The sequence below is a fragment of the Proteus sp. PR00224 genome (assembly GCF_016238105.1).
GTDB lineage: Bacteria > Pseudomonadota > Gammaproteobacteria > Enterobacterales > Enterobacteriaceae > Proteus.
On the sequence record NZ_JAEHQU010000004.1, the window covers coordinates 288,358 to 346,028 of the forward strand.

Annotated in this window: 41 protein-coding genes and 1 pseudogene (1 of these 42 running past the window's edge); 31 read left to right on the top strand and 11 right to left on the bottom strand. The window is 37.7% G+C overall.

The window, feature by feature from the left end; genetic code table 11:
• The first annotated feature begins 20 nt into the window (after positions 1 to 20).
• From rpsA to kdsB, 8 genes are all read left to right on the top strand, one after another.
• Complete coding sequence (rpsA, locus tag JEP71_RS09890) at positions 21 to 1,694, top strand: 30S ribosomal protein S1 (RefSeq protein ID WP_006537421.1); 1,674 nt, start codon at positions 21 to 23, stop codon at positions 1,692 to 1,694.
• 64 nt (positions 1,695 to 1,758) lie between these two features.
• The gene (gene ihfB / locus JEP71_RS09895) at positions 1,759 to 2,046 is read left to right on the top strand and encodes an integration host factor subunit beta (protein ID WP_006537420.1); all 288 of its coding nucleotides are present in this window, start codon (positions 1,759 to 1,761) and stop codon (positions 2,044 to 2,046) included.
• Positions 2,047 to 2,477: 431 nt separating this feature from the next.
• On the top strand, positions 2,478 to 4,829 hold the full coding sequence (locus tag JEP71_RS09900; RefSeq protein WP_442958811.1) for a DNA internalization-related competence protein ComEC/Rec2: 2,352 nt from the start codon (positions 2,478 to 2,480) through the stop codon (positions 4,827 to 4,829).
• Positions 4,830 to 4,865: 36 nt separating this feature from the next.
• Positions 4,866 to 6,611: a lipid A ABC transporter ATP-binding protein/permease MsbA gene (gene msbA, locus JEP71_RS09905; RefSeq protein ID WP_109373525.1), complete on the top strand. Its 1,746-nt coding sequence runs from the start codon at positions 4,866 to 4,868 to the stop codon at positions 6,609 to 6,611.
• Positions 6,608 to 7,597, top strand: a complete 990-nt coding sequence (gene lpxK, locus JEP71_RS09910; RefSeq protein ID WP_198620504.1) for a tetraacyldisaccharide 4'-kinase — start codon at positions 6,608 to 6,610, stop codon at positions 7,595 to 7,597. The genes msbA and lpxK overlap by 4 nt, the downstream gene beginning before the upstream one ends.
• 514 nt (positions 7,598 to 8,111) lie before the next feature.
• Positions 8,112 to 8,327: a cold-shock protein gene (locus JEP71_RS09915; RefSeq protein WP_023581324.1), complete on the top strand. Its 216-nt coding sequence runs from the start codon at positions 8,112 to 8,114 to the stop codon at positions 8,325 to 8,327.
• A gap of 415 nt (positions 8,328 to 8,742) precedes the next feature.
• The gene (locus tag JEP71_RS09920) at positions 8,743 to 8,922 is read left to right on the top strand and encodes a Trm112 family protein (RefSeq protein WP_004244593.1); all 180 of its coding nucleotides are present in this window, start codon (positions 8,743 to 8,745) and stop codon (positions 8,920 to 8,922) included.
• A gap of 4 nt (positions 8,923 to 8,926) precedes the next feature.
• Positions 8,927 to 9,688, top strand: coding sequence for a 3-deoxy-manno-octulosonate cytidylyltransferase (gene kdsB, locus JEP71_RS09925; protein ID WP_072069670.1), 762 nt, complete (start codon positions 8,927 to 8,929; stop codon positions 9,686 to 9,688).
• A gap of 87 nt (positions 9,689 to 9,775) precedes the next feature.
• Here the strand turns inward: kdsB and elyC are convergent, their stop codons facing one another.
• Positions 9,776 to 10,603, bottom strand: a complete 828-nt coding sequence (elyC, locus tag JEP71_RS09930; protein ID WP_198626169.1) for an envelope biogenesis factor ElyC — start codon at positions 10,601 to 10,603, stop codon at positions 9,776 to 9,778.
• 375 nt (positions 10,604 to 10,978) lie between these two features.
• On the opposite strand from elyC, the gene cmoM reads away from it, so the two are divergent.
• The 8 genes from cmoM (at position 10,979) to JEP71_RS09970 (ending at position 22,840) form a co-directional block, all read left to right on the top strand.
• The gene (gene cmoM, locus JEP71_RS09935) at positions 10,979 to 11,752 is read left to right on the top strand and encodes a tRNA uridine 5-oxyacetic acid(34) methyltransferase CmoM (protein ID WP_198620506.1); all 774 of its coding nucleotides are present in this window, start codon (positions 10,979 to 10,981) and stop codon (positions 11,750 to 11,752) included.
• 9 nt (positions 11,753 to 11,761) lie between these two features.
• Positions 11,762 to 13,084 (top strand): chromosome partition protein MukF, encoded by a 1,323-nt coding sequence (gene mukF, locus JEP71_RS09940; protein WP_198620507.1) that lies wholly within the window; start codon positions 11,762 to 11,764, stop codon positions 13,082 to 13,084.
• Complete coding sequence (mukE, locus tag JEP71_RS09945) at positions 13,065 to 13,796, top strand: chromosome partition protein MukE (protein WP_109373531.1); 732 nt, start codon at positions 13,065 to 13,067, stop codon at positions 13,794 to 13,796. The genes mukF and mukE overlap by 20 nt, the downstream gene beginning before the upstream one ends.
• The gene (mukB, locus tag JEP71_RS09950) at positions 13,793 to 18,253 is read left to right on the top strand and encodes a chromosome partition protein MukB (RefSeq protein ID WP_198620508.1); all 4,461 of its coding nucleotides are present in this window, start codon (positions 13,793 to 13,795) and stop codon (positions 18,251 to 18,253) included. The genes mukE and mukB overlap by 4 nt, the downstream gene beginning before the upstream one ends.
• Before the next feature lie 226 nt (positions 18,254 to 18,479).
• Positions 18,480 to 19,193, top strand: a complete 714-nt coding sequence (gene aphA, locus JEP71_RS09955) for an acid phosphatase AphA (RefSeq protein ID WP_109373533.1) — start codon at positions 18,480 to 18,482, stop codon at positions 19,191 to 19,193.
• A 353-nt stretch (positions 19,194 to 19,546) separates the two neighbouring features.
• A complete protein-coding gene (gene ldtD / locus JEP71_RS09960) occupies positions 19,547 to 21,274 on the top strand; it encodes a L,D-transpeptidase (RefSeq protein ID WP_198626170.1) in 1,728 nt (575 codons plus the stop codon).
• 329 nt (positions 21,275 to 21,603) lie between these two features.
• Positions 21,604 to 22,152: a DUF882 domain-containing protein gene (locus JEP71_RS09965; RefSeq protein WP_198620510.1), complete on the top strand. Its 549-nt coding sequence runs from the start codon at positions 21,604 to 21,606 to the stop codon at positions 22,150 to 22,152.
• A gap of 37 nt (positions 22,153 to 22,189) precedes the next feature.
• Positions 22,190 to 22,840, top strand: coding sequence for an MBL fold metallo-hydrolase (locus JEP71_RS09970; protein ID WP_196533060.1), 651 nt, complete (start codon positions 22,190 to 22,192; stop codon positions 22,838 to 22,840).
• Between the two features lie 154 nt (positions 22,841 to 22,994).
• On the opposite strand, the gene JEP71_RS09975 is transcribed toward JEP71_RS09970, so the two are convergent.
• The 4 genes from JEP71_RS09975 to pncB form a co-directional block, all read right to left on the bottom strand.
• Positions 22,995 to 24,185 carry an amino acid aminotransferase gene (locus tag JEP71_RS09975; RefSeq protein WP_198620511.1) on the bottom strand — a complete coding sequence of 397 codons (1,191 nt, stop codon included), beginning with the start codon at positions 24,183 to 24,185 and terminating at the stop codon, positions 22,995 to 22,997.
• Between the two features lie 375 nt (positions 24,186 to 24,560).
• The gene (locus JEP71_RS09980) at positions 24,561 to 25,694 is read right to left on the bottom strand and encodes a porin (protein WP_269812637.1); all 1,134 of its coding nucleotides are present in this window, start codon (positions 25,692 to 25,694) and stop codon (positions 24,561 to 24,563) included.
• 340 nt (positions 25,695 to 26,034) lie between these two features.
• Positions 26,035 to 27,435, bottom strand: coding sequence for an asparagine--tRNA ligase (asnS, locus tag JEP71_RS09985; protein ID WP_198626171.1), 1,401 nt, complete (start codon positions 27,433 to 27,435; stop codon positions 26,035 to 26,037).
• A 257-nt stretch (positions 27,436 to 27,692) separates the two neighbouring features.
• Entirely contained in the window at positions 27,693 to 28,907 is a 1,215-nt protein-coding gene (pncB, locus tag JEP71_RS09990; protein ID WP_198626172.1) for a nicotinate phosphoribosyltransferase, read from the bottom strand.
• Positions 28,908 to 29,247: 340 nt separating this feature from the next.
• Between pncB and pepN the strand changes: the two genes are divergently transcribed.
• The 5 genes and pseudogenes from pepN (at position 29,248) to JEP71_RS10015 (ending at position 35,821) form a co-directional block, all read left to right on the top strand.
• Positions 29,248 to 31,863, top strand: a complete 2,616-nt coding sequence (pepN, locus tag JEP71_RS09995; protein ID WP_198626173.1) for an aminopeptidase N — start codon at positions 29,248 to 29,250, stop codon at positions 31,861 to 31,863.
• A 204-nt stretch (positions 31,864 to 32,067) separates the two neighbouring features.
• The gene (gene pyrD / locus JEP71_RS10000; RefSeq protein WP_099074980.1) at positions 32,068 to 33,078 is read left to right on the top strand and encodes a quinone-dependent dihydroorotate dehydrogenase; all 1,011 of its coding nucleotides are present in this window, start codon (positions 32,068 to 32,070) and stop codon (positions 33,076 to 33,078) included.
• 218 nt (positions 33,079 to 33,296) lie between these two features.
• Complete coding sequence (locus tag JEP71_RS10005; protein WP_109373541.1) at positions 33,297 to 33,848, top strand: cell division protein ZapC; 552 nt, start codon at positions 33,297 to 33,299, stop codon at positions 33,846 to 33,848.
• A gap of 1,390 nt (positions 33,849 to 35,238) precedes the next feature.
• Positions 35,239 to 35,550: pseudogene (locus tag JEP71_RS17540) on the top strand (colicin E3/pyocin S6 family cytotoxin); the annotation flags it as partial.
• 13 nt (positions 35,551 to 35,563) lie between these two features.
• On the top strand, positions 35,564 to 35,821 hold the full coding sequence (locus JEP71_RS10015) for a colicin E3-like toxin immunity protein (RefSeq protein ID WP_160230123.1): 258 nt from the start codon (positions 35,564 to 35,566) through the stop codon (positions 35,819 to 35,821).
• Between the two features lie 309 nt (positions 35,822 to 36,130).
• Here the strand turns inward: JEP71_RS10015 and JEP71_RS10020 are convergent, their stop codons facing one another.
• Positions 36,131 to 37,288 carry a YcbX family protein gene (locus tag JEP71_RS10020; protein WP_198620514.1) on the bottom strand — a complete coding sequence of 386 codons (1,158 nt, stop codon included), beginning with the start codon at positions 37,286 to 37,288 and terminating at the stop codon, positions 36,131 to 36,133.
• A gap of 108 nt (positions 37,289 to 37,396) precedes the next feature.
• On the opposite strand from JEP71_RS10020, the gene rlmKL reads away from it, so the two are divergent.
• The 7 genes from rlmKL (at position 37,397) to JEP71_RS10055 (ending at position 47,246) form a co-directional block, all read left to right on the top strand.
• Positions 37,397 to 39,511 carry a bifunctional 23S rRNA (guanine(2069)-N(7))-methyltransferase RlmK/23S rRNA (guanine(2445)-N(2))-methyltransferase RlmL gene (gene rlmKL, locus JEP71_RS10025; RefSeq protein ID WP_198620515.1) on the top strand — a complete coding sequence of 705 codons (2,115 nt, stop codon included), beginning with the start codon at positions 37,397 to 37,399 and terminating at the stop codon, positions 39,509 to 39,511.
• A 6-nt stretch (positions 39,512 to 39,517) separates the two neighbouring features.
• Entirely contained in the window at positions 39,518 to 41,446 is a 1,929-nt protein-coding gene (locus tag JEP71_RS10030; RefSeq protein WP_198620516.1) for an ABC transporter ATP-binding protein, read from the top strand.
• A gap of 85 nt (positions 41,447 to 41,531) precedes the next feature.
• Positions 41,532 to 42,821, top strand: coding sequence for a membrane integrity-associated transporter subunit PqiA (pqiA, locus tag JEP71_RS10035; protein ID WP_109373546.1), 1,290 nt, complete (start codon positions 41,532 to 41,534; stop codon positions 42,819 to 42,821).
• A complete protein-coding gene (gene pqiB / locus JEP71_RS10040; RefSeq protein ID WP_198620517.1) occupies positions 42,814 to 44,466 on the top strand; it encodes an intermembrane transport protein PqiB in 1,653 nt (550 codons plus the stop codon). The genes pqiA and pqiB overlap by 8 nt, the downstream gene beginning before the upstream one ends.
• A complete protein-coding gene (pqiC, locus tag JEP71_RS10045) occupies positions 44,466 to 45,038 on the top strand; it encodes a membrane integrity-associated transporter subunit PqiC (protein WP_109373548.1) in 573 nt (190 codons plus the stop codon). Before pqiB ends, pqiC begins: the two co-directional genes overlap by 1 nt.
• Before the next feature lie 670 nt (positions 45,039 to 45,708).
• Positions 45,709 to 45,879: a ribosome modulation factor gene (gene rmf / locus JEP71_RS10050; protein WP_023581348.1), complete on the top strand. Its 171-nt coding sequence runs from the start codon at positions 45,709 to 45,711 to the stop codon at positions 45,877 to 45,879.
• 875 nt (positions 45,880 to 46,754) lie between these two features.
• Positions 46,755 to 47,246, top strand: coding sequence for a hypothetical protein (locus JEP71_RS10055; protein WP_198626174.1), 492 nt, complete (start codon positions 46,755 to 46,757; stop codon positions 47,244 to 47,246).
• 115 nt (positions 47,247 to 47,361) lie between these two features.
• Here JEP71_RS10055 and fabA read toward each other — a convergent pair whose 3' ends face one another.
• Both fabA and JEP71_RS10065 read right to left on the bottom strand, forming a co-directional pair.
• Positions 47,362 to 47,880 carry a bifunctional 3-hydroxydecanoyl-ACP dehydratase/trans-2-decenoyl-ACP isomerase gene (gene fabA / locus JEP71_RS10060; RefSeq protein WP_023581351.1) on the bottom strand — a complete coding sequence of 173 codons (519 nt, stop codon included), beginning with the start codon at positions 47,878 to 47,880 and terminating at the stop codon, positions 47,362 to 47,364.
• 83 nt (positions 47,881 to 47,963) lie between these two features.
• A complete protein-coding gene (locus JEP71_RS10065; protein WP_198620520.1) occupies positions 47,964 to 49,706 on the bottom strand; it encodes an AAA family ATPase in 1,743 nt (580 codons plus the stop codon).
• Positions 49,707 to 50,067: 361 nt separating this feature from the next.
• Here JEP71_RS10065 and matP point away from each other — a divergent pair, with 361 nt between their 5' ends.
• Complete coding sequence (gene matP, locus JEP71_RS10070) at positions 50,068 to 50,529, top strand: macrodomain Ter protein MatP (protein WP_088493264.1); 462 nt, start codon at positions 50,068 to 50,070, stop codon at positions 50,527 to 50,529.
• Positions 50,530 to 50,708: 179 nt separating this feature from the next.
• On the opposite strand, the gene ompA is transcribed toward matP, so the two are convergent.
• A complete protein-coding gene (gene ompA, locus JEP71_RS10075; RefSeq protein WP_198620521.1) occupies positions 50,709 to 51,800 on the bottom strand; it encodes a porin OmpA in 1,092 nt (363 codons plus the stop codon).
• Positions 51,801 to 52,149: 349 nt separating this feature from the next.
• A complete protein-coding gene (gene sulA, locus JEP71_RS10080; protein ID WP_198626175.1) occupies positions 52,150 to 52,701 on the bottom strand; it encodes an SOS-induced cell division inhibitor SulA in 552 nt (183 codons plus the stop codon).
• 228 nt (positions 52,702 to 52,929) lie between these two features.
• Here sulA and JEP71_RS10085 point away from each other — a divergent pair, with 228 nt between their 5' ends.
• On the top strand, positions 52,930 to 53,538 hold the full coding sequence (locus tag JEP71_RS10085; protein ID WP_109373553.1) for a TfoX/Sxy family DNA transformation protein: 609 nt from the start codon (positions 52,930 to 52,932) through the stop codon (positions 53,536 to 53,538).
• Positions 53,539 to 53,608: 70 nt separating this feature from the next.
• Here JEP71_RS10085 and yccS read toward each other — a convergent pair whose 3' ends face one another.
• The gene (gene yccS, locus JEP71_RS10090) at positions 53,609 to 55,777 is read right to left on the bottom strand and encodes a YccS family putative transporter (protein ID WP_198620523.1); all 2,169 of its coding nucleotides are present in this window, start codon (positions 55,775 to 55,777) and stop codon (positions 53,609 to 53,611) included.
• A 114-nt stretch (positions 55,778 to 55,891) separates the two neighbouring features.
• Between yccS and helD the strand changes: the two genes are divergently transcribed.
• A protein-coding gene (gene helD, locus JEP71_RS10095; RefSeq protein WP_198620524.1) for a DNA helicase IV crosses the window boundary here: on the top strand, positions 55,892 to 57,671 show its 5' portion. Its footprint extends 272 nt past the window's final position; 1,780 of the gene's 2,052 nt are visible here — the first part of the coding sequence; it begins with the start codon at positions 55,892 to 55,894; its stop codon lies beyond the right edge, outside the window.

Sequence of the window (57,671 nt, forward strand, 5' to 3'; positions counted from 1 at the left end):
TTTACTTGAAGATCATTAACATGACAGAATCTTTTGCTCAACTCTTTGAAGAATCCCTAAAAACAATCGAAACTCGTCCTGGCGCTATCGTTCGCGGCGTTGTAGTTGCTATCGATAAAGACGTTGTTCTGGTTGATGCAGGTCTGAAATCAGAATCTGCTATTCCTGTAGAACAATTCAAAAACGCTCAAGGCGAATTAGAAATCCAAGTGGGCGACGAAATTGATGTTGCTCTGGACGCGGTTGAAGATGGCTTCGGTGAAACCGTTCTGTCTCGTGAGAAAGCTAAACGTCACGAAGCGTGGCTGATGCTGGAAAAAGCTTACGAAGAAAACGAAACTGTTGTTGGTATCATCAACGGTAAAGTTAAAGGTGGTTTCACTGTTGAACTGAACGGCATTCGTGCGTTCTTACCAGGTTCACTGGTAGACGTTCGCCCAGTTCGCGATACAACTCATCTGGAAAACAAAGAGCTTGAGTTCAAAGTCATCAAATTAGACCAAAAACGTAACAACGTTGTTGTGTCTCGTCGTGCGGTTATCGAATCTGAAAACAGCGCAGAACGCGATCAGTTATTAGAAAACCTGCAAGAAGGCATGGAAGTTAAAGGTATCGTTAAGAACCTTACTGACTACGGTGCATTCGTTGATCTGGGCGGTGTTGACGGCTTACTGCACATCACTGACATGGCTTGGAAACGTGTTAAACACCCAAGCGAAATTGTCAATGTTGGCGACGAAATCACTGTTAAAGTCCTGAAATTCGACCGTGAACGTACTCGCGTATCATTAGGTCTGAAACAACTGGGCGAAGATCCATGGGTAGCTATCGCTAAACGTTATCCAGAAGGTACTAAACTGACTGGTCGTGTAACTAACCTGACTGATTACGGTTGCTTCGTAGAAATCGAAGAAGGCGTTGAAGGTCTGGTACACGTTTCTGAAATGGATTGGACTAACAAAAACATTCACCCATCTAAAGTTGTTAACGTTGGTGATGTTGTTGAAGTTATGGTTCTTGACATCGATGAAGAACGTCGTCGTATTTCACTGGGTCTGAAACAGTGCAAATCTAACCCATGGCAGCAGTTCGCAGAAACTCACAACAAGAACGACCGTGTTGAAGGTAAAATCAAGTCTATCACTGACTTCGGTATCTTCATCGGTTTAGACGGCGGTATTGATGGTCTGGTTCATTTATCTGACATTTCTTGGAATGTTGCAGGTGAAGAAGCAGTTCGTGAATACAAAAAAGGCGACGAAATCGCTGCTGTAGTTCTGCAAGTTGATGCTGAACGTGAACGTATCTCACTGGGCGTTAAACAATTATCAGAAGATCCATTCAATAATTACCTGTCTGCTCACAAAAAAGGTGCTATTGTTTCTGGTAAAGTAACTGCTGTTGACGCTAAAGGCGCAACTGTAGAATTAGCTGACGGTGTTGAAGGTTACCTGCGTGCTTCAGAAGCTTCACGTGACCGCGTTGAAGATGCAACTCTGGTTCTGAATGTTGGCGAAGCTGTAGAAGCTAAATACACTGGCGTTGACCGTAAAAACCGCGTTATCAACTTATCTGTTCGTGCTAAGGACGAAGCAGACGAGAAAGACGCTATCGCTTCTGTAAACAACAAAGAAGAAGTTGGTTTTTCAAACAACGCTATGGCTGAAGCTTTCAAAGCAGCTAAAGGCGAATAATTTAAGTTATTAACGGAAGGCAACGTTAATCGTTGCCTATTTATCGGTAGTTTAGGGAGGTAATATGACCAAGTCTGAGTTAATCGAGAGACTTGCAGGCCTACAATCTCATCTTTCGGCTAAGACGGTTGAAGAAGCTGTAAAAGAAATGCTTGATCATATGGCTGATACTTTAGCTGATGGTGAGCGTATCGAAGTCCGCGGATTCGGCAGTTTTTCTCTACACTACCGTGCGCCGCGTACGGGTCGTAACCCGAAGACTGGTGATAAAGTAGATCTGGAAGGTAAATACGTTCCACACTTTAAGCCAGGTAAAGAGTTACGTGACCGTGTAAACATTTATACGGAATAATAACTCCTGTCGAAATGGCACGATGTTAGTTAACTTTCTCAAAAACGGTGCTTAGGTGCCGTTTTTTTATTACCAATTATTATGACTTTTAGCGTATTTTTCTGCTCTCTAATCTTCTTCAATCTCTGATCTTGAATTGATTGATTTGCTCTATTTACTTTATCCCACTAGTACCTACCTTTCTTACTTCTTCTTTACTACTGTATTCTGCTTTAGTTGTAATTTCTCTATTTAATTACCTGTATCACTTAGTTGTTTTGCTTTTTACGAGTTTCTTCTCAAAATTCATTGTATGCAACAAGAGATCTTTTTCTTTTTATAAAGCATCGCTAAAAAATGACCTAAACGTCTTTCTTTAACTGAATGGTAATATCATGATATTTAAAGAATGATTGAAGGTAAGGATGCTGAAAATGATTTTATTGAATCGAATGATAAATTTTTTTGAGTTAAGGGTGGTATCAATAAAACGGAGGTGCTTTCATTCAACCTATTTTCAAAAACTCTATTTCACAAAGTTAACTTTAGATAATATTGCTTTAGCAATGATATTAGGTTGCTTACCGTTATTAGCTCAACATACACTTTTTAGTCAAACTATTTATTCTATTATTATTCTAGTTGCTCTATTTCTATTATTTGTTCCTTTTTGCTCATTCCGATTTTTAGCAATATTTCTGTTTTTCTGGGTTTATTCAAATATGGCTGCGTCATCGTTAATGACGAGAACGGAACAGTTTGCTGATAATATGGCAACATTTGAAACCAAAGTTATGGGATATCGCCAATTAGCAGATGGTAATATTATTATCAAAATACCTATTACGAAAAAAACGCTCTTTTCATCATCTGTTTACGCTAACGTGTATTGGCGAAATCCGCCTAAAAATATAGCGGTAGGGCAATATTGGAAGTTTAAGATTCAATTCAGAGCTGTACATAGCTATTTAAATGAAGGTGGGTTTGATAGCCAAAAATATGCCGTTTCTATGAAAGAAACTCTAACGGGTAAAGTGATGACGGCTAAGTTTATCCGAGATGATATATCACTGCGTATTCAGCTTATTCAGACCATCTCAGCTTATTGGCAAACAGCAAAAAATAAAGGTGAAATAATTGCTTTAGTCTTAGGTGATAAGCGATATATCGAACCTGAAAAAAAAGATCTCTATATGAAAACAGGAGTTGCACATTTAATTGTGATATCGGGTTTACATATAGGTTTAGCTGCCTTTGCTGGTTGGGTTATTGCAAGAGGTATTCAATTTCTTTTTCCTATTAGATGGATTAATCCACAATTTCCATTAGTTATAGCTTGGCTATGTGGTGTTTTCTATGCCGCGTTATCGGGTTGGGGAATACCAGCAACAAGAGCTGTTATTGGATTAACCGTTTGGGTGATTTTGCATTGGGGGAGCCGATTATTTTTACCGTGGCAATGGGCACTTTGGAGTGCTGCACTCATTCTTATTGTTGAACCTCTTTCTATACTTTCAGCCAGTTTTTGGCTCTCATTTTCTGCTATATTCGCCATTATTTTTTGGTATTGGATGTACCCATTAAAAGCTAAATATAATTATCAAAAACGGTGGTTTATTTTAAGATTAGTACATTTACAATTTGGTTTATTAATTATTTTATTACCATTTCAATTATATTTATTTAGTGGTGCTAATTTTTTTAGTTTTATTGTTAATTTATGGGCGGTTCCTGTTATTTCTTTTATTACTGTACCATTAATAATGCTTGGATTATTGACATTTTTTCTCTCATTTTTTCAACCGATAATTTGGCATTGGGTTGATCTTTCAATAAACCTTGCTTTTTGGTGTGCTCCATTATTTTTACCATTTTGGCAAGATAGTGGCGCTATCCCCTTATTATTAGGATTTTTGGGAATTGGTATTATTTTAGTCATCAAAATGTCATGGTGGTATCATCATTTTATTTGTATTGTGGCTATTGCTACTATTTTATATTGTGAATTCGCCGCTTCTTCACGCTATCAATGGCGAATGTCTATGCTAGATGTTGGGCATGGTTTAGCGATTATTATTGAAAAAGAAGGAGAGGCAATTATTTATGACACTGGAATACGTTGGAAAAGTGGTGGTTCAATTGCAAAAAGTGTCATTATTCCTTATTTAAAAAGCCATCGACTTAAACCCGTTGCATTGATAATTAGTCATGATCATCTTGATCATACGGGTGGTATTAAAGATTTAATAAAAGCTTATCCTAACTTAAGCATTCGTAGTAGTTTTGACGATCCTTCGCATTTACCTTGCTTAAGCAATAAATCATGGCAGTGGAAAGAGCTTCAATTTGATGCATTATGGCCACCGAATAAATCACTTTCTCCGAAGAATAATCAATCCTGTGTAATTAATGTCAGCGATGGTAAACACAATATTCTTTTGACTGGAGATATAGAGAAAGAAGCTGAAGCTCAATTGGTAAGAGTAAAAAAAGAACAACTGAAAGCAGATGTTTTACAAGTCCCTCATCATGGTAGTCAAACATCATCCACATTGATGTTTATTCAAGCTGTATCACCAAAAATTGCACTTGTTTCTGCTGCTCGTTATAGCCCTTGGCGTTTACCTTCTGATAAAGTACATCATCGCTATAAAAAAGAAGCTATTAATTGGCTAACAACCTCTATTAGTGGGCAAGTTTCTATCGAGTTTAATCAAGATAATATTGATGTATTTACCTATAGACGAGATATTTTACCTCGTTGGTATCATCAGTGGTTTGGTGTTTTGACGTTTCCCGAGTAGAATGTCCGGCTAATTATTAAAAGTTTGGTAATATATATGAATGATATAGATCTATCAACGTGGCAAACATTCCGCCGCCTATGGCCAATGATCCGACTTTTCAAAGCGGGTTTAATCACTGCTGCAATTGCATTAATTATCAATGCGGGCGTGGATGCATTTATGATTTCTTTATTAAAACCGCTTCTTGATGAAGGTTTTGGTAAAGCGAGTAATGACGTATTAAAATGGATGCCTTTTGCCGTTATTGGACTGATAGTTCTGCGTGGTATATCTAACTTTATTTCAAGTTACTGTCTTTCTTGGGTATCAGGAAAAGTGGTAATGAATATGCGTCGCCGACTGTTTTCCCATATTATGGGAATGCCGGTGAGCTTTTTCGATCAGCAATCAACAGGGACTTTACTCTCCCGTATCACATATGATTCAGAACAAGTTGCCTCTTCATCATCAGGTGCATTAATTACTGTTGTACGTGAAGGTGCCTATATCATCGGGCTATTCTGTTTGATGTTTTACTATAGCTGGCAATTGTCTCTGATCCTTATCGTTATCGCGCCTATTGTTGCTTTTGTTATTCGTTTAGTATCGACTCGCTTTAGAACGATCAGCAAACGAATTCAAAATAGCATGGGGCAAGTGACAACTAGTGCAGAACAAATGCTAAAAGGGCATAAAGAAGTTCTGATTTTCAATGGTCAAGAAGTTGAAAATAAACGCTTTAACCATGTGAGCAATCATATTCGCCGTCAAGGTATGCGTATGGTTGTTGCGTCGTCAATTTCAGATCCTATTATTCAATTGATTGCTTCTTTCGCATTAGCATTTGTCCTATATGCAGCAAGTTTCCCTGAAATTATGGATACATTAACAGCTGGTACAATAACGGTTGTTTTCTCCTCAATGGTTGCATTAATGCGTCCATTGAAATCGCTGACTAATGTGAATGCTCAATTTCAGCGTGGTATGGCTGCTTGTCAGACGCTATTTGCTATCCTCGATATGGAGCAAGAAAAAGACACAGGTAAATTAGAGCTGAAGAAACCGACTGGTGATATTGAGTTTCGCAATGTCACTTTCCAATATGTGACGAAAGATACACCAGCTTTAAAAAATATGTCATTTACTATTCCAGCTGGGAAAACTGTTGCATTAGTTGGACGCTCAGGTTCGGGTAAATCTACGATTGCAAACCTGATCACACGTTTTTATGACATTAATGAAGGTGAGATATTGATTAATGGTCATGATATTCGTGAATACACATTGAAATCTTTGCGTAATCAAGTGGCTCTGGTTTCTCAAAATGTGCATCTTTTTAATGAAACTGTAGCAAACAATATTGTCTATGCTTGTGAAGATCAGTATACCCGTGAAGATATTGAAAAAGCGGCGAAAATGGCACATGCGATGGATTTTATCCAAAAAATGGATAAAGGCTTAGATACTGAAATTGGTGAAAATGGTGTGCTACTTTCAGGCGGACAACGTCAGCGTATTGCAATTGCAAGAGCGTTATTGCGAGATTCACCAATTCTTATTCTTGATGAGGCAACATCAGCACTAGATACAGAATCAGAGCGTGCTATCCAGTCAGCACTTGATGAACTACAGAAGAATAGAACTTCTTTAGTGATTGCTCACCGTTTATCAACGATTGAGAAAGCGGATGAAATATTAGTTATTGAAGACGGTGAAATTATTGAACGCGGCGCACATCTTGATTTGATTGAGAAAAAAGGTATTTATGCTCAACTTCATAGGATGCAATTTGGCAAATGATTGAACGGATTTGGTCTGGTAAATCTTGGTTTTATATCCTGTTGCTTCCATTCTCATGGTTGTATGGTGCGATCACACTGCTAAGGCGTTTTGCATATCAAAAAGGGTGGTTAGCATCATGGAAAGCCCCTGTTCCTGTTGTGGTTGTTGGCAACTTAACTGCAGGTGGGAATGGTAAAACACCTGTTGTGATATGGCTTGTTGAGCAATTAATACAGCAGGGATTTAAACCAGGTGTTGTGTCTCGTGGTTACGGCGGGAAATCAGACCATTATCCATTACTTTTGACATCCGATACATCACCTTCTATGGCAGGTGATGAACCTGTATTGATTCATCATCGAACAGGTGCTCCCGTTGCGGTTGCACCTAATCGACGAGATGCAGTAAAAGCGTTATTAGCTCAATATGAGCTTGATGTGATCATCACTGATGATGGTTTACAGCATTATGCATTACAGCGTGATTATGAAATTGTTGTTATTGATGGCCAACGTCGGTTTGGCAATGGTTGGTGGTTACCAGCAGGACCTATGCGGGAGCGTGCAGGGCGCTTAAATTCAGTAGATGCAATTATCGTTAATGGCGGAGTAAGCCAAGGTAACGAGATAAGCATGGTACTGGAAGGTGATATTGCTGTTAATCTTAAAACGGGAGAAAAGAAACCTGTTCAGCAAATTAAAAAGGCTGTTGCTATTGCTGGAATTGGTCATCCACCTCGATTCTTTAACTCTTTACATGAAAAAGGGATAGAGTTAATCACAACAAAAGCATTTAGTGATCATAGTGATTATAGCGCTCAAGAATTACAGGATCTAACGCCAGATTTAGAACCCCTTATTATGACAGAAAAAGATGCCGTTAAATGTCAGCATTTTGCGCAAGATAATTGGTGGTATTTACCCGTTAGCGCTGAATTAAATAGTCAATCTGTGCTAAAACAAGTCAGCAATTTAATTTACGGCTCGAAAAAAACTTGTATCTGATCTGAAACAATGATATTTATAGTGGAAATCAGGATAGCGTTACATAAAAGATTACCTACCTACAGTTGCATATCGCTTTTGTCGTAGTTCAATTTAACTCGCAATTACCCTATCTACTCAAAAGCCTTGTGTGGAGAGTTTGTAGATCTTGAATGTAGGGTTAATATTTTGTGCAGTGAATAGCGTTGGCTTTTGTGCACTATGAATAATAAAAACCATTTTTGATGGTGACTAGTTATCTCTATATTCGGTTATCTTTTTTATCAGTGCTCAATAAATATCAATATGTCATCTTTTTGTCATATTGATACTGTAAATATTTATTGTGCTTTAAGATATTTATTAAGCTTAGCTATCACGATTTTGAACATTTATATTGAATAATAAAATGCACTACTTAAATTAATGTGTTCAGAATTTAATTGGGGTTTTATATAAGAAGACTTAATAAAAAGTAGGATGCATTTGTATAGGAAAATAAAACTATACAAAGAACAAAAGGAGTTTATCTATCATGACATTACAATTAAGAATGGGTCGCGTAAAATGGTTTGACAATAACAAGGGTTATGGTCTTATTGTTGCAAGAGACATTGAACAAGAAGTTTATGTCAATAAAAAAGCGATTGCCAATACAAAAAATAAAGCATTAACAGAAGGTCAAGACGTTGAGTTTTCTGTTATCAGAACAGCAGCAGGTTTAGAAGCCGCTGATGTTATTGGATTTTAAATAAGGTTTAGCCTTGTTAAAGTTGTAGATAAAACGGTAGTTTAACATTGAGATTAAATTATCGTTTATGCCTATTTTTGGGTAGGTAGGCGGAAATAGTTTACCACCAAGCTGAATAAGTAATATAAAAGAGTCATTTCGTTAATTAGAATGCAATAAAGATAATAAAAAGGTTAAATTATTATCAATAAAAGCTGAATGTAATTCTTTATTAATGATGTTGCAGACTCAACGATAAAAAGCCACACTAATGTGGCTTTTTTGTTGCTTATAGTAAAAGAGAAAATAATAAATTTATTAATAACTAAAATAATTTTCGAATTATCACTAAACGAGAGGTTTTGAGTATTAACGCTGATCCTTCCTTATGATATCCTTTTGCCATATAAAATGATTAACCCTTGAGAGGGACAAAATGGATCACCGCTTACTTGAAATTATTGCTTGCCCAGTTTGCCACGGCAAACTTATCTTTGATAAAGAAAACTCAGAGCTTATCTGCAAAATTGATCATTTAGCTTATCCTGTTCGTGACAATATCCCCGTTCTTCTGGAGAATGAAGCAAGAGAATTATCACTAGAAGAGGAAAAGTAACTTCATGTTCACGGTCATTATCCCAGGTCGATATGCATCGACCCGTTTACCGGGTAAACCCCTCGCGGATATTCATGGCAAACCTATGATTGTTCGTGTGATGGAACAGGCTATGCGCTCTGGTGCAAACCGCGTCATTGTTGCAACCGATAACTTAGATGTTGTTGCAGCAGTTGAAAAAGCGGGCGGGGAAGCGTGTATGACTCGCGAAGATCACCATTCAGGTACAGAACGTTTAGCAGAAGTCATTGAAAAATATCAATTTGCAGATGATGAAATAATCGTTAACGTACAAGGTGATGAGCCTCTTATTCCACCCGCTATTATTACCCAAGTTGCTGAAAACTTAGCAAATTGTGGTGCAGGAATGGCAACATTAGCGGTGCCTATTGTTGACTCAAAAGAAGCTTTTAATCCTAACGCGGTGAAAGTCGTGATGGATGCAAAAGGTTTTGCACTTTATTTCTCTCGTGCAACCATTCCTTGGGAAAGAGACCGTTTTAATTTATCACATGATGAAATTGGTGAGCATTATCTTCGCCATATTGGCATCTATGCTTACCGTGCGGGCTTTATACGTCGATATATTACTTGGGAACCAAGCCCATTAGAATCTATTGAAATGTTAGAGCAACTGCGTGTGCTGTGGTACGGTGAAAAAATCCATGTTGCAAAAGCATTAGAAGTTCCTGGTGTGGGTGTAGATACACAAGATGATCTTGTCGCAGCAAGAGCGGCATATCGAGCGCTTAACCAAGAATTTTAGTCTTTGAGCGACAACAAATAATATCAACGGCACTTAATTTTAATTAAGTGCCGTTTTTGTCTCACTCAGCAAAGATATTTTTAATTATTAGCTTTTTTCTTTATCAGATTGATGATCTTCATTTCCAGGAATAGTGGCGGGTTGTCCAGCCGGTTTTATTGATTGCCACATCGATCCTAAAAACTCATACCATGCACGTTCACTGTGCTGAAAATAAGTGGCGGAGGGAAAATATTTCTCCCAAGGATGTAATGGTGAAGTGATAGCCAATTGGTTAGCTGGCGCAACGATAGGGTTCATGCCTCGCGCTAAAAAGAAACGTTCAGCGCGTGCTAAATGGTTGGCAGACGTCACAAGCAAAAATGGTTTCTTTCCAATTAATTTATCAACTTCATAGGCTTCTTCTTCTGTATCTTTCGGTGTTGATAATGCGATAGTTTTATCCGCAGGTACACCTAAAGATTGTGCCACCTGAGCCGCTACCTCTGCACTACTTATCTGATTAACACCTGCTCCCCCTGTAAAAATCAGTGTCGAATTGGGATTGCGATAATAAAGTCTTACACCTTCAGCAACACGAAACAAACTATTGTTAAGAAGATTAGAACTTGGTGCCCATTCTGGGTTATAAGTAAATCCACCACCTAAAACAACAATGTAGTTCACATCTTGTGGCGAATTTTCTCGTAATTCATAACGAGCTTGATACTCTTTTTCACTTGGCATTAATAGTGTATCGGCAACAGGTTGTATGCCTAGAATAGTTAACAGAACAAGCGCAACAGTGAGTAGGCTTTTTCCGGTTTTTTGCCAACGTGTAAACCAAAGTAGTGCTAATGCAAAAAAGGCGATTAATAAGAGCAAAGGCAAGGGCATCAGAAAGCCTGCAACATATTTTTTGAGCAAAAACAGCATAAATCATCCTAGATTGAGTGAAATACATGCAATTGATAGCGAAAGTTTAGTGAAAACTAGGGGAATTCCAAGACGTTGTGTCAAAATAGCTAACACAACAACGATTCACTAAGTTTTCATCAATAGAAATAAAGAACCGTTTAATTATTTATAAAACGATAAACGTTTGAACGTTAATTTTTTCATTAATAAGCGTTATATTTGTACTGCGCTTTGCGAATAGTCTGATTCATGACTTATTTCTTTAGAGAAAACAGTCAGTATCATAGAACACTGGTAAAATTGCCGTCTTTATTAATGTACAGTGTCTCATATTTTTGAATTTATCAGAACGCAGAGAGCGCAAGTAGTAAGTTGTTATCATGAGGCGTTTTAATGTCAGATCGTAATTTTGACGATATTGCAGATAAATTCTCCCGCAATATCTATGGCACAACAAAGGGTAAAATACGTCAAGCGGTGATTTGGGAAGATTTACAACAATTATTGACCCTTTTACCTAACCGAAGTTTGCGTATTTTAGATGCAGGTGGAGGTGAAGGTTATTTCTCTCGTCAGCTTGCTAAATTAGGACACCAAATTATCTTATGTGATTTATCACAAGAGATGCTTAATCGCGCACAAGAAGCTGCGATTGAAGAGGGTGTCATCGAGAACATGATGTTTATTTGTTGTGCGGCTCAAGAGATTAAAGAGCATATAGATGAAGGGGTTGACTTAATTCTATTTCATGCAGTATTGGAATGGATCACGGATCAGAAAGACGCCGTAAATGTTCTTACCGATATGTTGCTACCTAATGGTATCTTATCGCTAATGTTTTACAATGCGAATGGTATTGTCATGAGAAATGCGATTTTAGGGAATTTTCATCTGGCAAATCCTGAGATCCCACGTAGAAGAAAAAAATCGCTATCACCTCAAAATCCATTACAACCAGAAGATGTTTATCAATGGCTAGATGAGTTTTCGATGACAATATTGGGAAAAACGGGTGTTCGTGTTTTCCATGATTATTTGCAAAGTCGTCAGTTACAAAATAAAGATTTTCCATCGTTGCTTGCATTAGAGCAACGATATTGTCGGCAAGAGCCCTATATCAGTCTGGGGCGTTACATTCATGTCATGGCACAAAAGCGTGTAAATTAAGGATGTACTATGAGTGATTTTACCCAGACCGTTCCTGAGTTAGTGTCTTGGGCGAGAAAAAATGATTTCTCAATCTCACTGCCACCAGAAAGATTAGCTTTTTTGATGGCTGTCGCTGTATTAAACAGCGAGCGCCTTGATGGCGAAATCAGTGAAGGGGAGTTAATTGATGCCTTTAGGGAAGTGTGTAAAGGCTTCGAACAACCAGCAGAATCAATACAAGTTCGCGCGAATAATGCCATTAATGACATGGTAAAGCAGCGGCTTTTTAACCGTTTTACCAGTGAATTGGTAGAAGGTAATGCAATATACCGTTTAACCCCGTTGGGTATTGGAATTAGTGATTACTATATTCGCCAACGCGAATTTTCATCATTGCGCTTATCTATGCAACTTTCTATTGTGGCGGGTGAGCTTGATTCAGCGGCAAGCTCTGCTGAAGACGGCGGTGATGAATATCATTGGCATCGTAATGTTTTCGCGCCTCTAAAGTATTCAGTGGCGGAAATTTTCGATAGCATTGATTTATCTCAGCGAATTATGGATGAGCAGCAAAATACAGTAAAAGAAGATATTGCTGCGTTATTAAACCAAGATTGGCAAGCGGCTATTTCAAGCTGTGAACAGCTGTTATCTGAAACATCTGGTACATTAAGAGAGCTACAAGATACGCTTGAAGCAGCTGGCGACAAACTTCAAGCCAATCTCTTACGTATTCAGGAAGCAAACATGAATACGGGCCATGTTGAGCAAATAGATACATTAGTATTTGAACTTCAAAGTAAGTTAGACCGCATTATTAGTTGGGGTCAGCAATCTATTGATTTATGGATTGGATACGACAGACATGTCCATAAATTTATTCGTACAGCGATTGATATGGATAAAAATCGTATTTTCTCTCGCCGTTTACGTCAATCCGTACAAACCTATTTCGACAACCCGTGGGCATTAACTTACGCTAATGCTGATCGGTTGTTTGATATGCGTGATGAAGAACTGGTTCTACGTGATGAAGAAGTCACGGGTGAGTTACCCGAAGAGCTTGAATATCAAATGTTCAGTGAAGTGAACGAACAGATAGCGCAATGGGTAGAGCAAGAGCTTGCTTCTTACAAATTAGAACAAAGAGCATTAGATCTCAGTTCAGTGTTAGTTGAATATCTTAATCGTTATCCGCAACAGAAACATTTCGATGTTGCACGTATTGTCATTGATCAAGCAGTACGATTAGGTGTAGCGAAAGCTGAGCTCGCAGGATTACCTGCAAAATGGTCAGAAATTAACGAATATGGAGCTAAGGTACAAGCGCATGTCATCGATACATACTGAACAATTTATGCCAGCAAAACTGGCGCAGGCATTAGCGAACTCACTTTTTCCTGAACTGGATAGCCAGTTACGTGCAGGTCGACATATCGGTATAGACTCTCTGGATAATCATGCTTTTTTGATGGATTTTCAAGATGAGTTATCAGACTTTTATGCGCGTTATAACGTCGAATTAATCCGAGCGCCAGAAGGATTCTTCTATTTGCGACCGCGTTCAACCACACTTATTCCACGCTCTGTCCTCTCTGAAATGGATATGCTGGTGGGGAAAATTCTTTGTTATCTCTACCTTAGCCCTGAGCGGTTAGCCAATCAGGGAATATTCACCGTTCAAGAGCTGTTCGATGAATTAAGAACATTAGCAGATGAAACCAAACTTTTACGTTTAGTGAATCAACGCTCAACAGGTTCTGATCTTGATTTGCAAAAATTACAAGAAAAAATAAGAACCTCGTTAAATCGTTTACGTCGTTTAGGCATGATTTCATTCTTATTAAATGATATGCAGCGTTTCTCGATCACAGAATCTGTTTTCCGTTTTGGTGCAGATGTGCGTAGTGGTGATAATCCGCTTGAGGCTCAAATGCGCATGATCCGTGATGGTGAAGCAATGGCGCTTGAAGATAGCTCAGAAACACTTAACGACGATGAAGAAAATGAAGATGAGCAATTACAATCCAGTGAAGATGATGCGGAGGGAGAAAATAAATGATTGAACGGGGAAAATTTCGCTCATTAACACTTATCAACTGGAATGGGTTCTTTGCTCGTACTTTTGATTTAGATGAGTTGGTGACTACGTTATCAGGTGGTAATGGTGCGGGTAAATCAACCACTATGGCTGCATTTATCACAGCTATGATCCCTGATCTTACTTTGCTTCATTTCCGTAATACCACAGAAGCAGGATCGACAAGTGGATCTCGTGATAAAGGGTTATACGGGAAATTGCGCCCTGGTGTGTGTTATGCCGTATTAGATGTGATCAACTCGCGTCACTTACGTGCTGTGGTCGGTGTTCGCTTACAGCAAATTGCAGGACGTGATAAGAAAGTTGATATCAAACCCTTTATGATCCAAGGGCTGCCAATGGCAGAAAATCCAACAGAAATTTTAACGCAAGCTGTTGCAGATCGCCAAGCCCGTGTTTTACCTCTTAATGAATTAAAAGAAAAAGTTGAAGCCATTGATGGGGTTGTTTTTAGACAATTTAACTCTATCACTGATTTCCACGCGGTGATGTTTGATTTAGGAGTTATTCCTAAACGTTTACGCTCAGCAAGTGATCGTGCCAAATTCTATCGTTTAATTGAAGCCTCATTGTATGGCGGTATTTCAAGTGCGATTACACGCTCTTTACGTGATTATTTACTACCTGAGAATAGTGGTGTAAGAAAAGCTTTCCAAGATATGGAAGGCGCATTACGTGAAAACCGAATGACGCTTGAAGCTATTCGAGTCACTCAATCTGATCGTGACTTATTTAAGCATTTAATTACAGAAGCGACATCTTATGTTGCAGCTGACTATATGCGCCATGCTAACGAACGACGTGTTCACCTAGATGAAGCTTTAGAAGTACGTCGTGAATTATGGAGTCAGCGTAAATCCATTAATAACGAAGCGTATCGTTTTGTTGAAATGGGGAAAGAGCTAGAAGAGCAACAAGCGTTATCTTCTGATCTTGAAGCCGATTATCAAGCGGCAAGCGACCGACTAAACTTAGTGCAAAATGCGGTTCGCCAACAAGAAAAAATTGACCGCTATGTTGCCGATGTCGAAGAAATCACTTTTCGCTTAGAAGAACAAAGTGAAGTTGTTGAAGAAGCTGCTTCTAAGAAAGAAGAGCTTGAAGCGCGCGTGGAGTCTGCTGAAGAAGAAGTTGATGAACTGAAAAATCAGTTGGCAGATTATCAACAAGCATTAGACGTACAACAGACGCGTGCTATTCAATATCGTCAAGCTGTACAAGCGTTAGAGCGCGCTAAAGCACAGTGTGATATTGCGGATTTAGACGAGAAAAATGCTGAACAATGGGCTGAACGTATTCAAGCCAAAATTCAAAACATTACGCATTCATTACTCTCTATGGAACAGAAACTCAATGTTTCTGAAGCGGCTAAAACGCAATTTGATCAAGCCTATAAACTGGTAAGTTCAATTGTAGGTGAGGTTGAACGTCAAAATGCATGGGATGCGGCAAAAACAGCATTACGTGAATGGTCTTCTCATCGACATCAAGCGGATAGGGTTCATCCTATTCGCATGCAGTTGGCAGAATTAGAGCAACGCCTGCATCAACGAAATAGTGCAGAGCGCCAGCTTGAAGAGTTTAACAAACATCATGGCAAGTCGATGGAGCCTGATGATTTGTTAATTCTTCAAGATGAGTTAGAAGCCAAAATTGAAGAGCTTAGCGATTATGTTAATGAGTCTGGCGAACACCGCATGCAAATGCGCCAAGAGTTGGATCAACTTAAACAACAAATTGAAAAGCTGAAAAAACAAGCACCCGCATGGCTTGCTGCACAAGATGCGTTAACACAATTATGTGAACAGACTCGTCAATCTTTTGAAACGGGTCATCAAGTAACAGAATATATGCAACAGTTACTTGAGAAAGAGCGTGAAGCAACCGTATTACGTGATGAAACTGCAACTCGTAAACAGCAGATTGAAGCACAAATTGAACGTTTAAGTCAGCCAAGTGGTGCAGAAGACGGACGTTTAATTACATTAGCGGAACGTTTTAATGGTGTTTTATTATCAGAAATTTATGATGATATTACGTTAGACGATGCGCCTTATTTCTCTGCATTATATGGCCCTGCACGTCACGCAATTGTTGTGCAAGATCTCTCGTTGATTCAGGAACAATTAGAAACATTAGAAGATTGCCCTGAAGATCTCTATTTTATCGAAGGTGACCCACAATCTTTCGATGATAGTGTATTTAATGCTCAAGAGATGGATAAAGCGGTTCTTATCAAAAGTACTGATAGACAATGGCGTTATTCTCGCTACCCTGAAATTCCGCTTTTTGGTCGTGCTGCGCGTGAAAATCAATTAGAAATTTTATCGCGTCAGCGTGATGAACTTTCTGAGCTTTACGCAACACAAGCTTTTGATGTACAGAAGATCCAACGTGCCCACCATGCCTTTAGTCAGTTTGTGGGACAACATATTTCTGTGGCATTTGAGGCTGATCCTGAAGAGAATATTCGCCAGCTTAATCAACGACGTAACGAGCTAGAAAGAGCGTTAGCGCAATACGAAGAGAGTACTCAACAACAGCGTCAACATTATGCACGTACTAAAGAATCGCTGAATCTTCTTAATAAACTTATTCCTCAAGTTAATATCTTGATGGATGAAACTCTGATTGATCGTGTTGAAGAGTTACGCGAAGAGCTGTATGCCGCTGAAGAGTCAATGCGTTACTTACAGCGTCACGAAAAAGCATTAGCAGCATTAGAGCCTATCGCTTCAATCTTGCAAAGTGATCCACAAGCGCATGAACAATTAGCGCAAGATTACGAGCAAGCAAAAGCAGAGCAACAACGTTATCAGCAACAAGCTTTCTTACTGGTGGAAGTGGTACAGCGTCGCCCACACTTTAGTTATAGTGATGCCGTTGAGATTGTCAGTGAAAATAGTGATCTTAACGAGAAGCTACGTCACCGTTTAGAGATGGCAGAAACAGAACGTGCTACGGCAAGAGAACTTTATCGTCAGCAACAAGCTCAATGTGCTCAATTTAATCAAGTACTTGCCTCATTAAAAAGCTCTTTTGACACTAAATCTGAATTGCTCAGAGAGCTTGAGCAAGAGATGAGTGATACGGGTATCCAGATTGATGTTGGTGCTGAAACAAGAGCAAAAGAGCTACGTGACCAGCGCTATTCTGCGGTAAGTGCAAACCGTACTCGTATTAGTCAACTTGAGCGTGATATCGCATTGAGTGAAGCAGAGCGAGATAATCTCACCAAGAAAATTCGTAAACTTGAGCGTGATTACGTTCAAATTCGTGAGCATGTTGTGAGTGCAAAAGCGGGTTGGTGCGCGGTTATGCGATTAGTGAAAGAAAATGGTATGGAGCGTCGCTTACATCGACGAGATTTTGCTTATCTTTCTGCTGATGAGCTACGTTCAATGTCGGATAAAGCGTTAGGTGCTTTACGCCAAGCGGTTGCTGATAATGAATATTTACGTGATGCGTTACGTCGCTCAGAAGATGCGAAATATCCAGATCGTAAAGTTCAGTTCTTTATTGCGGTATACCAGCATTTAAGGGAACGTATTCGTCAAGACATCATTAAAACTGATGATCCGGTTGATGCAATTGAACAGATGGAAATCGAACTTGCTCGCTTAACTGAAGAGTTAACTAGTCGTGAGCAAAAATTAGCGATTAGTTCACGAAGTGTCGCGAATATTATTCGTAAAACTATTCAGCGTGAGCAAAATCGTATCCGTATGTTAAACCAAGGTTTACAAGCAGTTTCATTTGGTCAGGTGCGAGGTGTCCGACTCAACGTCAATATTCGTGAAAGTCATCAAGTGTTATTGGATGTGTTATCTGAAGAAGATAACCAGTATCAAGATCTATTTAAAAACCAAAACCTTACTTTCTCTGAAGCAATGGCGAAGCTTTATCAGCGTTTAAACCCTCAAGTGGACATTGGTCAACGTATGCCACAAACCGTGGGTGAAGAGCTGTTAGATTACCGTAATTACCTTGAAATGGATGTTGAAGTTAATCGTGGACCAGAAGGTTGGTTAAAAGCAGAAAGTGGTGCTTTATCAACAGGTGAAGCGATTGGTACGGGGATGTCAATTCTGGTTATGGTGGTACAAAGCTGGGAAGAAGAATCGCGACGTTTAAGAGGAAAAGATATCTCTCCTTGTCGTTTACTCTTCCTCGATGAAGCTGCGCGTTTAGATGCGAAATCTATTGCAACGTTATTTGAGCTTTGCGACCGTCTTGATATGCAGTTAATTATTGCGGCACCAGAAAATATCAGCCCAGAAAAAGGAACAACCTATAAATTAGTGCGTAAAGTGTTCAACGGCACTGAACATGTACATGTTGTTGGCTTAAAAGGTTTTGGTCAACAGGCTGAAAAAGATAAAATCGGATCATCAAATGTTGCTGAAATAACAGAATAATTTTATCCCATTATTAGCCTCAAAAGGGCAAGAATAAAGGCGCTGCGGGCTTATGCTTATAGCGCCTTCTTTTTTCAAAGTGTTACATAGATCAAAAAATGAAAGCAAATTAACAAAAAAATGAAATTTTAAGTGGTATAACGTGCGCCATATCTCATTTAAATGTAATCATGATGTTTATGATTGTTCCCGTATGTGATTAATATAAAAATTTAAAGGAAAAAGAATGCGTAAAGTCACGTTAGCTTTTAGTGCAATTGCTTTAGCGTTAAGCTTAAACGGCGCAGCAATGGCAAAAGTACATCTACCAGAAGTTGTTAGCCCAGGTGTTACTGTTGCACAACTTGCACAACAACAACCAATTCATTGGGTTTCTGTTGCTGATATTGAAAAAAGCCTTGCAGGTCAAGCGCCGATGGCGGTTGGTTTTGATATTGATGACACCGTTCTGTTCTCAAGCCCTGGTTTCTACCGTGGTAAACTAGAATACTCTCCAAACGATTTCAGCTACCTGAAAAACCCAGAATTCTGGAACAAAATGAATAATGAGTGGGATAAATTCAGTATGCCTAAACAAGTCGGTATCGATCTTGTTCAGATGCACCTAAAACGTGGGGATACTGTTTATTTCATTACTGGTCGTACTCAAACTAAAACTGAGACTGTGACCAAATATGTACAAGAAGGCTTAAACATTCCTGCTGATAAAATGCAGCCGGTTATTTTTGCTGGTGACCAACCTGGCGCAAATAACAAAGTAAGCTGGATGCGTGATCATAAACTGAAAATTTACTACGGTGATGCTGATGCTGATATCGCAGCAGCAGATGAACTGAATATCCGTGGTATTCGTATTCTGCGTGCGGCTAACTCTTCTTACCAACCACTGCCAAAAGCAGGCCAGTTTGGTGAAGAAGTTGTTATCAATTCAGAGTATTAATCTTTACCCTTTGTTTACCTTTATTTGTAAGGCGTAGGAAACTGCGCCTTTTTCTATTTTAAAATACCTTCCATTTAAATAATCTTATTTATCTATTCACAATTCTTTATTATTTCCTGAATGCTTATTTTCAATATGTCTATTTTTTGTTCTTTTATTGTATCTTTAATTTAAATTATATATTTGAATATAAAAGTAGCTAGATAGTCTTTTTTTGATTAAATAAAACCAAATTTCTATCAGGGGCTTACAAAACTTTAAAAATATTAGTTTATTCCTATAAAACTCTTTGCCTAGCTCATCTAATATTCTAGGATACCAAAATAATAATAAGGAATGAGGGTAGAGGATTTATGGCGCATCAACCAATTAAAAGAGCAATCGCATATTCAGTTGTTATAGGTACACTCCTTTCTGGTCATTATGCAATAGCCACAGAAACAGAGTCGGTGACTTTATCTACACCCGAAACAGAAAACGCAACATTGGTTCCTGTCACTAGTGAAGTTATGCCAGCACCTGCAATTGTAGTTATGAAGGTTCCACAATTGACTGAGTTAGCAGTAAGAACAAAACTACAATCATGGAGCTCAACGGGATATAAACCGTTATATTTAAATCAGTTAGTGAAAGTTTACCAAGCAAGTGATTTAGCATTGATCTGGCAAGATGAAAAAACAGTACAGCAATTACAGCAACAAATTGCTGAAGTGGCGATGTCGGGAACCCAACCTCAATTTGGGCAATGGTTAATACAACTAGAGTCGCCTGAATTAACAAAAGAAGCACGCGACCTTATTTTATCAGATGCTTTTTTAGGCTATATCAGTTTTGTTGAGCAAGTAAATAAATCAGGTATATCTTTACTGTATCGTGATGTGATGCAAACATTACCATCACCAACTGATAAGTCAGTCGTGGAATTACAGCAAAATATTCAAAATAACACCTTAGGTAGCTTTGTTATTTCTTATGCACCGTCTCATCCTTATTACGCCTTAATGAAAGAGGAAGTGCGAAAGCAGTTACATAGTTCAGTTGTTTGGCCAGAAATGAAAGGAACAACATCATTAAAGCCAAATCAATCATCACAAGAAGTTGTACCGCTGAGACAGATTTTACGTAATTTAAAATTAATTCCTGAGTTGGCAGCGAATGAGCAGGAAATTGTGACAACCGTTTATGATGCGCCTTTAGTTGCGGCTGTTAAATTATTTCAAACTGCTCATGGATTAGAGCCGGATGGTGTTATTGGGCGACAAACGCGAGTGAGGTTAAATATAACACCAGCACAGCGCGCTAGCATTATGGCATTAAATATTCAACGTCTTCGCCTGACGCCAGCCATTGGTGATACTGGAATTTGGGTTAATATTCCTGATTTCTCGCTCTATTTTTATGCCAATAACGAGCTTATTCTCGACTCAAAAGTCATTGTCGGTCGCCCAGATAGAAAAACACCGATTATGAGTAGTGCACTAAATAATGTTGTGGTTAACCCACCTTGGAATGTGCCAACAAGCATGACTCGTAAAGATATTGTGCCTAGAGGTAAAGCAGATCCTAGTTACTTTAGTCGTAAGGGATATACCATTTATTCAGGGTGGGGAAATGATGCTTATCCTATTAACCCTTACGATATTGATTGGCAAAATATGAGTGCTAATAACTTCCCTTACCGAATTTGGCAGGCTCCGGGACCAACAAACTCATTAGGCCGTTATAAATTTAATATGCCAAATTCAGATGCGATATATCTGCACGACACACCAAATCATTCACTGTTTTCAAAAAATATGAGGGCAATCAGTTCAGGCTGTATTCGTGTTAATAAAGCCTCTGAACTTGCTTCAATTTTATTGGGCGATGCGGGATGGAAACAAGATAGAATTGATGCGGCACTAAAACGTGGTTCAACACAATATGCGCCAATTCCTGAACGTATTCCGGTTTATTTATATTATCAAACAGCATGGGTGGCTCAGGAAAATGCACCTCAATATCGTGCAGATATTTATGGTTATGACAAAGCCACGACTAATGCACAACCTTATTTAGAGAATATTAAGAAATACTTGTGATATAAATAAATATAAATTGAATAAAGGGTAGCTAATTTGGCTATCCTTTATTTTTATATAAATCAATAAGATGAAATTATTCTCTTATGATTATTAATAGGGTAATTAAAAATATAATAAATTATAAAATATTTTTAAAATTTCCATTAAAAATAGAATGATAAAAATGGAATTTAGTATAAATAACTAAACTTATAAAATTACTAATGGCATTAAATTGAAATGAAGTGTTATTTACAATACTATACAAACTGTAAGAAACAATTCGAGAAAAATATTGTCATAATAAAGGTTCTTCTTCCTGAAATAATTTTTTGAGTGCATATACTATGGATATTATTGATTCACATCGCCGTAAATGGCTGGGGCTTGGTATGGCCGCAGTGGGGTTAGGGTTATTACCTTCTCATGCATTTGCTTCACTAGCGACACCTCGTCCAAAAATCCTTCGCTTTAATAATTTAAATACAGGTGAAACTATTAAAGCCGAGTTTTTTGATGGAAAACGTTATAATAAACATGAGCTTGCTAAACTAAATCATCTCTTTAGAGATTACCGTCAAAACAAAATAAAAACGATAGATCCTGCACTGTTTGACCAAATCTACTTATTGCAAGTAATGCTTAATAACAATAAACCCGTTGAGCTTATTTCAGGTTATCGTTCTTTAGTGACAAATAATAATCTACGTCATAGTAGTAGCGGAGTGGCAAAGAAGAGCTATCACACGCGTGGTCAAGCAATGGATTTTCGTTTAGTCGGCACTGATCTTTCTAAAGTGCGTCAAGTTGCATTAAGAATGAAAGCAGGTGGTGTAGGCTATTATCCAAAAAGTAATTTTGTACATATTGATACAGGGCCTGTCCGCTCATGGTAATCTATTGAGAATTAGATAATAAAGAGTGGAGTGATTCATGATGTATCACATTGTACCTGTGACAAACTATATGCAAAATTGCACCCTTATTTGGTGTGATGAAACGAAGGAAGCAGCAATTGTTGATCCCGGTGGTGATGTTGAAACGTTAATTGCAGAAATAGAAGAACGCCAATTAACATTGACCAAAGTATTATTAACACACGGACACTTTGATCATATTGCAGGCACCTCACAAATTGTTGAGCACTTCAATGTCCCTGTTTACGGTCCTCATAAAGATGATAATTTCTTATTAGAAGAATTAGAACAACAGTGCCGTATGTTTAATTTCCCTTGCGGAAAATCATTTACACCAGATAGTTGGTTAAATGAAGGTGATACCGTCACGATAGGTAAAACAATTTCGTTATCTGTCTTACATTGCCCTGGTCATACTCCAGGACATGTTATTTTTGTTAATCATCAGAATAAACTTATCTCTATGGGAGATGTGTTATTCAAAGAAAGCATTGGTCGTACTGATTTCCCTCGTGGAAACCATGCCGATCTTATTGCTTCAATCAAAAATAAAGTATTACCTTTAGGCGATGATTATCTGTTTATTCCGGGACATGGTCCTATGTCTAATTTAGGGCATGAACGCCAATATAATCCTTTTTTACAAGATGAAATGCCAATCTGGTAATACTGATAATATCCATTAATTGACGAAAAGCTCTTTATTATAAAGGGCTTTTTTTATGAATAAAAAAAGTGTGGTTTATCTTTCTTTTATATCAATAAAAATGCCATGTTATTTAATAACATGGCATTTATCTTAATTACACTTTAGAAGGCAATTAGAGTACAGCAACAATGGCTTCGCACAGTGGAACCATATTCTCAAGGGTTAAACCTGCAACGTTAATACGGCCTGAACCCACGATATAAATACCATATTCAGCACGTAAACGCTCAACTTGCTCTTTATTTAAACCACTAAATGAGAACATCCCATTTTGGTCAATAATAAAGCTAAAGTCTTGCTTGGCGCCTTTTTCTTGTAGCGTTGTTACTAACAATTGACGCATACGCTGAATACGTTCACGCATGGTTGTGAGTTCTTCAATCCACTCTTCTTTTAACTCTGGATTAGAAAGAATCGTCGTTACCACTGAAGCGCCGTGTGCTGGTGGGTTAGAGTAGTTTGCACGAATAATGGCTTTTGCTTGGCTAAAGGCTTTTTCCGCAGTCTCACTGTCTTTTGTGACAATAGTACATGCGCCTACACGCTCATTATAAAGGCCGAAATTTTTAGAGTACGAACTTGCGACAATAAGCTCAGGATTTTTTTCTGTAAAGAGGCGTAAGCCTTGGGCATCCTCTTCAAGACCACGCGCAAAACCTTGGTATGCAAAGTCAAAGACAGGTAGCCAGCCTTTTTCTGCTGATAATGCTGCGAGTTGGCGCCATTGTTCTTCTGTTGGATCAATACCGCTTGGGTTATGACAGCATCCGTGGAATAACACTACGTCGCCAGCCTGTGCATTTGCAAGGCTTGCCAGCATGCCTTCAAAATCTAACCCGCGATTTTCAGCATCATAATAATCATAATTACAGATCTCAAGACCTGCAGTTTGGAAAATATTATTATGGTTAGGCCAAGTTGGATTACTGATCCAGACACGTTTTGCTGTTGTTTGCTGAGCAATGAAATCAGCGGCGATACGTAAAGCGCCAGTACCACCCGGTGCTTGAGCTGTGCGTGCGCGCTTTTCAGAGATAATAGGATGTTGTTCACCAAACAGAAGTGCTTGGGTCACATTGCCAAATTCAGGGATACCGCTAATAGGAAGGTAGTTTTTAGTGGTTTCGTTTTCTAACAGGTATTTTTCTGCTTTCTTAACAGTGGTTAAAACAGGAGTTTTGCCTGTCTCATCCTTGTAAACACCAATTCCTAAATTAATTTTGTTTTCACGAGGATCAGAACGGAAACTATCAGCTAAACCCAGAATAGGATCGGCTGGTGCAGCAATGATTTTCTCAAACATAGTGTAATTGTTCCCTAAGCTCAAAACGAAGCCGAAATATGAGTATCAAGAGTAACGCTATGAGGCCTTTTTGCCAACTGTTTGTAGTGAAATTAACAAGAAGTTGTGAACTAAGTGAGAATAAATAGCAAATCAAGATGTAAATAAGTGAATATCCTGTGATTACATTAACATATAAAAATTATCACTAAAAACACCTAATTGTTTAGTATGATAAACTTTTTGATAATTTGAAAAATAAAGAAAAGGGGGGATATTTTTAAGCGAATAAATAAATGGCGTGTTGTGATGGTTAAATTGTATAAATAAAAAAGCAACACCGAAGTGTTGCTTTTCAAATCAATTAACTTGACTGTTTAATTACCTAAGCGGTAATTAGAACTGATAAGTCAGACCTAAACCAACTACGTTATCAGTTGCGATACCGTAAGTTTTAGTGAAGTCGTTGTCATCTAACAGGTTGATTTTGTAATCAACAACTGCAGTCATGTTTTTGTTAAATTTGTAGAATGAACCTACAGAGATATATTTAACTAAATCTTGGTCGTTGCCTTGAGCAGTATTTAAGTCTTTACCTTTAGATTGAACATAACCTAAAGATGGTTTCAGACCTAAATCAGCGAAGTCATACTGTGCAGTTAACTCGATATTTTGAGTTTTGTTAGCAATCAGTTTGTCTTTACCAAAGTAGTTCATGTTACGGCTTTCACCGTACATTGCTGCTAAGTAAACGTTGTTAGCTGCAAATTTACCACCAAAGTTCCATGCTTCAGCACGTTCGCCACCAGCTAGGCTTGCGTGTTGCTGTGGAGCTGTACGTGATGCATTAGAATAACCACCACCCAGAGTTACGCCCCAACCTAAGTTATACTCAGTTGAGAAACCGAAACCGTCACCATTTGATTTAGGATCAGCAGCGTATTCTGATGGGTTGTGTGGATTGTATTTACCACGAGCATTGTTGGTGTTTTCGTTGTTTTTACCTTGGAATTGCAGAGCAAATTTCAGGCCATCAACGTAACCGAACATATCAGTGTTACGGTAAGTCAGAACGTTAGAAGCACGACCAGTCATGTAAACGTCAGTTTGTGACATTGAGTCGCCGCCCCATAAAGGCAGAACGTCTGTCCATGCGTTAGTGTCGTAAATTACACCGTAGTTACGACCGTAGTCCAGTGAACCGTAGTCAGCGAATTTAAAACCAGCGTAAGCGAAACGAGTTTTCGCATTACCATCACTGCCTTCAGTGTTGTTAGTTTTAACTTCGTATTCGAAACGACCGAAACCAGTCAGATCTTTATTGATTTGAGTTTCGCCTTTGAAACCGATACGTGCACGAGAAGCGTCACCGCTTTCTTTGCTATCAGCATCTGCGAAGTAATGACGAACGTCAACTTTACCGTAGATGTCTACTTTGTTGCCGTCTTTGTTATACATTTCAGCTGCGTTTGCTGCACCAGCAAACATTAAAGCTGGGATTACCACTGCAAGAAGATTGCGCTTCATCATTATTATTACCCTCATTGGTGTTATTCAGACACCTTTGCCACTGCCAGAAATAGTTTCTTAATTTTTATGGAACTATTTATGAGAGTTAAGTGTCGTCTGTGTCGGGAGACAGTGTTCCATTGGTAAAAAATTTTATCTACCCCCAATTTGCTACAAAAACGAAAAAAGTGTAACAAATTGTAACTATGTATTTCAAAGTATGTATTTAGGGGAACTTTTGAATCAAATAACAGCCATGCATAAAAAAAGCCAACCTTGTGGTTGGCTTCTTCACTTAAGTTAAACTTGTGCAATAAAACAGCAGTGCAAATTTTTAGCTGAATACTAATTAATCACTAAATTAGAAATCAGCATTTCTTGGTGTACGTGGGAATGGAATAACTTCACGAACGTTTGCGACACCCGTCACATAAGCAACTAAACGTTCAAAGCCTAAACCAAATCCTGAGTGAGGTACGGTGCCATAACGACGCAGGTCGCGATACCACCAGTAGTCTTCTTTGCTCATTCCCATTTCGTCTAAACGTTTATCAAACATATCTAAACGCTCTTCACGTTGAGAACCACCGATGATTTCACCAATTCCTGGCGCTAACACGTCCATTGCTGCAACTGTTTTACCATCTTCATTCATGCGCATATAGAATGCTTTGATATCTTTCGGATAGTTTTTCACAACAACAGGCGCTTTAAAGTGTTTCTCTGCAAGATAGCGCTCATGCTCAGAAGAGAGATCAACACCCCAGTAAACTGGGTTTTCAAATTTCTCACCACAGTTTTCAAGCACAGTGACCGCATCGGTATAGTCAATTTGAGCAAAATCAGAGGTAATAAAGTTCTCTAAGCGTGTGATAGCGTCTTTATCGACACGTTGTGCAAAGAACTCCATATCATCTTTACGCTCTGCTAATACAGCTGCAAAGGTGTATTTCAGCATTTTTTCAGCAAGGGCTGCAATATCGTTAAGATCAGCAAATGCTACTTCAGGCTCTACCATCCAGAATTCAGCGAGGTGACGACTGGTATTTGAGTTTTCAGCACGGAATGTTGGGCCGAAGGTGTACACTTTGCTTAATGCAGAGGCGTAAGTTTCACCATTTAGCTGACCAGAAACAGTTAAAAACGCTTCACGGCCAAAAAAGTCTTCACTGAAATCGACTTCGCCTTTATCTGTGCGTGGCAGGTTGTTCATATCTAATGTAGAGACGCGGAACATTTCACCTGCACCTTCTGTATCTGCCGCCGTAATCAGTGGCGTAGAAACCCAGAAGAAGCCTTGTTCATCGAAGAAACGATGTAGTGCTTGTGCTAATGTGTGACGAACACGAGCAACCGCACCAATTAAGTTAGTACGAGGACGAAGGTGAGCAACTTCACGTAGGTACTCAATACTATGACGTTTGGCGGCCATCGGATAAGTTTCCGGATCATCGACCATTCCTACCACAACAACATGAGTGGCTTGAATTTCAAAGTTCTGTCCCTGGCCCGGAGATTCAACAATTTTACCGGTGACTTCCACAGAACAGCCTGTGGTTAAGTGCAGCACTTCATCTTGATAATTCGGTAAATTATTATTAATGATGGCCTGTACTGGATTAAAGCAGGAACCGTCATAGACGGTAAGGAATGAGATACCAGCTTTTGAATCTCTTCTTGTACGTACCCAACCGCGAACGGTGACGTCTTCGCCAACCGTGATACGGCCTTGCAGTACGTCGACTACAGGCGCAACGATCATAAATAAATCTCTCTTCGTTTAATTAAAATAATTGTTTGGTTAATTCACTCTGCCCCTGTCGGACAGTTTTTCTATGTTACTTGCAATAGCGCAGGAAACAAGTAGGAAATTTTAGTTTAAAGAGTCAATAAAGAAGAGAAAAGCTTTTGTATAAAATAAATTGATAAAAATAGGTGAAATATTGATAAAGGCAGGTGTTATGACAAAAGAAAGGGCAATTATTACCCTTTCTTTTATTAATGAAGATTTTTAGCTAATTAACAGGCCTGTTTAACAAGAGGAACGTCAAAGGCTTTGCGTAGCTTGTCAACAAAGTCATTATCGTCACAAATTGTTTTACCTGGGCTATCTGATAATTTAGCCACTGGCTTACCATTACACTCCACCAGCTTAATCACAATATTAAGAGGCGTTATTTCAGGTATGTTACAAGTGAGTCGAGTACCAATACCAAAGATTAGACGAATACGCTTATGGAAATGCTTATAAAGTACGAGTGCTTTTTGAAAATCGAGGCTATCAGAAAAGACTAATACTTTATTCATGGGATCAATGCCCAATTTTTCATAATGCGCGATCGCTTTTTCACCCCATTCAATCGGATCGCCTGAGTCATGACGTAAACCTTGGTAGCTTTCTGCAAAGGCTTTATCAAAATCACGCAAAAACGCATCCATTGTAATGCAATCTGTTAATGCAATACCTAATTGATCTGGATATTCATCTAACCAAGATTGCAAGGCTGCACGTTGGCTATTTGCTAGTTCAGGGCTAATCTGCTGATGAGCTTGAAACCACTCGTGAGCTTGTGTTCCCACAGGAGCTAAATGCATACGCTCAGCTAAATGATAGTTACTTGTACCAATAAGATAAGGGAAATGATTTTTCAGCTCATCCACAATCGCACACTGCACATCATAAGAGAAACGGCGGCGAGTACCAAAATCCATTAATTTAAAATCAGCTAAGTCAATCTGTTGTTCAGCCGCATCACGGTAGAAGATGTCAATTAATTTACGTAGTTGATTAACTGCATCATCAGGCGTGATTTGAGGAGAACGAGCACGATGTACAATTTCACTCACTAAAGCCAACAAAGGAACTTCCCATAGAATAACTTCGCGCCAAGACCCCGTTATTCTTATCGACAGTTGGTTTTCAGGTATTGTTGAAATTTGGACTTGTTCTGGTTTAAAGCGAAAATGCTTAAACCATTGCAGATAGTCATTTTTGAAAAAGGGGAGGCTCTGAAGATAGTCAAATTCTTCATTCGTTAATGACAAGTCTGCCATCATATTAACTTGATGGCGTAAGGTTGTTGCATATTCACCTAGACGTTCATCACTCCGACAGCGGAACTCAGCAACGACAGGAATATCACTATAATGGTGGTAAACCGCTTGTTGCATGTGGAGCTTATATGCATCGGTATCCAACAGTGATGTAATAATCGGTGTAGCGTCTAAAATCATAGCGCGTCAAGCATCCTCACGGAGCGTTTTTATGTCTGCTAAATCGTTAAGGTTGGAGAGTATACCCGAATATGACGACAAAGCGTCACTATTCAACAATATTTCTCTGCGACATAAAAACAAGCTGTAAAACTTAGATGAGTTTACCACGTTAAACATAATTTGGGAGTATATTAGCATCATTTACCAAATAAATTGATTACATGTATTAATAAACTATTAACATTCTGTTGACTTTTAATGGTTTCAATTGAATATTCGACTGGCTAAACAGATTTTTGACGAGTAAGCTTTGGCAATATAACCGTTAAATAGTCGTGTTAACTAAAAGGTTTTTTCTATGACACAACAAAGAATCGCGAAATTTCGCAAAGATTATCGTGCCCCTGACTACACAATCACCGATTTACATCTTGATTTTATCTTAGACAAAGAAAACACCCAGGTTACAGCGATAAGCCAATGTAAACGCTTAAACTCAGATGCGACAGCATTAGTGTTAGATGGTGAAGATTTAACATTAAAATCAATCGCAGTGAATGATGTTGCTTGGACACACTATAAAGAAGAAAACGGCAAACTCATCATTGAACAACTGCCCGAACAATTTACATTAAAAATTGTTAATGAGATTAACCCATCAGCTAATACCGCATTGGAAGGGTTGTATGTTTCTGGTGATGCATTATGTACACAGTGTGAAGCTGAAGGCTTCCGCCATATTACTTACTATTTAGATAGACCTGATGTATTAGCTCGTTACACCACAACAATCACGGCAGACAAAAAACAGTATCCTTATTTGTTGTCCAATGGTAACCGTATTGCACAAGGTGAACTGGATGATGGTCGTCATTGGGTAACATGGGAAGATCCACATCCAAAACCAAGTTATTTATTTGCTGTGGTAGCGGGTGATTTTGATGTGTTACGAGATACTTTTATCACCAAAAGCGGTCGTGAAGTTGCTTTAGAGCTTTTTGTTGATAAAGGTAATTTAGATCGTGCAGATTGGGCAATGACATCATTGAAAAATGCGATGGCATGGGATCAAGCTCGCTTTAATTTAGAATATGATCTCGACATCTATATGATAGTTGCTGTTGATTTCTTTAATATGGGGGCAATGGAGAATAAAGGGCTGAATGTCTTTAACTCTAAATATGTGCTAGCGAAAAGTGAAACGGCAACTGACAAAGATTACTTAGGTATTGAGTCTGTTATTGGGCATGAATATTTCCATAACTGGACAGGTAACCGTATTACTTGCCGTGATTGGTTCCAGTTAAGCTTGAAAGAAGGTTTAACCGTTTTCCGTGATCAAGAATTTAGCTCTGACTTAGGCTCTCGTTCTGTTAATCGTATCAATAATGTACGCGTGATGCGTACCGCTCAGTTTGCAGAAGATGCAAGCCCAATGGCGCACCCAATTCGTCCTGATAGTGTGATCGAAATGAACAACTTCTATACTTTAACAGTATATGAAAAAGGTTCAGAAGTGATCCGAATGATCCACACTTTATTAGGCGAAGAGCAATTCCAAGCTGGCATGCAGATGTATATTCATCGTCACGATGGCAGTGCTGCAACTTGCGACGATTTTATTCAAGCAATGGAAGATGCTTCTAATGTTGATCTTACTTTATTCCGTCGTTGGTATAGCCAATCAGGTACACCACAACTGACAGTTCGTGATAGTTATAATGCTAATAAAAAGCAATACACTTTAACTGTTAGTCAAATGACGCCACCGACAGCCGATCAAACTGAAAAGCAGCCATTACATATTCCATTAGATATTGAATTATATGATACCAAAGGCGATGTGATCCCTCTGCGTTCACAAGGTCAAACTATTTCTAATGTATTGAATGTGGTACGTGAAGAGCAGCAGTTTGTCTTTGACGATGTGCCAGAACAACCAATCCCATCTTTATTACGTGAGTTCTCTGCGCCTGTAAAACTTGATTATCCATTTACGGATGAGCAACTCTCTTTCTTAATGAAATATGCACGTAATGCATTTTCACGTTGGGATGCTGCTCAAGCATTATTGGGTCGCTATATAAAAGAAAACGTGGCTCGAGTTCAAAAGGGTGAAATCTGCATTCTGCCTGAAATGGTGGTTGATGCTTTCCGTGCTGTATTACTTGATAAAGATATCGATCCTGCATTAGCTGCACTTATTCTGACATTACCAACAGATGTCGAAGCGGGTGAATCATTTAGTATTATTGATCCAGTTGCTATCCATAAAGCGCTTGGTTTTATTCGTAAAACATTAGCAACTGAAATGGCAGATGAGTTCTCTGCTGTTTATCATTCAATGCATATCGGTGCTTATCGTGTTAATCATGATGATATTGCAAAACGTGATTTACGTAATGTGTGTCTAGCTTATTTAGCAGTTGAAAATGAGCAAACAGGTAATCAACTTGTCGACGCGCAATATCACAACAGTGACAATATGACGGATGCACTTGCCGCATTGAATGCAGCAGTGATGGCACAGTTACCTTGTAAAGATGCATTGCTACAAGAGTTCGATGACAGATGGCATCAAGATGGTTTAGTGATGGACAAATGGTTTAGTTTACAAGCCATGAGCCCAGAAAAAGGGGTGTTACAGAAAGTACGTAGTCTGTTATCTCATCGCTCATTTACACTTGCAAACCCTAATCGTACTCGGGCGTTAATTGGTGCATTTGTGAATAATAACCCTGTGGCATTCCATGCTGAAGATGGCTCTGGTTATTTATTATTGACAGAAATTCTGACTGACTTAAATAGTCGCAACCCACAAGTTGCTTCACGCCTTATTGAGCCGTTTATTCGTTTAAAACGTTATGATGCAACTCGCCAAGATAAAATGCGTGCTGAGTTATTAAAACTGAAAGCGCTTGAGAATTTGTCTGGCGATTTATATGAGAAAATCACCAAAGCATTAGCTGATTAATATCATGTCTTATATCACTTTATGAGTGAAGAAATAGTATAAAATTAGCAAGATAATCAGATCCCCAGCATAGTCTGGGGATTTTTTATGGCGAATTGTGAAATTGAAACGTTTACTTTTCATGCTTTTATCTATATGATGCTCGACGCTTAAATTGTCGTAGACATATCATTCCTAATACCCGATATTCTCAATGGAGATCGTATGTATTATTCCTTAGTAAGGAAGGCATTGTTTCGGCTAGATCCTGAACGTGCCCATGATTTTACCTTCCGTCAGTTAAAACGTTTATCTCATTCCCCATTTCAATTTCTTATTCAGCAGTCACTTCCTTCTAAACCTGTTTCCTGTATGGGACTCTCATTTAAAAATCCACTTGGTCTTGCCGCCGGTCTTGATAAAAACGGTGATTGTATAGATGCACTGGGTGCAATGGGATTTGGTTTTATTGAAGTTGGCACGGTGACACCACGTCCTCAAGTGGGAAATGATAAACCTCGTTTATTCCGCTTAGTGGAAGCCGAAGGCTTAATTAACCGTATGGGATTTAATAATCTCGGTGTTGATAACCTAATTGAAAATGTAAAACAATCCCGTTATGGTGGTGTACTGGGCATTAATATCGGTAAAAATAAAGATACCCCAGTAGAGCAAGGTAAAGATGACTATCTGATTTGTATGGAAAAAGTCTATGCTCATGCTGGTTATATCGCAATTAATATCTCATCACCAAATACCCCAGGTTTGCGTACATTACAATATGGTGAAGCATTAGACGATCTGCTATCAGCAATTAAAAATAAACAATTAGAGTTGCAAGGAAAATATCAAAAATATGTTCCTGTTGCAGTTAAAATTGCGCCTGATTTAACACATGAAGAATTAATTCAAGTTGCAGATAGCTTAGTGCGTCATCATATTGATGGTGTTATTGCGACAAATACCACATTAGATAAATCATTAGTGAGTGGATTAAATCATTGTAATGAAGCGGGTGGATTAAGTGGTCGTCCGGTACAATCAAAAAGTACACAAATAATCCGTCAATTAAATGAAGAATTAAAAGGTGCATTACCTATTATTGGTGTAGGTGGAATTGATTCACTAACGGCAGCTAGAGAAAAAATGGATGCTGGTGCTTCTCTAATTCAAGTCTATTCAGGATTCATTTATCAAGGTCCTGCACTTATCAAATCTATAATTAATCATATCTAAATACATTTAATAATGAGTTAGGGGCTTTTCTTCTGCCCCTAACTCGTTTATATTGCCCCTAGTTGGTTATTTTTTATTAAATTGCACTGATTGTGCTTAATTAATAGTAAAATGAATCCTGTTTTTGTTAGGTGATATTAAATATTTTATTTAGGTCATTTAATTTTGATTGTTTATCAGAGTATAAAACAGGGAATGAATCGAAGGGGGATTAATTAGTGATAATAAAACCCGATGATCGCTGGCGTTGGTATTTTGATGTTGAGCAACAAAAATTAATGCTTGATTTAGCAAATGGTATGGTTTTTCGTTCCCGCTTTTCAAGCAAAATGTTGAGTGAGAGTGCTCGACAATCAGCATCTTTTACCGTCGATGATGCAGCTCTTTATTATGGATACGATGAGCAAATTCGACAAATAGATATGCCATCAGAATCAAGAGCTGAATTAGCTTTAAATGCATTAATAGCCCATCGCTTTTTAAAGCCGCTGATGCCTAAGAGTTGGTATTTTGAAGTTAACAATAATCAAATCAACCCTTATTTATCTCAAGTGGTAGAAGCCTCATTAAAAGAAGAAGGCGAAACCGCTCTTTTTTTAGTGACTGAAGTGGGGGCTCAAGCTTGTTTATGTTTATTAGCTCAACCTCAGTTAACATTATTTGATAGAACTCTTAATTTTTGTGACCCAATAAAAATTATGAATGATAGGTTAAGCAATTACCATAAAGAGTCAGAGTCAGGATCATTTTTGTACGAAAAAGTTATTTAACAAAAAGAGTAAAAAGGACTTACTCTTTTTATCGTCACTCATTATTTATAACATTCTAAAAACAAATTCACCCCAAACAATACTCCCTAAAATCAAATCTTCATTACTCTCTTTCTGTAATCTTTTTCTAAAAAATAAAATGAGTTTATTGATAATTCATTATTGAGTTCTTAATAAGATAATTCTTATTAAATAAACTGTTTTATTTAAAATAAAAAATGAGGTAAGGGAAAATTATCTTCTTTATGTCAAATGTGAGCTATAGATCAGGAGGTTTATAACACTTGTATCAAAAAACAGAATAGTCAAATAATGGTGTGTTGGTCATATTAGATCACTATCGTCATTGTATGATTGAATATAAAAAGGAATTTATATGAGTGAACGTGTCAAACCGATCGAGGTAATGAAGCGTAATATTTGCCCTGTATGTGCAAAAATAGATTGCATCTTTTTAACAAAAGATAAGCATTGTAAAGAGATGATGGATGCTTTCAGGGAAGGTGATATAACCAAAGCGATAAAAATTTATTCTCAGCGTTATCTACAGTATGCAGGGATGATGAGTGGTAGTTTAAAGAAAGCGGTTGGATCATATGATTCTATTGTTCAAATGTTAACTTCGGCACCTAAGCAGCAAATCAGTATTTCTGCTGAGTTAAATACAGCAATAACATCTGCTCAATCTACGTTAATCCCAGGAAAGAGTATCAATAAAGCTAATTTAGCCCCAGTGGCTATTTTTACTCCAGTGGTAACAACGGCAAATGCAACGGTTGCATCAGAAACGTTGGGGGCTATTTTAGGTCGTGCATTAGGTTTAGGTGCAGGCCTCATGCTGTATTCTCCTCCAGTTGGAGTAGGGAGTGATAGATACCCTTCGATGATTTATCAAGAATTTCCCCAAAATAAAGAAACTGCGCTTACTGCGGCAGGTCAGAGATTAAATATTCCTAAAGAAGCGCAATTAAGAGATATTGCAAAGCAAAAAGGGATAATTAATACCTCGGCTACTGTTATTGAACAGGTAGTTAATGGAACAAAACAAATTGAGTTAGTGAAAACGAATGTACCAGTTAAAACTCGAGTAGTTGAAGCGAGAAAAACTGTTGAGAAAGGTATTTTTGCTTATACTTTACCAAATGAGAAACAAGAAAGAATTGTTCAGATTGGTAGTGCGGAGATCTTAACGGGTACTGAATTACCTCAGCCAGAAAGACATAGATATCTACTTGGTAAGGTATATGATATTCCTAGGTTTAATAACTTACCTTTAGATGCCCCCACTTTTTTTACAGAAAGTGAGAAAGAACAGTCTTCGCTGAAAGAGCCTATAATTTTGGTGTTTCCATGGGAATTGGGAATAAAACCAATTTATTTATCGACAGGGAAAAAAGATAAACCCCGCCAAGGCGTAAAAGAGCGTGGTCATAGTTATCATCCAGCACCAAAAACTGAAGATATTAAAGGATTGGGTATCCTTAAGCCTGTCTAAGGTAAAACACCTAAACAAGGTGGAGCAGGCAAACGTAATCGCTGGAAAGGTGATAAAGGGCGAAGGATCTATGAGTGGGATTCACAGCATGGTGAGCTGGAAGGATATCGCGCTAGTGATGGACAGCATATTGGGGCATTTGATCCAAAAACGGGTAATCAGTTAAAACCAGCAGATCCTAAACGCAATATCAAAAAATTTCTATAAGGTAGATAAGATTATGGGATTGAAATTACATACTCAGTGGTTTGATAAAAAAACAGAAGAAATTATAGGCGAGGAATACTCAAAAGATTTTGGTGATGATGATTTTTTGATTGATGAAACAATTGATCCGAAAGATGAAAATATCATTAATAATGGGGTTTTTGATTTACATGAAGATTGGGTTAAAGCTATTCAAAAGCATGTTACACATAAAATTGAATTGAATAAGTATATTTACCAAATTTCTTTCGATTACCGTGATAAATGGTAATGAACAAGCGCATATAATATTCACTTACATCATTTTGAAAGTCTCTTAACGGAGACTTTTTTTTGCACTGGAGATATCATAGAAAAATCAGTTGGTTAATAAACTAACTTGCTCATTCCCAATAAATTTTTTTCATTACCTTTGTACTTAATAAGGTGATGCAGTTCTGGAAAATCATAATACTGCCAATGCAATGGTATCGAGGGTGCATCAATAAACTCAGTTATATATGATTGGGGTAAAATTAATCAATTTAATATTTACTGATAACGATATATATCATACATAACTGTGTTTATATTGAGTTCTTTATTTCATTTTTTTGTTTATATCTATTTGATTTTTATTATCTTTAAGTGAAAGTTTCACATTACCTTTAGGAATGCAACTACAGGCTAAAATCTTACCTGAGCGTTTAATTGCTCCGGCTTTTAATGCATTAACATCGCCTTCATCTAATTGGATAACACAAGAGCCACAAAGGCCAGCTCGGCAACTATAAGGAATAGCATAACCATTATTTTCAAGCTGTTCTAACAGGACTTCTTGGTTATTACCCTCAAAAATTTCACCGTTAAATTCAATGCTGACAGTTTGCTCTTGTGCGTGTTCAACAATAGGTGTTGATTGTGTTTCAACAGGTGCCGTTACAAGATATTGTTTCGCTTCTTTATAAGCTAATACCTCAACAGTATCTCCCACACGAATTATGCCAGTTTGACGAATGATGACATTTTGACCAAAATCGACATCACCTGTTTCATCGCTACGGAATGTTTGCAGTGTTGCGAGTGGTTCTGTGTTAGGATGTTTAACACCTTTATCTATACTTATAGTGGTCATGATGCAACGGCTACAAGGTTTCATCAGGTCCATCACAACAGAGCCAACACGAATAGTCTGCCAAGTATCTTCTTCAAAAGGCTTTGCACCTGTTATGAGGATATTACCTCGAAATTGCTCAATATTAATTGAAGCGGGGCAACGCTGTTGTAAGTATTGAAATGAGGCTTCATTAATTAATAAGTAAGGGTAACCATCAGCGAAAGAAACAGCGGTTTCTGGATTCTTTTTCACTCGGCGTGTCGATTTTTCGCCAGTCCAACGAAGTTGAACATCCATTTTTAAATAACGACTGAACCACTGATTTATTTCATCTGGAGCCACATACGCGGTAAAATGGTTGCCCCAAACTTCTGTCGGTTGCAATGTGGTTTCAAAATCTTGATAGGTGATAGCAATGCCTTCACCATCAGGAGCTTGAATATAAATACCATTTGCCATGACTGTGGGAATAAAACACAGCAAAACGGGAAATTTTCGTGCCGTGATAAAAGTCCCTTCAGGGGTGGTTATCATAAAATCGCGATCAAACGTGAATCCGCTCTCACGAGCAAATGCATGAGAAAGTCGAATTCCCTTCATTGATTTAACTGGGTGTATATAAAGGCGTGAAACGTTGATCATCAGTGCTCCCAAAAAGACATTATTATTTTTTATAGCCAGTAACTTTATGACAACGTAATACAATTAGCTATAATGCCCAACAATTTTATTTTAGGTGGTAACAATATTATGCGCTCTCTGTTTGCCAGCACAGGCCGAGGTCTGGAAGAACTATTAAAATCTGAACTTGAACACTTAGGTGCTCAGGCTTGCCAGATAACACAAGGCGGTGTTTATTTCCGTGCTGATGATAAAACCATGTATCAGTCTTTACTTTGGAGCCGTTTAGCGTCGCGTATTATGTTGCCGTTAAATGAATTCAATGTTTATAGTGATCTAGACTTATATCTTGGTGTGCAGGCAATTGATTGGAGTGAGATTTTTACTGTTGATCAGACTTTTGCTATTCATTTTAATGGCACGAATGACATTATTCGTAATAGCCAATATGGCGCATTAAAAGCGAAAGATGCCATCGTTGACTCATTCCAACGTAAAATAGGGCAACGTCCAGATGTCGCTAAACAATCTCCTGATATCCGCTTAACTATCCATCTTCATAAAGAAAAAGCCTCGCTATCTTTAGACTTAAGTGGCGATGGTTTACATCAACGTGGTTATCGTGATTTAACAGGTCAAGCGCCTTTAAAAGAAAATTTAGCTGCTGCAATTATTATGCGTTCAGGTTGGAAAACTGACACACCATTAATCGATCCAATGTGTGGCTCTGGTACATTATTAATTGAAGCAGCTATGATGGCGACTGATTGTGCGCCAGCATTAAATCGAGTGCATTGGGGATTCCGTCATTGGTTAGGCCACGATGAAGCGCTATGGAAAGAAGTGACTCATGAAGCTTTTGCCCGTTTCCGTGAAGGCAAAAAGAATACAACAGCGCGTTTTTATGGCTTTGATGTTGATAAACGTGTGTTGGATATGGCGAGAGCCAATGCCCGCAGAGCGGATGTGGCTGAACTGATTACATTTGCTCACGGTGATGCAGCTAAACTGACAAACCCTGTTTCAACAGAAATAAAAGGGACAATTATCAGCAATCCACCTTATGGTGAGCGTTTAGAAAGTGAGCCTGCATTAATTGCACTGCATAGCCAATTAGGAAGAGCGATAAAAGCACACTTCCCAGGTTGGAGATTGTCACTATTTAGTGCATCACCTGAACTGTTAAGTTGCATTCAATTACGTGCTGAACGAGAGTTCAAAGCAAAAAATGGTCCTCTTGATTGTGTACAAAAGAACTATTTACTTTCTGATACACCATCCACGATTAACACTGGACTTGCGGAAGATTTTGCAAACCGTTTACGTAAAAATGAGAAAAAACTCGCGAAATGGGCAAAACAACAGCAAATTGAATGTTATCGCTTATACGATGCTGATTTACCTGAATATAATGTTGCTGTAGACCGTTACGGCGATAAAGTGGTTATTCAAGAGTATGCACCACCTAAAACAGTTAATGAACACAAAGCCCGCCAGCGTTTATTTGATGTAATTAGCGCAACAATGGAAGTACTGGCATTACGTTCTGATCAACTGATTTTAAAAACACGCCAACGCCAAAAAGGTAAGCAGCAGTATGAAAAAATGGCCGAAAAAGGTGATTTCTTCTTAGTTGACGAGTTTGGTGCAAAATTCTGGGTAAATCTAACCGATTACCTCGATACAGGATTGTTCTTAGATCACCGTATTGCACGAAAAATGCTGGGTGAAATGAGTAATGGAAAAGACTTCTTAAATCTTTTTGCTTATACCGGTACGGCTTCTGTTCATGCAGGAATTGGTGGTGCAAAAAGCACAACAACCGTTGATATGTCCCGTACTTATCTTGAATGGGCTGAGAAAAACTTCCAAGCGAATGGCTTATCAGGTAGACAACACCGTTTAATGCAAGCAGATTGCATTCAATGGTTAATGCAGAGCAACGAACAATTTGATGTGATCTTTATCGATCCGCCTACGTTTTCTAACTCAAAACGAATGGAAAATACCTTTGATGTACAGCGTGATCACATTGAACTAATGAAACATTTAAAACGTTTGTTGAGAAAAGGCGGAACAATTATGTTCTCAAATAATAAACGTGGATTCAAAATGGAACATGACGAGTTAGCAAAAATTGGGTTGTGTGCAAAAGAGATAACACAGAAAACATTATCACAAGACTTTGCACGTAACCGTCAAATTCACAATTGCTGGCTGTTAACTCATGCTGGTGAGGAATAATTTACAATGCCGTTAATTAGTTTGACTGGGGCTTACTTATCTTTCAGTGATGCCCCACTATTAGATAGCACCGATTTATTTATTGAAGAAAATGAACGCGTTTGTTTAGTTGGGCGCAATGGTGCGGGTAAATCAACACTATTAAGAGTGTTATCTAAAGAGCAACCTTTAGATGATGGTCAAGTTGTTTATGAGCAAGATCTTGTAACTGCTCGCTTACAGCAAGATCCCCCAAGAGATATTGAAGGCACTATTTTTGACTTTGTTGCAGAAGGCGTTGAAGAAGATGCTAAATATCTAACGGATTATCACCATATTTCTAAACTGATTGAGACAGATCCTTCTGATAAAAATCTCAATAAAATGGCAGAGCTACAAGAAGTACTTGATAGTCGTAACTTGTGGTTGCTTGATAGCCGAATTGCAGAAGTACTAGAAAAACTCGGTTTAGAGGGTGAAGCAGAGCTTTCTTCTTTATCAGGTGGTTGGTTAAGAAAAGCAGCATTAGGGCGCGCACTAGTCAGCGCACCAAGAGTACTATTTTTAGATGAACCAACAAACCACCTTGATATTGAAACGATCCTTTGGCTTGAGAAATTCTTAAAAGATTTCCAAGGAAGTATCGTGTTTATTTCCCATGACCGTTCATTTATCCGTAATATGGCAACGCGTATTATCGATCTTGATCGTGGAAAACTTTCTTCATGGCCGGGAAATTACGATAAGTATCTTGAAAGCAAAGAAGAAGCATTGCGTGTTGAAGAGCAACAAAACGCAGAGTTTGATCGCAAATTAGCGCAAGAAGAAGCGTGGATACGCCAAGGCATTAAAGCACGACGCACTCGTAACGAAGGTCGTGTAAGAGCATTAAAAGCACTGCGTGTTGAGCGTAGCGAACGCCGTGAAGTGTTAGGCAGTGCTCGTATGCAGGTCGAAGAAGCAACTCGCTCTGGTAAAATTGTATTTGAACTTGAAGATGTTAATTACAGCATTGGAATGCGTAAATTAGTTCGTGACTTTTCTGCCAAAGTACAACGTGGTGATAAAATTGCGCTGGTGGGGCCAAATGGTTGCGGTAAAACCACTTTATTGAAACTCATGTTAGGCGATTTAAAAGCAGACAGCGGACGAGTTCATTGTGGTACTAAGCTTGAAGTCGCTTACTTTGATCAGCACCGTGCGACACTTGATCCTGATAAAACAGTCATGGATAACCTTGCAGAAGGTAAGCAAGAGGTGATGGTAAATGGCCGTCCTCGCCATGTACTTGGTTATTTGCAAGATTTCTTATTCCCACCTAAACGTGCGATGACTCCTGTTCGCGCACTTTCAGGGGGTGAGAGAAACCGTCTATTATTGGCACGTTTATTCTTAAAACCTAGTAATTTACTTATTCTCGATGAGCCAACCAATGATCTCGATGTTGAAACATTGGAATTACTAGAAGAGCTCGTTGATGCTTACCAAGGCACTGTTTTACTGGTTAGCCATGACCGTGAATTTGTTGATAATAGTGTTACTGAGTGTTGGATCTTTGAAGGTGATGGTGTTATTAACAGTTACGTTGGTGGATATTACGATGCTCAGCAACAACGAGCACAGTCGGTTTCACTAAAGAGTGAGACAAATAAATCACGCAACGCACCAGAAAAAGCTGAAAAAGAAGCAAAAGTAAAAGATAGCTCTAAAAAGAACACTCGTACTAATAAGTTAAGTTATCATTTGACACGAGAGCTTGAGCAACTTCCCGCTAAATTAGAAAGCTTAGAAACGCAGTTAAGTGAATTACAAGAAGAAGTAAGTGGGGCGGATTTCTTTACTCGTCCTCATGAAGAGACAGAAAAAGTCTTAAAGGCGCTTGCTGACAAAGAACAAGAACTTGAAACGGCTTTTGACAGATGGCAAGAGCTAGAATTGATGCAAAACGGCGAATAGCCAACCGAAAACGGGGCATCACGCCCCGTTTTACTTTCTGGATTAAATATTCTTTTATTGATTATTCTAAATAAGAGGTGTCGCTGTGTGCTCTGGTCAACAACATCGTCATGAACATAAACATGAGCAAATATTATGTCCTCAGTGCGATCTGGTGGTCAGTGTTCCTGAATTAGTACAAGGAACAAAAGCAACATGTCCTCGCTGCCATACTGTGCTAACTGCACGTTGGCGCCAACCTTTTTATCAACCTGTTGCGTTAGCAATCAGCGCATTGTTTATGCTGTTAATGGCGAGCCAATTTACTTTTGTTAGTATGGAAGTGGCAGGTATTGCTAATAATGTCACACTGATGCAAATTCCAACGGTGATGTTTAGTGAAAACTACGTTGAACTAGGTGCCTTTTTCCTATTGTTTGTGCAGATTGTGCCCGCTTTTTGCATGATCGCAATCTTGCTTCTTTGCACACCCGTTAAATTACCAAGAAAGCTACAAATTTGGTTATCGCGTATTTTATTTCAACTAAAATCGTGGTGTATGGCAGAAATTTTTCTTGCAGGAATTTTAGTTAGCTTTGTAAAATTAATGGCTTATGGTGATATTGGGCTGGGGTTGAGTTTCCCACCTTATGTGCTTTATTGCTTATTTCAAATTCGTGCTTTCCAATGTCTTGATAGGCATACTTTATGGGAAAAATTAGAGCCTCGTCCTGCTTATCCTGACATAGAATCGGGTAAGCCGGGATTAAAACAAGGTGTAAGATTATGTCGTTCATGTACGGCAATTTTACCTGCCGACCAATATGAATGTAGTCGTTGTGAAGTCAAAGGACATGCAAGAAGGCCGAAAAGCTTGCAATGGACAGTATCACTGTTGATTACTTCGTTGATCCTCTATATCCCCGCGAATTTATTGCCGATTATGGTGACTGAGTCATTGGGTAATAACCTTTATTCAACCATTATGGCAGGGGTTATTTTGCTCTGGGAAGATGGTTCTTATCCTGTTGCAATGGTGATATTTATTGCCAGTATTATGGTGCCAAGTTTAAAAATGGTAGCAATAGCTTGGTTGTGTTGGGATGCACACAAATCTAATGGGAAAAGAGATCCTGCTAGAATGCATTTTCTCTACGAAGTTGTTGAATATGTAGGGCGTTGGTCGATGATTGACGTCTTTGTAATTGCTGTTTTAGCTTCATTAGTCAGAATGGGACGTCTGATGAGCATCTATCCTGATTTTGGTGTGGTGCTATTTGCATTGGTTGTAGTGCTAACTATGTTCTCTGCAATGATGTTTGATCCTCGGTTGACGTGGGATAAGTGTACAACCGATGATGATAAACCCACGATTAAGGAGCCTAAGGGTGACTGAAAAGAATGAAACTGCTTTAACTGAAGCAAAAATTAACAAACTAAAAAGCTGGTCTCCAGTTTGGATCATACCACTTGTCACCTTACTGATAGGTGCATGGATACTTTATTATCATTTCAGCCATCAGGGTCCAGAAGTTACATTAATTACCTATAATGCAGATGGCATTGAAGCAGGTAAAACCAAAATTAAAAGCCGCAGTGTGGATATCGGTTTAGTTGAAAGTGTCACACTCGATAGCAATTTTAGTCGCGTTATCATCACAGCGCGCCTTGATACTGGCATGAAAGAGTTATTACGTGCAGATACCGCATTCTGGGTTGTAAGACCGCAAATAGGTAAAGAGGGTGTAACGGGTTTAGGCACCTTGCTTTCAGGCGCATATATTGAGCTACAACCGGGATTAACGGGTAAAGAAGAAGATGAGTTTAACCTTCTTGATTCACCGCCACTCGCTTCGCCTGATGCAAAAGGTATTCGCATTAATTTAGTGAGTGAAAAAGCAGGTCAATTAAATGCAGGCGACCCAGTTTTATTTAGAGGTTACCAAGTTGGTTCAGTTGAAACCAGTGAATTCAATATTGATACAAGAGATATGCATTATCAACTCTTTATCAAAGCACCTTATGACAAAATGGTGACATCTAATGTGAGATTCTGGAAAGATTCAGGTATCGCCTTTGATATGTCTTCATCGGGTGTTCGTGTTGAAATGGCATCACTTTCCACATTGTTTAGTGGTGGCGTTAGTTTTGATGTTCCAAACGGATGGTTACCAGGCGATCAAATTGCACCTAAAACAGAATTTAAACTTTACGATAATGAGAAGAGCATTCAAAACTCGCTATATACTGATTATCGCAGTTACATTATGTTTTTCTCTGATTCTGTAAGGGGATTACAGGCGGGGGCACCTGTTGAATTCCGTGGAATTCGCATGGGTACTGTTGTTCAAGTACCTTATTACACTAAAGGCATGCAACAATCACTGGATAAAGATTTTCGTATTCCAGTGCTAATTCATGTTGAACCAGAGCGTTTTGCTAATGATGTTGGTGAAAGTTTTGACTTCGTCAAAGAGATCACTTCAGCCTCTAATAATGGGCTAAGAGCTTCTTTAAAATCGGGAAATCTTTTAACTGGTGCGCTTTATATTGACCTTGATTTCTACCCTGATGCAACAAAATGGGAAGGCCCTCAAGAAGTTGCTGGTTTCCAACAAATACCGACTACAAGTTCAGGTTTAGCGCAAATTCAGCAAAAAGTCATGACATCTCTTGATAAGATCAACAATCTTCCTGTTGAGCCAATGCTTAAAGAGATGACGGCAACGTTAGCTGAAAGCCAAAAAGCAGTTGCTGAAGCGAAAGAGACACTAAAAGCATTGAATGCCATGATTGGTAGTGATGAATTTAGAAATCTTCCTAATGATATTCAACAGTCATTGAAAGAGATTAATCGCAGTATGCAAGGCTTCCAACCGGGCTCTCCTGCATACGGAAAAATGATTGATAATATGCAGCAGCTTGATCAGGTTTTAAGAGAGATGCAGCCTTTATTGAAAACATTGAACAATAAGAGCAACGCATTAATTTTTGAAGCGAAGGAAGGTAAAGATCCAGAACCGAAGAGGGCTGAAAAATAATGAAATACATCATTGGGGTATTTGTATTGATGCTAACGGCATGTTCAAGTCAGATTGATAAAACGTATTATCAGTTGCCCGATGTTTATCAAGGTGGCGTGTCAGAACAAGTCTCGACAACACAGTCAGCCAAGAAGCCCCAAATTTGGGTTCAGCCGATCCGTTTGTCTAATATGCTAGTTAATGCAGGAATTGTTTATCAAACGACGGATATTAACTATACCGTGGCTAATCAACATTTATGGATTAATCCACTTGATCAGCAATTACAACAGAACCTTATTTCAGGTTTAACAAAAGCATTGCCGGATACAGTTGTTGCTAATCAACCAGTTGAAGATAATCTTGCGAAATTAACCGTTACCGTTAATTACTTCCAAGGCCGTTATGATGGGCAAGTGATTATTTCAGGTGACTGGATCTACGCTGAAAATAATAAGGTTATTAATCAGCCATTTTCTTTAGTTTTAACACAAACGGAAGATGGTTATCCTGCTTTAGTGCGTACATTAGGGCAGGGATGGGAGCAAGTTGTTTCTGAGATAGCGAAAGCAATTCAAGCTCAATACTAACTGATTTAGCATTATGTTTATTTAAACCCAATATTCTTTTAAATTGTATTTAAGTTGAATATTGGGTTTTTGTTTATATCTAAAAGAGAAAAGATGAAGAATAGTTAAGCTTGGCGTATTGCATAGTATTTTTTTTAGAAGATATGTAACTTGTATTTGAAGAGTTTGAATTAATAGAAGTATGTAAGAGGTATTAATAGCTTATTTTACCTCCAATGATGGCTAATTCCTTAATAAAGCAAAGGTAATTAAAAAGAGTTTTCTACGAAAAAATAAAAATAGAGCAAAAAGTTATATTTATAAACTAAGTCTTATATTGACATAAACATAAAAACAAACATTATTATATCTTATTTAATTTATTGATTTTCTAAGATAAAAATAAATAAAATTGTTTTTAATTAATAATTTTTACTAAATATCAATTGGTTATGTTTTTTTAGGTATAACCCATTAAAAGAATTAGATAATATTTAAATTAAATCATTAAATAAAATAAACAATAACATTTGGTATTACATTTTTAGCTGGCTCAACATCACAAATATGACATTTGTATTAACTTCTTTACTTGCTTAAATGCGCAATAAAGCGTATCAATTTATAGTGGTTGTTGAAAAAACAATCATTATCTTTCCGCTTAAACTTAGAACGTGAGGGTTGTCTAGATATGAAAAGACAGAAACGAGATCGTTTAGCAAGAGCATTATCGAAAGGTTATCAAGCTGGTATGCAAGGTCGTTCAAAAGAACTTTGCCCTTATTTCGCCATTGATGCGCGTTCACATTGGCTTGGAGGCTGGCGACAGGCGATGGAAGATCGCCCTAGTCTGGTAAAATAAATAACCCGTCGTAGTGAAATATATCATGGCTAATTTTGAGTCCTATTGAATATTATCACTAAGATTTTACCGACAATCAAAACGAGGGTTATTTATATATATTCCTATGTACATATTGAGCATAGGACAATTTGAGTATAAATAACAAACAATCAATTTGGATATAAAAAAGGCTTACATTTTTGTAAGCCTTTTTACGTTATATTGTCATTATTTTTTTATTCTGATCTATGAGAATTTCTACGTAAACGAAACCCATAAATAGTAAGAAAAATAGCAAGTATTGTATTAACAGAATTATAGAGCCAATCAATTTTTTCTGAAGTAAACCAAGGTATAGAAAATGTAAATATCAGAAATATGCCACAATAAAACATAAAGTCTGCATTTTTTTAGATACTTTTCCTTTATTAATCACTTATTTTCCTTAAATTATTTTTATGACGATTAATTTAACTTAAAGATTTCCTTTTGATTTTTTAAATAACTTATATAAATTTGGACTATATAAACATAATGAGGTTATAGAAAAACCTAAGATCCATTTTATATTGAATTGATTAGCATACATACAAATAAATATAATCAATAAAACTGTGATATTATAGCCAATTGCTTTGCAAAGAAAAAAGATAAGATCAATCAGAAAGCTCAACAGTTCTACTATTGCGCTTATAATCATATCCATACGATTATTTCTTGACGTAATCTACTTATACTAAGTGGATATAAATTTTAAGTTTAGTATTTGTTTGGAATAAAAAAAGTTCACTTAAATTAAATTTATCTTTATATATAAATTTTATTTATTAATATAATGACACTATACATCGATTAATTTATGATAGCGACTTTTATTTACAAGGAAGATTTCAATGAAAAAACCAATATCATTATGGATAATATTAATTGTTTTTATTTTCTTTACTTTAGGGCAATTAATATCTTCATTTACTAGTGTTTCTACTTTAGTGGGCATATCTATAAAAGATAGCGAAAATTTAAATTTAATAGCTTATCTTTCTATATTGTGGAGTTTGATACAAACTTTTACTCTCCCAACTTTATATGTTATTACTCTTTTTGTTATCTTTATGAATAAAGAAATAGCATCGATGATGCTAAAAATATTCTGGAGTATATCAATGCTTCCTATCACTATTGCAATAGTCGTAGGTATGCAAAATACATTGGATAATACAAGTAGTAGTAATCAAGCAGAAAATTCAGGTGAAGTATTAGGGATCTTATTTTTAGTAGGATTACTTGTTTATCTTACATACAGCTTATTTTTCTCTCTTAAAATTAAACAATATTTTCAGTATCTAAAAGATAAACAATCGACAGCATGTATTGATAAAAACTGAGTTGAATATGATCTGTTTTTTATAAAAAAATAAATACGTTGTTAGCATAGATAAAAAATACCGTGTACTTTATGTTACACGGTATTTCTATAATAGATTCGGGTGGTTATCTATCTTAGAATGCAGTTGTATCTTTAAATAAGCCAACTTTTAAGTCTTTTGCTTCATAAATCAGCTTACCATCAACATACACTTCACCATCGGCAATGCCCATAATCAGTTTACGATTGATAACACGTTTGAAATCAATTTTATAGGTAACTTTCTTTGCTGTTGGTAATATTTGCCCAGTGAATTTAACTTCACCAACACCAAGCGCACGGCCTTTACCTTCACCACCAAGCCAGCCAAGATAGAAGCCAACAAGTTGCCACATGGCATCTAGGCCTAAGCAACCTGGCATAACAGGATCATTCACGAAGTGGCAATCAAAGAACCATAAATCTGGCTTGATATCGAATTCTGCTTCGATAAAGCCTTTATTATGGGTGCCGCCATCTTCTGTCATTTTAATGATGCGATCCATCATTAGCATATTACCAGATGGCAGTGGTGGGCCATCTTGGCCAAATAATTCACCACGGCCTGAAGCAATGAGGTCTTCTTTAGAATAAGATTCGCGTTTATCAACCATTGTCTATATAGCCTTTATCAAGTGTAAGACAACAGAATAGCTTACACTTGTACGCTGAACAACTCCGATCACTTGAAACAGAATTATCTGAATAGACGTAAGAACCAAGGTAATTTAGGTCTATCCTGATTATTTGCAAGTGTTATACGATCATGAATAACAGCTAACAAGTGTGAGTCTGATTGTTCTGGTTCACATTGCTCTTCATAATATGGCTGACGCGTCAGTAACGTTATCGCTTCCGCTACATGAGTGACAGGCCAAATATGAAATTTTTCTTCTTTTACCGCTTGTTGCACATTTTCGTTGAGTACAAGATGGCGAATATTGGCAAGAGGAATAATTACGCCTTGTGCACCAGTTAGCCCTCTTTGTTGGCAGATATCAAAGAAGCCTTCGATTTTCTGGTTTACGCCGCCAATCGGTTGGACTTGACCAAATTGATCAACGGCACCTGTAACAGCAATTTGTTGATCAATAGGTTGTTGTGCCAGAGTGCTAATAAAAGCACATAATTCAGCCAGAGAGGCGCTATCACCATCCACCTCACCATATGATTGTTCAAAAACAATCGAGGTGCTAAATGGCTGCGGTTGGTCTAAACGTAATTCTGAGTTTAAGTAAGCTTGCATAATCATCATTCCTTTAGCATGAAGATTGCCACCAAGCTCAGCTTTTCGCTCAACATCTGTAAACTCACCATCACCTATATGTGCAACGCAGGTAATGCGAGTCGGTTCTCCGATTAAATCAGGATATCCAGGGTAATCCAAGACAGAAAGTCCATTGATTTGACCAACAGCTTCACCTTCTGTTTGTATCATTACTTGGTCTTGTAAAATCTCATCACGACTACGTTCTAATAAATAACTGTGTCGCCACAGGCGATTTTCTTCTGCTTTTTTCAATGCATCAGCATTTAGAGAAGGACCATGATTAAAACGTATTGCATAACGAAGCTGGCGTAAGATCCATTCTAAATCTAGGCTCAGCATTAGCTGATCTTCATGTTGTCTTGCTGCTTGTGTTAGCAAGACTTCCCAAGCATCCGCAGATAGAGAAGGGAGGCTATATTTTTGGCACAATGAATTTACAAAGCCACACCATTGAGAAAGAGCGGTTTCGTCTTCTAAATACATATCGTATTCATATTCACCATATAAAGCAGTGCTACTTAGCTCAGGCTCCATAAATTCAAGCTCTTCAAGGCTTAATCTATCACCGACTAAAATAACCCGTAAATTGAGAGGCATGCTTTCAATAGGCAAAGGCAGGGATTGATTGTCATTCCAAACAAGCCATTCAAAACGCTGCTCTTCAACCATTTTTTTAAGGCGGAACCACATTAGTGGTTGTGCAAGTAAAGATTTTATAGAGAGGACTAAAATGCCTCCATTTACTTTATGCAATAAACCTGGGCTGAGGGTAACTTCGTCTTTATGGCAATAGAATGAACCAAAGAGTTGTTCTGGCTCTATCCATTGGCAACAAGTAATAGATTCTGATGATGAAAATGCACCTTGTACATTTTCTTGCCAATCGATTTTATTGGTTTCTGCTTGATAACTGCCAACAACAGGATCAGTTTTGATCCCTGATTGCGTTAATGTGTCTGTCAGCATATCAAAGTAAGCAGTAGAATCATCCGCTTTTAACAGCATAAACTGCCCTGAATCTGCATTGTTTAACCATTGCAGGCTTTCATACAGGCGAGGTTGAACCTCACGAAGTAGAGATGCAGGTAATTGAGATGCTGTTTGAAAGAAAGTTTGGTAGGAGGCGTAATCAGGACGTAACGCCTGCCATTCTAATTCGTTGTTTTTCAAGGTTACCGTTTTTATTATTGATTAGTGAAAAGAGATAATTAGATATCGTATAAGTCGATACCTATCCTGCAATAAGACGGTTCTTTAACTGTCATCAACTGCATAGGCAGGGAATATGTACCGCTACGACCTTATAATGACGGGTTAATAATTGGTCATTAAGGTTTTATGATAGCGACGCTCGATTCTATCATAACGTGCTCAGAAAACTATCCCTTATCAAGGCTTGTTATTAATTGATAAGAAAGATTATCTAAAATAACTTTGCCTATAAAATAGTCAAAAAATTTCGGTTCAGTGGCAGTATTTTTGTAAAATTGTTGATATGCTACTATATAGTTACGTTGTCACGGGGATTTGTATGAAATATCAACAATTAGAGAACCTAGAATGTGGCTGGAAGTGGGCCTATCTAGTAAAAAAACACCGTGAAGGTGAATTAATTACCCGTTATATAGAAAAAAGTGCCGCTGATGAAGTTGTCGAGCAATTGTTGCTTCTTGAATCACAACCATTAAAAGTTTTAGAGTGGATAGATTTGCATATGAATCCTGATTTATCTAATAGGATGAAGCAAACGATTAGAGCTCGCAGAAAACGTTATTTTAATGCTGAGCATCAGCATACGCGCAAGAAATCAATCGATTTAACGTTTAAAGTTTGGCAACGCTTATCTGCATTGTCACAACGAAGAGGGATCACATTATCAGAAACGATCGTGCAATTAATTGAAGACGCTGAACGAAAAGAACAATATGCATTAAAAGTGCATAGTTTAAAAGATGGACTCATTGAGTTATTAGAACGCGATAAAGAAAAATAAGTTACATTATTCTTAGCTTACTGGCTTCGACAATTTATTTGTTTTTATTGTGATATTTCATACTGGCCTGAAAACGTTCTTGTCTTTATATTTTGATCTAATTTTATCTCCATAAAAGAAAAACCCTGCCAATGGCAGGGTTTTGAATTCATCAACAGTAGATTATTCTACTATCTGAATTATTTACCAGCAGGAACAACAACTTCAGTTGTACCTTGGATTTCGATCTCAACACGACGGTCTGGCGCTAAGCAATCGATCAGAGCTGAACGAGCTTTAACGTTGTCACATGTGTTGCCAGTAACTGGGTTTTCTTTACCACGACCTTCTGCAGAGATGCTGTTTGCAGGGATACCTTTAGAAACCAGGTAATCAACTACAGATTGAGCACGTTTTTCTGACAGAGGCAGGTTGTAGTTTTGTGAACCGATACGGTCAGTGTAACCGATAACTACTACACGACCTTGAGTTGGGTCGATGTTAGCCAGTTCAGCGTACAGACCATTCAGAGCTTCTTGACCTTCAGCTTTCAGAGTAGATTTGTTGAAGTTGAACAGAACGTCTGAACGCAGAGTAAAGGTTTTGTTCTCAACAACTGGAGCTGGAGCTACAACTGGTGCTGGAGCTACAACTGGTGCTGGAGTTTCTTGGTTGAAGCGGTAAGCAACACCAACACTCAGCATGCCGTTGTCTGGACGTGCATTCAGAGTACCTTTATCACCGATGTTGTTGATCCATTGATATTCAACACGGGTAGCGATGTTTGGAGTGATCGCGTATTCAGTACCTAATGCGAATACTGGAGAAACGCCAGTATCGTTATTAGAGAAACGTTCTTGAACTGGAGATGCTGAAGTAGCATTTTTAGTTGCAGAAGAATCTGCACGCCATACCATACCACCTAAACGAGTATAAACGTCTAAGTCTTCCATTACTGGATAACTTAATTTAGTGGTTAATTGGATACCTTGAGCACGGAATGCACCGTTGTCATATGAACCTTTATAAGTCATACGACCTAACCAATCGTAACCCAGTTCAAAACCTAAGTATTGGTTGTATTGATAACCAGCAAATGCACCTGCACCTAATTGATCACGGTGAGTGTTACCATTACCGATAGAAGTACCATCGAAATGGTTGCTAGTACCTTGGTATTGAGACCAACCTAATTTACCACCGGTATACCAGGTATTGTCTTTTGGAGCTGCTTGCGCTGCAGTTGCGAAAGCTGCCACTGCCACTGCTAATGCGATAGCTGTCTTTTTCATTTTTACGCCTCGTTATCATCCAAGTTAGGCATTTGGCTTTAAGCCTTATTATTTGCCCTTGGTTAAATTATTGTTAGGAATCCAATGCTTTCATCAAATGATGATCCCGAAAAATGGGATTTAAAGCATAACCTTAACGACATAAAGTCTACAATGAACTTAAAAAGTTACAAGTAATCCTTTAAAATTCGACTTAAAATTTTAAAAAGATTCGTCTTATTCCACAATGGGAAAGATTCTGTATTTTTGTTAAATTTCTTGTAACTATATGATTTAGGTTATAAATACTTTTGACTTATCTTAAATGACACAAGGGTGTTTTGAGTATTAGGAAAACTCTTAAATTTCACTAATGGTAGTGAATTGAATGAATTTTTACGGAATTCAAATGTCGTTTAGATGTATTAGTACTTTCTAAATGGATATTTGAATTAACTTGCTGTCGCATAATAAACCCAAGGGTTTTTCCTTTACTTGCAGCAGATTCTAATCGTTTCATCTCTTCTGACGATATTTCTGGTAACCAACCGAGTACTACACTGTAATTACCACTCACCAGTGCTTTTTCCATTAAATCAACAGTAGTTATCATATTTATATGATTTAACTGGATTATTTTGTTAAGTGGTAATCCTGCGTTTTTTAACCAAGTACGATTTAGTTTTTGTTGTGGGTTTAGCCACAATAACCAACGCGATTCATGGCTATACTGTTTCAGTAATGGCAAAAGGATGTGATTAATGACGAGCGGGTTTTGGTAGAGAAGTTCACTCACCATACCTTGTTTATTATTACTATCGTAAGTCGCCACTGTTGAAGGGATAGATAGAGGTAATACCTCATTTGAGATCTCTTGGAGAATGGCGTTCTGTCTTGTCGGAGATGATGTTGAGAGTTTCATATTTACCTCGTTCCATATGTACTGTATGAATATACAGTATCTCTATATTTCGCTTAAATCAAGCTCATTTTTTTGAAAGTTCCTCTCAAATTTTATGTAAATCTCTATTTTTAAGTCGTCAACTATTGGCAATATAAAGGAAATTCTTTATTGTCCTTCTTGTTATGTTTATGCATGTTTTTGAATTCAAAGATAAAATTTAATCTTAAAGTATGTGTTGGAGTTTCAATGTTATTTTTACCTGAGCAAAGGAAGGCTCATTTATTATCGCGTATTGCGCAATATGGAGAGTTAACAACAAAGTCTCAATTTGGTGGTGTTAGCTTAATGATTGATGATGTTATGTTTGCTATCACGTCAGATAATGAGTTTTATTTAAAAGGAAGTGGTTTTTTAGAAACTCTTTATAAGGCAACAAAAATGAGTTCCTATACCTATTTGAAAAAAGGAATTCCTATCATATTGCGTTATTACCATATAACGGATTCGCTATGGAAAAATCAGCAGAAATTAGATCAATATATTGATATGTCATATCACTACAGTATTCAAGAATATTTAGGACAACGAAAGAAGCCTTGCAGAATAAAAGACTTACCTAATCTAGGTGTGATATTAGAAAAAAGGTTGAATCAAATTGGCATTAATCAAGTTGAAGAACTGCGTTTAATCGGTGCTAAAGCGTGTTATCTAAAATTAATGCATAGCCACAATTTGAGAAATAGTGAACTTTTACTTTCATTGGCAGGAGCTATCGTTGGGTGCCATCGTTCTGTATTACCTAGTCAACTTAAAATGGAGTTATTAGATTGGTACAACGAATTATCTTTTCAATAAGATAAAAGTAATGACCGTTATTTTCTCTAATGTACTTATGGCAATTAGAGAAAATAACGTCAATATGGGACTAAACTTGGGGTTTAGGTAGGCTGTTTGATTCGCTTTGCTCAATAATTTGGATACAACTAATAATTTGTGGCAGCAAATCCAATAGTAATCGGATTTGAGTGAGTACTAATTGAATGCGAGGATTATCTGCATTAGGTAATAGGTTGATCCTTTCAATTAATTCTACATGAGATTGCTTAAATCCTTCGTCTTGTGGCGTTTTGCGACGTAAAGCAGAATCGATATAACAAACCGTATCATTAAGCAATGTAAGTACATTCTCATCTTCTATTTTTGAACGATGAACGCCAAGTGCAGAAATATAACTGAGTAAAGTGTGATTTAAGCAAAGCAACTGGAAAGCCACTTCTTGGGATGCTTGATAACTTTTTGGCTCTGATGACATGTTTGAGATCAATGATGCTAATTCACCATCACTGCTATGAGCATTTCGACGAGCAATTCGATAACTCAAGCTATTATTTTTTCCTTGGTAATATTGAATAAGGATGGCATCAAGATAATAGCAGTTATTCGTCATTGTTTTTTGAATAACAACGGGCAGTTGACGGAATTTCCAATCAGGCCAAATAAAGCTAACAGCAAACCATGCTATGGCACAGCCAATTAAGGTATCGATAATACGAGGAAGGGCAACATCATAACCTTCACCAAGCAAATTGAAGCTTAATAAAACCAATAAAGTAATAAATAGTGTGGCATGTGCATATTGTATGGTTCTAAATGCGAAAAAGAGCGTACCCGTTATCACAATTAAAACAAGTTGCCCTTCAATTGAAGGAACAAAATATAAAATAGGGAAGCCAATTAAAATACCAATAATAGTACCACTTACTCGTAAGGTAAGACGTCGGCGAGTGGCATTGTAGTTAGGTTGGCAAACAAACAGACTGGTGAGTAATATCCAATAACCTCTGTCTAATTGGAAGAATTGAATAATGGCATAGCCAATGCATAAAACGAGTGACATCCTAACGGCATGTCTAAAAAGCGCCGATTTAGGTGTAAGGTGTTCTTTTATTCTTAGTGCAATATCGCGCCATCCAGTTAAACCATCATCAGAAAGTTGCGTTTCTTCCTTTTGGTCGTGGGATATTTGGTATTGCTCTGTACTAATACTTCGTAAAAGCGCATCAATACCTTGAAGATTTTGCAGTAAATTATTTAAAGGCGTTATTAATTGTGGCTCTGAAGTCGTATTTTTTAAATGATTTAGTGCATTCTCTAAATAATTTATAGCACGTTCTAATGAAGGGTTATGCTGATATTTTTTATGCCAAAGAATAGATTGTGCAACTTGTTCACAAGCTCGTGCCTGCATAGAAAGCAAACGTTGAAAACGAAATAACACATCGCTATGTCGCAATTCATTACTTAATAGTTGGTATTGAACATGCGACGAACTTGCTCGCTCATGAATATCTTGAGCAACAAAATAGTAATGAAGAGTGAAACGGCTACTACGTTGGCCTCTATCACCTTTTAATCGACTTAATAATGTAACTTTAGTTTGGTTCATCGTGTCAATTAATTGGCTATTTGCCATTGCTAAATTATAAAGCGAATGTTGATAGTCATCTTCGATATCAGGATCAAATAATGTCGCTTTAGCTTCGAGGTAAGTGGCAAGTTGTTGGTAGCAACGAGTTAAATTGTCCTGAACTGGGCGAATTGGGAATAATAAGTGACCAACTAATGTTAATGAGTTATACCAAATAGCGCCTAACAGTAGTAAAACGGGTTGTTCATACCATTCAGGGAAAATAGGCATACCGAGCATAGTATAAATTGCGATTAATAAAGCACCAAACGCAATGGTTGCGTACCGTTGGCCTAAAGCGCCTAATAAAATAAATCCCCAAGTAGAAATGGCTAAACCACAAAAGAATAAAATAGGATATGGGTAAAGTAATCCTATTGATGCTGAAGCAAGAAGAAAACAGCATAAAGTGATAACAAGGTTTTTTAAACGGCCAACAAGCCTATCATCTAAGTCAGTTAATGCTGCCGCAACCACTCCTAAAGTTAGCGGAATTGTGTATTTAGGCTCTTGCCCTAAGATCCAAGGAAACAAAGTCGTTCCTGTAAGCGCGATTATTATGCGAATATAATATAAAAAGTGGCTATTATAGATAAATCGGCGGGCGCCATTTAGCAAAGTGAACACAAAAAGCCCTTAAATAAACAAGATGAAGATAATTACCTCTTAGAATATAGGGTTTATCACCGATTAAAAAGAGCTTAACAACAGACTATTTGTTATTTATTGCAGGAATTACGTATGGAACTGAAATCCACCCCGATGGGACAACGTTTAGCACAGCATCCTTATAATAGAGTCAAATTGTTAAATGCTGGTATTGAAGTCAGTGGTGAAAAACATCAGTATTTAATTCCTTTTAACGAATTGATTAATATTTTCTGTAAAAAAGGAATTGTGTGGGGGGAATTAGAATTTTTATTGCCTGAAGATAAAGTTGTTCGATTGCATGGAACAGACTGGGAAGAAACTCAGCAGTTTTATCGTTATCTTTATCAATCATGGCAAAATTGGAGTAAAGAAATGAGCGAAATAAGTGCTCAGGTGCTTGAAAAGCAACTCCATAATATTAATGAAATCACTCAATCAAATAGATGGATAAAAAAGTCTAAGCTTGTTGAGATCCAACAATCTATCAAAGAAAGCTTTTCTGCTATTCCCCTTCCTCTTGAACGCCTTACTCAATTTGATAATTGCCATACTCTTTATCAGCAATGTTTAGAATGGTTAAAGCAAGGTGACGCACTTATTAATAAAGAAAATTCTGCATGGGTAACTCAAATATTAAATGAGTATGCGGAATTTTTTAATACGATTGAATCATCGCCATTAAATGAATCGCAGTGTCGTGCTGTGATTAATGGTGAAGAAAATATTCTTGTTCTGGCTGGTGCGGGCAGTGGCAAAACATCAGTATTAGTCGCGAGAGCAGGCTGGTTATTACGTCGTCAATTAGCACAGCCAGATCAAATCTTATTACTTGCTTTCGGTCGTAAAGCCGCACAAGAAATGAATGAAAGACTTTCTAGTCGTTTAAATGCCGATATTATGGCAAAAACGTTCCATGCACTGGCATTATTCGTTATTCAACAAGCGACTAAAAAACAACCCAAAATTAGTGAGCTTGAAATAAATAGTGAAAAAAGAAGAGCGCTATTATTAGGTGAGTGGCGAGAGCAGTGCCAACAGAAAAAAGCACAAGCAAAAGGGTGGCGAGAGTGGTTATCTCAGGAGTTAGAGTGGGATATTCCTGATGGTGAGTTTTGGCATGATAAAAAATTAGAAAACCAAGTTGCCGTAAGATTAGAGCGTTGGATTGGTTTATTAAGGATGCAAGGCGGTAGCCAAAAATCTCTGATTGAAAGTGTACAACCCGAATATACAGAAGCCTTTAAAAAGTATTTAAAATTATTATCTCCATTATTAAAAGCTTGGAAAACTGCATTAAAAGAGGAAGATGCGATCGATTTTTCGGGCTTATTACATCAAGCTATCAATCTTATTGAAAAAGGGCGTTTTATTAGTCCTTGGAAACATATTCTCGTTGATGAATTCCAAGATATTTCTCCATTAAGAGCTTCATTATTAACCGCATTAAAACAGCAAAATAAACAAACATCTCTATTTGCAGTAGGAGACGATTGGCAAGCCATTTATCGTTTTAGTGGCGCAGAATTATTATTAACGACTTCTTTCCATCACTCTTTTGGGGAAGGTGCTGAATGTGCATTAGATACGACTTATCGTTTTAATGACACGATAGGAAATGTTGCCAATACGTTTATTCAACAAAATCCAGCTCAATTATCTAAACCTTTAAATAGTTTAGTGAAAGGTAATAAAAAGTCAGTTGTGCTGTTATCTGATGATCAACTTGAAAATCTATTAAATAAAATGAGTGGTTACGTAGAAGAAAATGAAACTATCCTTTTACTCGCTCGTTATCACTATTTAAAACCAGAATTATTAAAAAAAGCGAAAACACGTTGGCCTAAATTAGATCTACAGTTTATGACTTTTC

Bases quoted from the DNA above. Each gene is read 5' to 3' on its own strand.
- rpsA (WP_006537421.1), top strand. From the start codon at position 21: ATGACAGAATCTTTTGCTCAACTCTTTGAAGAATCCCTAAAAACAATC.
- ihfB (WP_006537420.1), top strand. From the start codon at position 1,759: ATGACCAAGTCTGAGTTAATCGAGAGACTTGCAGGCCTACAATCTCAT.
- JEP71_RS09900 (WP_442958811.1), top strand. From the start codon at position 2,478: ATGATAAATTTTTTTGAGTTAAGGGTGGTATCAATAAAACGGAGGTGC.
- msbA (WP_109373525.1), top strand. From the start codon at position 4,866: ATGAATGATATAGATCTATCAACGTGGCAAACATTCCGCCGCCTATGG.
- lpxK (WP_198620504.1), top strand. From the start codon at position 6,608: ATGATTGAACGGATTTGGTCTGGTAAATCTTGGTTTTATATCCTGTTG.
- JEP71_RS09915 (WP_023581324.1), top strand. From the start codon at position 8,112: ATGACATTACAATTAAGAATGGGTCGCGTAAAATGGTTTGACAATAAC.
- JEP71_RS09920 (WP_004244593.1), top strand. From the start codon at position 8,743: ATGGATCACCGCTTACTTGAAATTATTGCTTGCCCAGTTTGCCACGGC.
- kdsB (WP_072069670.1), top strand. From the start codon at position 8,927: ATGTTCACGGTCATTATCCCAGGTCGATATGCATCGACCCGTTTACCG.
- elyC (WP_198626169.1), bottom strand. From the start codon at position 10,603: ATGCTGTTTTTGCTCAAAAAATATGTTGCAGGCTTTCTGATGCCCTTG.
- cmoM (WP_198620506.1), top strand. From the start codon at position 10,979: ATGTCAGATCGTAATTTTGACGATATTGCAGATAAATTCTCCCGCAAT.
- mukF (WP_198620507.1), top strand. From the start codon at position 11,762: ATGAGTGATTTTACCCAGACCGTTCCTGAGTTAGTGTCTTGGGCGAGA.
- mukE (WP_109373531.1), top strand. From the start codon at position 13,065: ATGTCATCGATACATACTGAACAATTTATGCCAGCAAAACTGGCGCAG.
- mukB (WP_198620508.1), top strand. From the start codon at position 13,793: ATGATTGAACGGGGAAAATTTCGCTCATTAACACTTATCAACTGGAAT.
- aphA (WP_109373533.1), top strand. From the start codon at position 18,480: ATGCGTAAAGTCACGTTAGCTTTTAGTGCAATTGCTTTAGCGTTAAGC.
- ldtD (WP_198626170.1), top strand. From the start codon at position 19,547: ATGGCGCATCAACCAATTAAAAGAGCAATCGCATATTCAGTTGTTATA.
- JEP71_RS09965 (WP_198620510.1), top strand. From the start codon at position 21,604: ATGGATATTATTGATTCACATCGCCGTAAATGGCTGGGGCTTGGTATG.
- JEP71_RS09970 (WP_196533060.1), top strand. From the start codon at position 22,190: ATGATGTATCACATTGTACCTGTGACAAACTATATGCAAAATTGCACC.
- JEP71_RS09975 (WP_198620511.1), bottom strand. From the start codon at position 24,185: ATGTTTGAGAAAATCATTGCTGCACCAGCCGATCCTATTCTGGGTTTA.
- JEP71_RS09980 (WP_269812637.1), bottom strand. From the start codon at position 25,694: ATGATGAAGCGCAATCTTCTTGCAGTGGTAATCCCAGCTTTAATGTTT.
- asnS (WP_198626171.1), bottom strand. From the start codon at position 27,435: ATGATCGTTGCGCCTGTAGTCGACGTACTGCAAGGCCGTATCACGGTT.
- pncB (WP_198626172.1), bottom strand. From the start codon at position 28,907: ATGATTTTAGACGCTACACCGATTATTACATCACTGTTGGATACCGAT.
- pepN (WP_198626173.1), top strand. From the start codon at position 29,248: ATGACACAACAAAGAATCGCGAAATTTCGCAAAGATTATCGTGCCCCT.
- pyrD (WP_099074980.1), top strand. From the start codon at position 32,068: ATGTATTATTCCTTAGTAAGGAAGGCATTGTTTCGGCTAGATCCTGAA.
- JEP71_RS10015 (WP_160230123.1), top strand. From the start codon at position 35,564: ATGGGATTGAAATTACATACTCAGTGGTTTGATAAAAAAACAGAAGAA.
- JEP71_RS10020 (WP_198620514.1), bottom strand. From the start codon at position 37,288: ATGATCAACGTTTCACGCCTTTATATACACCCAGTTAAATCAATGAAG.
- rlmKL (WP_198620515.1), top strand. From the start codon at position 37,397: ATGCGCTCTCTGTTTGCCAGCACAGGCCGAGGTCTGGAAGAACTATTA.
- JEP71_RS10030 (WP_198620516.1), top strand. From the start codon at position 39,518: ATGCCGTTAATTAGTTTGACTGGGGCTTACTTATCTTTCAGTGATGCC.
- pqiC (WP_109373548.1), top strand. From the start codon at position 44,466: ATGAAATACATCATTGGGGTATTTGTATTGATGCTAACGGCATGTTCA.
- rmf (WP_023581348.1), top strand. From the start codon at position 45,709: ATGAAAAGACAGAAACGAGATCGTTTAGCAAGAGCATTATCGAAAGGT.
- JEP71_RS10055 (WP_198626174.1), top strand. From the start codon at position 46,755: ATGAAAAAACCAATATCATTATGGATAATATTAATTGTTTTTATTTTC.
- fabA (WP_023581351.1), bottom strand. From the start codon at position 47,880: ATGGTTGATAAACGCGAATCTTATTCTAAAGAAGACCTCATTGCTTCA.
- matP (WP_088493264.1), top strand. From the start codon at position 50,068: ATGAAATATCAACAATTAGAGAACCTAGAATGTGGCTGGAAGTGGGCC.
- ompA (WP_198620521.1), bottom strand. From the start codon at position 51,800: ATGAAAAAGACAGCTATCGCATTAGCAGTGGCAGTGGCAGCTTTCGCA.
- sulA (WP_198626175.1), bottom strand. From the start codon at position 52,701: ATGAAACTCTCAACATCATCTCCGACAAGACAGAACGCCATTCTCCAA.
- JEP71_RS10085 (WP_109373553.1), top strand. From the start codon at position 52,930: ATGTTATTTTTACCTGAGCAAAGGAAGGCTCATTTATTATCGCGTATT.